Genomic DNA, 55,812 nt, shown 5'->3' with positions numbered 1-55,812 from the left:
GTCCGGTCCGACCGCCCTAGGCGGTCCGACCGGTTGAAGACCCCCCGGTTTCGCTCCGCCAACAACCGGTCGGACCGCCTAGGGCGGTCGGACCGGAGCAACGACCGCCGTTTTGGGTAAGGACGAGGTACTGCACAGTGTCGGGGCTTTGTTACAATATTGAATTAAGGTAGTCGCATCTGGAGGAAGGATTGCCACGGCCTGCGGCCTCGCAATGACAGACGGCCTTACTACTGCGCCGAAAACCGAAAAGCCGCCGGGGTCATCCCCGTTTTGCTTTTGAAGAGGCGCGTAAAATATTGTGGATACTCAAACCCCAGCTGAAACGCGGTTTCGTTGATGGTGAGCGAGGTGGTGAGGAGCAGGCGCTTGGCCTTTTCGATAAGGGCCTGGTGGAGGTGCTGCTGGGTGGTTTGGCCGGTGACGGTGCGCAGCATGTCGCTGAGGTAAGCGGGCGACACGTTGAGCGCATCGGCGAAGTGCTGCACGGTGGGAAGGGGCTGTTCCTGCTCGGCGGCGAAAAAGGCCGTTAGCTGCGCTTCGAAGCGGCTGAGCAGGTCGTGTTCAGCCGTGCGGCGGGTGATGAACTGGCGGTGGTAGAAGCGGTTGGCGTAGTTGAGCAGCACGTCGAGCTGCGACACCAGCACATCCTGGCTGAAGGCATCGATGGGCCGCTCATATTCGGCGCGGATATTGGCCAGCAACGCATCCAGGGCCGTTTCTTCCTGGGCTGAGAGGTGTAGTGCTTCGTGCACGGCGTAGGAAAAAAAGCCGTAGCTCCCGATTTTCTGGCCCAGTGGATACTTCCACAGCAGGTCGGGGTGGAAAACCACCATCCAGCCGCTGATGCTGGAAATGTCTAGCGTGGCATCAATGGCAAACACCTGCCCGGGAGCCTGAAACCCCATCACACCCTCGCCAAAATCGTAGGATTGGTGGCCGTAGTGCACCTTGCCCTTCAGGTTCTTTTTGACCCAGACGGTATAGAAATGCTGGAGCACCGGCGTCAGCTTTTCGGGCAGCACGTTACTCCGGGTTTGCTCCAAATCGATGACGGTGAGCAGTGGGTGGGCTGGCGCGGGCAGGCCACATAGGCGGGTATAGTCCGTCACGGTGTTCAGCACGCGGATTTCGGTGACCGGCTGTTTCATGGACATAAGTTGTTTTTGGCTCCTGTCATCCTGAGCTTGCGAAGGACCTTATCACGTCTACGCTGTCAGATTTACTACAATCGTTCTGCGGTGATAAGGTCCTTCGCAAGCTCAGGATGACAGATTGCCTGTTACTACATCGCAGCAGGATGCTCCAACTGCTGTAACAGATAATCCCGGATTTCAACTTGCAACTCGGCCTGAAATTGCACCCGGTTGAACCCCGGTGGGTCCTGTGACGGGGGGAACGCCGGGCTCACCCGCTCCGTTGGGAATTGGCTTAGGAAAGAATAGTGGCCCGCATTTTCGATAACGCGGAGCTGCACCTGCCGACGGTCGGCCACGCCGTTGAGCACAATTTGGGCGTGGAAATCGGGCGTCCATTCATCCTTCTCGCCCATCATTAGCAGGATGGGCACCCGCACGTTGCGCAACGCCTCCGCCGCCCGGTACCAAACCGTAGCCGGCGCCAGCAGCACCAGCGCCCGCACCCGGGCATCGGTGGTAGTGGGGATGGGTTGTGGGGTGCCGTCGGAGTGCTCGTGCGGGAGCGAGCCCGGTAGCCCGCCGGCCAGCGCCAGGGCCGTGTAGCCGCCCAGCGAGTGTCCAATCAGCGCCACCCAATCGGGCCGCAAATCCGCGCCAAATTCCGCAAACAGCCCATCAATAGCCAGGCTGAGGTGGCGCGGTCGGGCCACGAGGTTACTTGGCGTGTTGTGCCAGGAATTGTCGTCGCGGTGATTCGCGTGGTGGCGCGGCAGGCCCACCACGAAGCCCTGCCGGGCCAGGGAGTGCGCCAGCAGGCGGTGCGTGAGCGGCGAGCCGCCGGTGCCGTGCGAAATCAGCACCAGCGGCAATGGGCCGGGCTTGCTGGGCGCATCGAGCGCAACATCGAGGGTGTAGAGGCCAATGGTTTCGGGCTGGCTGGGTGTGCTGGTGGGGTACAGAACGAGCAGCGGGAAAGTCAGCCCCAAGGCTTCATCGGTGATTTCCAGGGTGCGGCAGCCTACGAAGTCGGGCATGTTTTTGCGGATTGGCGAGAAAGCCGTTGATATCGGGCAAACTTAGCGGCTATTCACGGCTGAAGCGACCTAAACAACTCGCATTGTCACGCAGAGCTTGTCGGAGCATATCTGCCGCGGCAGCAAAAAATCACTCTTCGCGGTAGAGATGCTTCGACAAGCTCCGCATGACGTTCTGATTCGACCGTGCTTCAAGTCAGCAAATCCTAGAATCCCGCGGGGTACGCCGCGCCCGCCGAGCTGCCCACAGGCATAATGGCTTCGAGCTCGGCCAGCTCGGCCGGGCTGAGCACGATGCTGGCAGCGGCCACGTTCTGCTCCAGATACTTGCGGCGCTTGGTGCCGGGAATGGCCACTACGCCCTGCGCCAGCACCCAGGCCAAGGCAAGTTGCGCGGCGGTCACGCCTTTGGCCTGCGCCAGGGCCTGCAATTTCTCGACCAGCGCCAGGTTTTTGTAGAAGTTGTCGCCTTGGTAACGCGGGAACCAGCGGCGCGAGTCGTTGGGCTCGAAGTCATCCGGGGTTTTAATGTCGCCCGACAAAAAGCCCCGGCCCAGCGGCGAGTAGCCCACGAAGCCAATGCCCAACTCGCGGGCGGCTTGTAGCGCGCCCGTTTCCTCCACGCCCCTGTCGAAGAGCGAATACTCGGTTTGCAGGGCCGTGATGGGATGCACGGCGTGCGCCCGGCGCAGGATGTCGCCCGATACTTCGCTCAGGCCCAGGAAGCGCACTTTGCCTTCCTCCACGAAGCGGCTCATCATGCCCACGCTGTCTTCGATGGGCGTTTCCGGGTCGAGGCGGTGCAGGTAGTAGAGGTCGATGTAATCGGTGCCGAGGTTGCGCAGCGAGCGTTCGATGGACTTGCGGGCGTACTCGGGGCGGCCGTTGAGCTTGCCCGTGAACTTCTCGTCGTCGCTTACTTCGAAGCCGAACTTAGTGGCCAGAATAATATTGGCCCGGCGGCCGGGCAGCACCTTGGCCACCAGCCGCTCGTTCAGCATGGGGCCGTAAAGGTCGGCCGTATCGAGCAGGTTGATGCCCAATTCCAGGGCACGGTGCAGGGTGGCCAGGCTTTCGGTTTCGTCGGCCTCGCCGTATACGCTCATGCCGTCGATGCCGGCCGTCATGCCCATGCAGCCCAGGCCTTCCACGGGCACTTCCAGGCCCTGGCTGCCGAGGGCTACGCGTTTGATTTCAGTTGTCATGTTGCAGTTGATTTTGATGGAGTCTTGATAACTCAAAGGTCCGGCCCGACTATCGCGCCCGGGCTACACAAAACCCTGCTTCTGCAACACAAAACGCCGCTACTGCCATCCCTGTACGCTGCCGCCACCAAATACGGCGCGCTTCAGCATGGGCCATATCCGGTCCTGGAAAGGGTCGAGGATACTCGCGTCGTCCAGGGTTTTCAGCTGCGCGGGGCTGAGCTGAATTTCGAGCGAAGCCAGGCTGTCGTGCAGCTGCGCCACTTTGCTGGCACCCACAATCAGCGAGCTGATGCCGGGCTGGGCCGCGGCCCAGGCCAGCGCCACCTGGGCCAGCGGCCGGCCCAGCGCCGCCGCCACCGGCCGCAAGGCATCGAGCACCCGCCAGTTGTGGTCCGTGAATTTCATGTCGCCAAAGGGATTGGGACCGGTGAGGCGGCCTTCGCCACTGGCTCTGGTCCCTTCGCGCTCATACTTGCCAGCCAGGAATCCGGCCGCCAGCGGACTCCAGGGCGTGATGCCCAACCCCATTTCGAGGGCGGCGGGCACGTGCTCGTTTTCGATGCGACGAGCCACCAGCGAGTATTCCATTTGCAGAGCTATGGGGCCAGCCACGCCGTGGGCAGCGGCCAGCGTGGCGGCTTTGGTAGCGTACCAGGCCGGCACGTTCGAGAAGCCGAAATAGCGAATGCGGCCCGCTCGCACAAGGTCGCCTAGGGTTTGCAGCACCTCTTCCACGGGCGTCACGCCGTCGTAGGCGTGCAGCCAGTACAGGTCGGCGTAATCGGTTTTGAGGCGGCGCAACGAGCCTTCCAGCGCGCGATGAATGTTTTTGCGGCCGTTGCCGCCCACGTTGGGGTTGCCGGCCTGCCCGCCGAAGCTGAACTTGGTGGCCAGCACCACCTGGTCGCGCAGGCCCCGGCTGGCGATGTAGCTGCCCAACATTTCCTCGCTTTTGCCGCCCGAATACACGTCGGCGCTATCCACGAAATTGCCGCCGGCATCGACGTAAGCATTGAAAACGGCTTCGGACACGTCATCGTCCGAGCCCCAGCGCGGGGTGCCAAACGTCATAGTGCCCAGCGCCAGCGGGCTTACCACTAGGCCGGAGCGGCCCAGGGTGCGGAAATCGGTGAGCTTCATCGGGGAACGGGGCTTATGGCCGAGGCATCAGTGCTTCGGCTACTGAACATGCAGTATCCCGCAAAGGTCTGATTAGCCCGCATGGACCGAGCTACACAAACCGCCGTTTCTGCAATACAAAACGAAGTAGGGTGCGGGGCTAGCCCCCGCCCGTCGTTGAACGGCGTCTATATAGACCGTTTAACGACGGGCGGGGGCTAGCCCCGCACCCTACCACAAGGTCTCCTCGCTACTCCAGAATGCTCAGCAGCACGGCTACCTCGGCCGCTTTCACGGGCTCCTGCAGGCGCTCGAAGCTCATCTGCAGGTTGCGCATGGCGCGGCGCACAATGTCGAGGTGCGAGCAGGGCTCGAAGAAAATGGGATTCGACGTGATGTTGAGTTGGGCCACGTAATGCTCGATATCGGTGCGTGAGAGTATCAGGCCGCGGTTGTAGCAGTTGACGTAGAAAGGCTCGGCGCCCGGCAGCTGGGGACGGAAGGTGAGCACAAACAAGTTGGGCAGGTTCACCCCAAAAACCGGCAACTCCAGCCGCTGGGCTACCAGCAGGTAAATTACGCACAACGTCAGGGGGTTGCCGCGCTTGGTTTCAATCACGCGCTGCAGCATGGAGTTGGCCGGCGAGTGGAAGTGCTGGGTGTTGGCCGCGAACTTGTGCTGCTTGAACATCACGTAGTTCAGGGTTTGCACCTGGTCGGCGGGGTGCATTTCGGGGCGCAGGGCCGTCCAGGCCTCGAAGCGAAGTTGCTCGATGGCCCGGTTCAGGGCCTGGTAGTCGGCGTCGGGGTATTGGTAGGTGTTCAGCAGCCACATGCCTTCGAGCAGGTCGATGGCCCCGGCTTCGCGCCACACTTTGAGGCGCTGCTGCAGGCCCTCAAACTGCAGGTGATGAATCAAGTCCTCGAGCCGGTGCTGCTGCTGCCCGTCGAGGGTTTCCTCCCACGACTCCTCCAGAAAGGGAATAATGCTCTCGCCCAGGTTCTGAATTTTATCCTGGATTTGCGGCGCGATTTCCGGGTCGTCGAGCAGCGAGATTAGGGCTTTGATTTCTTTGTTGGTCATGGATGCGAAACGGCCGCCGCTTGGGTTACGGGGCCGAATTTAACACGCGGAAGGACCTTTTGGGTTTCGTGGGGAGCGTGCGCAGGTCAAATAGACTTTCAGACGGAGCACAAGAAGCATTCTGACCGCGCTCAGCAGCAGTACCACTCCATCCACTTTTGCTAGCCAACCACGACGTGTAACTGCCCGAAATCCGCCCATCCATAGCCCCAAGACTAGGAGCAGCCAGCCGGTTCAAAAGTACCAAGTCGGATAAGGGCCGCCAAACGTTACTTCGGTAGGTATCATCTTCGACTACTTGTCCAGTCCCAGTCGGTCGAGGATATGTAGGTCGTGGTCGTAGGCGTTGCCGTTCACGAGTTGGGCCATCACGGGCGCAATTTTGGCTGGCACATCTTCGCCCCAGGCATCGCTGGTAATAGTTGCCAACGCCCGGCCTTTGGCATCGACCTTCACAAAGGTGGGAATCGCCGTCACGCCGTAGTGGGCAGCTAATTCCTGGCAGCTATCGATGTTCACCTTGATTAATAGGGCCTGCTGTAGGGCCTCGTCCACCTCGGGGCTGGGCAGGGCTTCCCGGAAGCGGCGGCACGGCCCGCACCAGTCGGCGTAGAAATACACTACCGGCACACGGTGTGCGGGCGTAGCGCCCTGCAGAAACTGCACGAAAGCCTGCGGACTCCCCGCTTGGCTGTATTCCAGAACGACCGTTTTACGAGGATGTGTAGCAGTACCTTCGCAGCCCGTGAGCAGCATCGCTAGAAACAAACTGTAGAGCAAGTGCCTCATGTTCGCGAAGGTAGACAGGCAAGGTAGCGTCGGGGCATTCAGGCGTTTCAAAAACTGCGTCAGGGTGAGTTGTTACCCGCTCCAGTTACCCGGCATTCTTCAACCGGACCCGGCCCGCAACGTAGTGTTGCCCCCACGCCACCAACAGCCCCACCGCTCCTACCAGCACGCAGACGCCCAGCCAGAGCAGCATATTATACCGGTCGTTGAGGGCCCGGTAGCCGGCGGTGAAGACGAACAGCACCGCTCCCACCACCTCCCATAGCCGGCTTTCATACAGCGGCGACGTGGTTTCGGGCACTACCGGCAGGTTGGCAACCACCCGCAGGCGGTTCCAGTCCCAAACCAGCAGCAGCAGGCCCGCCAGCAGCATGAGCCCGGTGATGACGGACGTGCCCGCGAAGTCGTAGGAAATGGTAATGACGAAGATGTTGGTGATGATGCTGATGTAGGCCAGCGCCCCCAGCAACGCGTAGCGCTGCGTGAGCAGCAACAGCCCTGCTACCAGCTGCGCCCACCCAATAAACTGCCAGTACAGCCCCGACTGGTACATCATCTCAAAGAAATAGCCGACGTTGTGCCCGGCCACCGAGCCATCCATCTGCGTGAAGCGGTGGCCCTTGATTTTAATCAGACTGGCAAACACAAAGGCGCCGCCCACTAGGTACCGGGTATATATAATGAACAGCTGCATCAGCAGCGAGCGTTTTAGTGATTGGCGAAGCATGGCTGCACCCCTATTTAGCGGTAGCCAAGCTGCGAACGGCGGCTCCGGATAGCTCCACGGTGGCACTGTCCGAGAATTGGTAGTGCAGGCGCGGAATAGCCGTGGCCAGGTCGAGGTGGCCCCGGTGGCCAATGGTTAAGTTAGCCGCCTGAATCTGGTTATTCGCCCCGATTTCCAGGCTTGGCTCGCTACCGGGGCGGGCGCCCGCCGTGGCGCGCAGCCAGCCCAGCGTGTTGCCCACCAGCCGGATATGGTTGCTCTGGTCTTGCCGCAGCATGAGGCTATCCTGCCGGAAGCCGTGTATTTCGACTTCGCCGCCGGCCTCAATACGGACCAACTGCGGCTTGCCGGCCACGGTGTAGGTGCCTTCGGTCGTTAGCGCCGCGAGGCGGGGGCAGGTAATCACCACCGCCTCCTGGCGGCCCAGCGACTTGGACTTTTCGGGGTAGGCCACCGTCACGAGCAACTGCTGCCCCTGCTGCGTCACGCGCACATAGTCGGCCGCGTCCTTGCTCACTCGCACGGCGAATGGCCCGGCCTCCACGCGCACCTTGAGGCCACTGGCCGAGGGTACGCTCACGGCGTCGAAATTGCGCAGGCCCAAGGTCTGGTAGTTGCGCAGGGGGTCTTTGTAGTTTCCGGTGCGGTATTCGGCGCGCAGAGCGGCATCGTAGGTGGCCAGCGAGCCGAGCACCAATGCCACGGCGGCCACAAATAGCTTATTACTGGTTTTCATCGGGTAGTGGCGGGAATGGGTTGGGTGTTTTTGAATTCCTCATAGCGGTGCTGCACCTCGGGCAGCCCGATGCCCAGCAGCAGCATGGTGCCGAAAACCTCCGGCAGCTCCTGGCTCAAAAACCGCTCGCGGCGGGCGCCCTGCACCTGCTGCACCGCGGCTGGCGCCACGAAAAAGCCGATGCCGCGCTTATTGTACAACACCTCCTGGCTTTGCAGCAGCTCGTAGGTGCGCATCACCGTGTTGGGGTTCACCTGCAAGTCGCCAGCCAGCTCGCGCACCGACGGAATCTTGCTATCGGGCGGCCACTTGCCGCGCAGAATCAGCTCGCTCACGTACCCGGCAATTTGCAGGTATATGGCCTCATTGTCTTTGAATTCCATGATAGACTTGCCTTAAATCTGCTTTTCCGTTACGCGCCGGTAGGCTGCCGCCCACGCCAGCAGCATCATGGCCAACGGCACCAGCCCAAACCAGCCGCTTTGGGCCTCCGGCAGGTTGATGGCGTACCATTCCTTGCCCTCGTGCAGCGACATGCCCGCAAAGGGCATCACCATGTTCAGCTCTTGCCCTACCAAGGCCTGCATTACCTGAAAGTTGAGCGCAATCACGGCCACTACCGCCAGCAGTACGCCAAAGGCAGTGCGCACAAAATGCTGCTTCACGAAGAAAATGCTGCCCCATAAAAACACTGCATTTACCACCGCGTACGCCACCAGCGAGGTGTAGAGCTTTTCTTCCCCCGTAAACAGCTGCACCAGGTGCGTTCGGGGCCCCTCGTAGCTGTCGAACTGCAACACCAGGCTGTCGACCAGATAAAAGCACCCAATGTACACGGCCAGAAAAATCGGCAGCGAGTAGAGCCAGCCAACCAGGTATTTTTCCGAATGCGAGGCTGGCAGCATCAGGGCCGCTGTGGCCTGCTTCTTATCGCCGAACAACGCAAACACGGTGCTGGTGAAAAAAGAACCGGCCCCAAACAAGCCCAATATAAAAAAGGCCGCTTGCTGAGAAGGTGCCAGCGGCATCGACGACAGGTAGGCCGACGCCCCCAGTACCAGCCCGAGGCCGCCCAGGAGCACGCCCGTAGCCAGCAGGTAACCGCCTCCGTGCTCAGTAGTGTGTTTGCTAAACAGGCGCCCGAAACGCGCAATATTAAAGAACTGGCTCATGAACAGGCTGGTTTTGAGATAAGTAAGAAGCCAAAGCGGACGCGTTGCCTACCAAAGCATTGAACAGCAATTCTAAATCGACACGGCCCGGTATGCCGCTGGCATTGACCCGAATCACCTGCGCGCCCCGCACCGATTCTTCGGCGTAGAGGTCGTTGCCGGTGGCCTCCGGCACGGTGGCGAACGTCAGCCGCTCGGCCAGTTCGCCGAGGTCCGCATTCAGCACGATGCGCTGGCCGTGCAGTACCACCACGGTATCAATCAGGCTTTCCAAGTCGCGCACCTGGTGGGTTGAGATGATAAGGCAGCGCTCCTCCGTCAGGGCCGACGCAATCAGCTTGCGGAATTGCGCCTTGCTCGGAATATCGAGGCCGTTGGTAGGTTCGTCCATCACCAGCAGGCTGGTGTTAGCAGCCAGCGCAAAGGCAATCATGAACTTCTTCTGCTGCCCGTAGCTCAGGGCCGTGAGGACGGCCTGGGCCGGCACCTCAAACTCGCTGAGGTAATGCGCCAGGGCGCCGTGGTCGAATTTTGGGTAGAAGCCCGCCGTTTGCTCCACGAATTTTGCAGCCGTCACGGCCGGCACGTAAATTTCTTCGGGCAGGAAGAATAGGTCGGCCAGTACGGACGGCAGCCGCTTAGCGGCCGGCTGGCCCAGCACCTCGCAGGTGCCACCATCGGGAAAAGCCAGCCCCACAATGTTTTTGAGCAGCGTGGACTTGCCTGCGCCATTCTTGCCGAGCAGGCCGTAAATGTGGCCTCTTTCCAGCGTCAGGTCAAGGTTTTGAAAGAGCGGGTGCTTGCGGGAGTACCCAAAATGGAGGTTGCGGATGCGGACCATGTGCGTGTTGTTCTAGTGTATTATTGTTCTAGTACACTGCAAACGTAGTCAAGCAAATCCATATTGCAAGTCTGCTATGAAATATTTTTTTGCCTGGCGGATTAAGGCTGTTCTAAAACTGGTTCTCGTGCTTAACTGCACAAAGCCATTCCAGACTTGAATAGACCAAGTGGCCTGCTCAACTGCAAACACAAACGGCTGCCCCGGGAAGGGGGCAGCCGTTTAGTGTAGTGTGGCACCAATAAGATGCAGGGTGGTTCTAATGGCCCACCTGAAGCCTGCAGCTTACAGCGTGCCGCGCCGCTTGTGGCCAAAGTTCGAGAGGAACCCGCCTTTGGTCGAGCGCCGCTTCGAGAACTTCCGGAACCGGTCTTTGTGGCGGCCCGGCCCCCGGTAGTACCGGTACACCGGCCGGAAATCGCCAGCCCGCGGCCGGTGGCGGTGAATGGGCCGGCTGGCAGCCTGAGCCTCTTGAACATCAAATGAGCATGCGCCCAACAGCACGAGAAACAACACAACAATTCGCAGCATACACAGGGGGTTAGGAAGTGAGTAAATCAACTCCCAACAACCCGCCGGAGCGGGCCGCTGGTATTGTTTCAACTCCTAAACGGCTCAGTTTATTATTGCTACTTCACGCTTTATCACCCGAACGCCCACGTTTTTTAGCAACACTATGCTGCTTAGATACTGAAAATCATAGTCTTATATTTTTAAAATTATTTTTTCGATTAACTGCAATTAATAGCTATAATTCTGTCAATTAGTAAATGAATCCATTTTGGTTTTGTGAAATTATTCAATAATTAATTTCATCTTAAAGCAGTATATCTTTATTTTCAAAGCCGTAAGCAGTTGCCCTTTGCCGAGTTTATGAAGCGTTTTCCCACCCCAGCCGCCAAGCGGAGAGGTCTCGCCGGTTTTCACAAAATTGGTGGCTTGGTGCTGCATGTCCTGAGCGCCATGCCTAAGTCCGGCGAACGATTTACCTGGCAGGGCCACCAGTTGGAAATCGACGACATCGACAAAAGCCGCATCGGCAATATGGTTCGAAACTGAACTAGTTGTGCTGAAAGGAAGGGAGTTTGGTTAAAAGGGCAAATGGTTCGGCTTTGGGGCCATTGGCTGTGCTTTGAAAAGAACTGATTTACGTAGTCGACTGGCGCACCTTTAAAATGGGCTGCGTACTGGTTTGGTGCTTCCAACGCGGATAGGCAAGGGTTCTGGCTTACCTTCATAGTGCTATGAATACAATCCTGACCGTTCCCTTACTCACTACTGCGCTACTCATTTCCAGAATATTGGTATCGAATATTTCTGCCCAAATAAACCAAACTACTGCGCCCTCCAAACCGACGGTTCAGCATAATGCGAAAGTCGCTAATTCCAACTCGGGTAATTCTGTGTGGATAGATAAGCACAATGGCCGCCGCTACCCCTTACCGAGTTCAATCGGGGGCAAGCCTGTTTCGTTTTATCTCAAAAATCCAAAAGTTTCGCTGTTGGCTAAGGCTCTTTATACTGCTCATTTCAGGCCGACAGACAATGACTCAACTACGCAATTGCTCGCACTAGTCACTACCAACAGTCAGGAAATACGTCCTTTCTACCGTTGGTGCCTTGACTTCACAATAGCCATTAGCGACGGTGCTTTGGGCGAATACCCCGGCAAGCCAGCGTTAGCTTACGCAACCAAATTCCCTCAGGAGTTCTTCGCTTACATGGATAAGGATAATACTGGTGGAAGGTATAAAAGCTGGGTAGAAATCATTGCATACAGTGGGCTTGGCAGCTACAACGAAACAATGGCTGCAACCAGGCAAACACTTGTCGATAAAATGGCCGAGAACTGTACGCCTTGCAGTGATAAAACAAGCCGAAGAATAAGAGGCTTTGCTAATGATGTTACGCGGTTCCGAACAAAACGCTAGTAACAACCCCGCCCCCTCGTCTAACCGGCTCCACCTACTGCCCTGCTTAGATGAGTCTTTGGCAAATTATTCAACGCCTGCTGCCCTTTGTGCGACCCTACCGGCCGCTGGTCATTGCCACGCTGCTACTCACACTGGTAGGCTCGCTGGCCGCACAGGTCAACCCCTTCGTGCTGCGCTACATCGTGGACAACGTGCAGGGCCTGCTCGACGCCCACGAGGCCCTGGCTGCCGGCTGGCCCATGCTGGCCTGGGTGAGCGGCATCCTGTTGGCAAGGAACTCGTCAACACCTTCATCACCTTCGGGCAGAAGTATTACGGCGAGAAAATCCGCATCAACGTGTCGAGCACCTTGTCGCAGCAGGCCGTGGGCAAGATTCTAAGCTACGAGTTGGGTTTTTTCTCCGACGAGGGCAACCAGACCGGCAAGCTCCAAACCCGCATCGACCGCGGCGTGGAGAGCCTGATGAAGCTGGTGCAAAACTTCTTCATCGACATCCTGCCGCTGTTTGCCAACGCCATTTGTGGCCCTGGTGGTGATGTTCGTGGCCAACAAATGGGTGGGCATGGTGGCGCTGGCCATCCTGCCGGTGTACTTCTGGCTCAGCTTCCGGCAGGCCGACCGGCTACAGGGGCGTGCGGCGCGGCCTGCAAAAGCTGCGCGAGGAGAAAAACCACGGCATCATCAGCATCATTGACAGCATTGTGGTCATCAAAAGCTTCGTGCGCGAGCAGTTTGAGGGCCAGAAGCAGGCCGACACCCAGGCCAAGCTGGTGAATGCCCAGCTGGTGACGCGCAAAACCAACTTCCGCTACGACGGCCTCAAAACCTTCGTCGAGCAGATTGGCGTGGTCGTCCTCACGGCCTACCTCGTGCTCGACCGCCAGATTTCCATCGGCGCCATCATGTTCCACATTTTGCTGTTCAACAACGTGTCGGCGCCCATCCGGCAGCGCCACCGCATCTACGATGAGATGAACGAGGCCCTCACCTACTCCGAAGGCTTCTTCGCCATCCTCGACGCCGACGCGGCCATCGAAGCAACCGGCCCACTTGAGCCCGGCGATGTGCGCGGCACTTTCGACATCTGCAACGTCGATTTCACCTACCCCAACGGTTCCCAGGCCCTGCACGACGTCTGCCTCACCATCGAGGAAGGCAAAACCACCGCCCTCGTGGGCCTCAGCGGCGCGGGCAAAAGCACCATCATCAACCTGCTCTGCAAGTTCTACGCCCCCGACTCCGGCCAAATGCTGCTCGACGGTAAGCCGCTGGCCGACTACGACACCCACGCCCTGCGCCAGCGTATCGGCCTGGTGCTCCAGAAAAACCACATTTTCAAGGGCACCATCGAGGAAAACATCCGCTACGGCGACTTCACATCTACCCAAGAAGAAATCGAAGCCGCCGCCCGCCAGGCCTACCTGCACGACCAGATTCTGGACCTGCCCCGCCAGTACCAGTCCGATGCCCAGCAGCTCAGCGGCGGCCAGCAGCAGCGCATCGCCATCGCCCGGCTCTTCCTCAAAAACCCGCCCATCATCTTCCTCGACGAGCCTACGGCCAGCCTCGACGCCATCGCCACCGAGCAAATCAAAAACTCGCTCGACGCCATCAAGCAGGGCCGCACGGTGGTTATCATCTCCCACAGCCTCGCCCAAATCGTGGATTCGGACTGCATCTACGTCATGAAAAAAGGCCGCATGGTGGAAAGCGGAACCCACGACGAGCTATATGATATGAAAGGCACTTACCGCGAGATTTTCGACGCCTCGGCCCGGAGCTTAAACATCGAAAAGCTAGCCAGAACGATGGCCGATGACGGGAATGAGGTGCTGGATACGGCTTCGTAATTACAGTGGTTTAAACTGGTTTGAAGGCAAATAAATATTTACCGGCACGTGTAATTTTTCAGCTATCTCATGTACAAAATCACTCGCTTGATTTATATCATTCATCGAAAAATATGCGACTATAATTCCATCTCGGGTATTGGCAACGGAAAGCATGACAATCAGAGTTTGGTGCTGTTTTGGTACGTCGCTCCAATCGTATTTTGATGAAGCACTGCTCTTACTGGAGAAGTACTTTAGCGTCACTCCCATAACTGTTGGTAATGTTTGCCAAGGTCCAAATCGACGGCCCAGAATTTTATGGTAATGTCGATAGGTGAGATAATCCAGACTGAATTCAATCCCCGATTCGCCCAGACTTACTATTAAGCAACCTGATAATCCGATTCCTGCACTCACTACTGGATTAACTTCCACTATTATGAGCAGTATGAATAACCCGAGCGGAATAGCTAGAAGCCTAAGTCTGGTTGCAGTAGAATCTTGCGGAGCAGTCAATTTGTAAGTGTTTGAGACAGATAAAAGTAGTCTGATTTAGCCAGCCATATAGCACATGTTACTTGTATCGCCTAGTAGTCCCATATGCCAACAGGCAATACTTAATAATTTCCGCAATGACCATCGAAGAGCTCCAAGCCATTTGCCAGCAACTTCCCGGCACCACCGAAGACATCAAATAGGACGCGTATCTGTGCTTCAGCGTGGGCGGCAAAATGTACCTTGGCACCTCGCCCTATGCTGTGCCGCCCACGACCTCCTTCATCGCCCTCCCAAGGAGTTTGACACGCTGGAAAACGGCCCTGGCTTCAGCCGCAACAAGTTTCTGGGTCGCTACGGCTAGGTAAACATTGACAATATCCACCTGCTGTCGCGGGCGCAATGGGAGCAATACATTCAGTATTCCTACCACGCCGTGCGGGCCAAGCTGCCGTTGAAGGTGCAGAAAGCAGTTGGCGGGGGGCTATGGTAGCTCGCACTGCATTGCGTGAGCAACCGGTGCCAAGGTTGGATTTCGCTATGCCAAGCTCATCCGATACGGGTGCACCGGCAGCAAGACTATACTAGCAGCGCCGCACTCCCGCTGTCTATCTTCGCCTTCGACTCCCTAATAATATTCTACCCATGCCACCCATTCGACTTCTTGCCTTTGGAGCCATCCTCTTGGGGCTCCTCCCCGCCTGCAAAGACAATTCCATTGAGGAGCCGAAGTTTGATACCACTGGTACTTACACCATCTCCACTACGCCAGCGCCCGGGCCGATGCGTATGTTTACCCAAACTGGTGAAGTAAAAAACGATGTCTTAATCCGCCGGTATTTCGAGCGTCAATACGCCGGCTTGCCCATAAAATCAGGCGTGATTCCGCCGTTTCTGGCAGCGGAACTGGTTTTCACCAGCCCTTCGGAAGCCGTTCTCAACACGACTACTTCGACGAGCGGAAGCCCCCAAAGTTCCAGCGTGCCCCTGACCTTTTCTGGCCTCACCAATGAGAGAGCGGTACTGACATCGAAGGACCCGAAGCCGTTCACTACTTCATCAGGCAGCTCCAGTAAGTGCGACAACATCGTGCGCGACATCCAGGGCGTTTCGCCAGCCTATACCTGCACCACACCGCCTCCATCCACTGGCTTTGGGACGCAATGTGAATTCAAGCCGGTGTATGTGCTCAACCTACGTGGCGAAAAGGCGAGCCTTGCCATCATGTTTTTCCATTTTTCGGCGACTGTAAGCGGTGGAAGTTGCGGGATGGGAGGCAGTCTGTTCAACGTGCTGAACGCTGCCCTGCCCGGCCGTATCGCCGCCGGCGACACGCTGGTGGTGCAGGAAGCTGAGCTACCCCTGGTGAAGAAGTAGAACCCGCCGGCCAGCCAAAAACCTGCTAGCCATTTCCTGCTTTTCACCTTAGCTAATTGGCAATCCTGCCCCGCAGCTTCCGGGCATGCCCCACTTGGCCTTACATATTCTTTTCACCTTAGTTTGATGGAGCTACTCAGGGTTTCCGACATCAGCCTGCATGAGCCCGGAAACACGGTCCTCCAGCCCATTTCTTTCAGTCAGCGACAGGGGCAAAAGCTGGCGCTGGCGGGCGAAAGCGGCGCAGGCAAAAGCACCTTGCTGCAAATCATTGCGGGCCTGATTCAACCTACTACCGGCTCGGTGCACGCCAACGGCAGCCGCGTGCGTGGGCCGCAAGACGTGCTGGTGCCCGGCCATCCCGGCGTGGCCTACCTCTCGCAAAAATCCGATTTGCCGCAATTCCTGCGCGTAGAGCAGGTGCTGCGCTACGCCAACATGCGCCCCGAAGCCGAGGCGCAGGCCGTGTACGAACTGTGCCGGATTGACCACCTGATGCCGCGCCGCACCGACCAGCTCTCGGGTGGCGAGCAGCAGCGCGTGGCCCTGGCGCGGCTGCTGCTGGGGGTGCCCCAATTGCTGCTGCTCGATGAGCCGTTCTCCAACCTCGACCGCACCCACAAGCGCATTTTGCAAGGCATTATCGAGGAGTTGGGCACGCGGCTGGGCATTACCTGCCTGCTGGTATCGCACGATGCGGCCGACGTGCTGGGCTGGGCCGATAAAATTCTGGTGCTGCACCGGGGCCGGCTGGTGCAACAGGGCACCCCTCAGCAGCTCTACTACCAGCCGGTGGACGAGGCTACCGCGGCGCTGTTTGGCGATTACAATCTGGTACGCGGAGCCGACCGACGGGCGCTGCTGCCGGGCCGGCGTTTCCCCAAAAACACGGCGCTGCTGGTGCGGCCCGAGCAGCTACGATTGGGCCCTGCTGGTGAGGACGGCGCTGCTGGCACGGTGCGGGATGTGCGGTTTTTGGGCAGCTATTGGGAGGTGGAAGTGGCGCTGCCGCAAAACACGTTGCGGGCCCACACCGGGACGACAGACTTGCAGCCGGGCGATGCAATAGGTGTTGCGCTGGTAGCTGATGGCGGCTGGAGCATCAGCGTGTAGCGTGGACTCTGCGAGTCCGCGCCTAACCGAAACGACACGCGGACTCGCAGAGTCCACGCTACAGCTCTAAGCACGACAATAACCCCGTTTGGATGGCCCTCGTTAGGATTTATAATAAACTAACGAACCTTTCCCATGGCTAACCAAACCCAAACTGCCCTCATTACCGGGGCCACCAGCGGCATCGGCCGCGAGCTGGCCAACTGCTTTGCGCAAGACAAATACAACCTCGTTATCGTGGCCCGCGACCAGCAGGAGCTCGACCTAACGGCTTCGGAGCTGCGGCAGCAGTACAGCATCGAGGTCACCACCATCAGCAAAGACCTGTTCAAGCGCGACGCGCCCTTTGAGGTTTACAACGAAATCAAGAGCAAAGGCACGCAGATTGATGTGCTGGTAAACGATGCCGGCCAGGGCCAGTACGGCACCTTCGATACCACTGATGTGAACCGCGAGCTGGATATTATTCAGCTGAATATTGGCGCTTATGTCGTGTTCACGAAGCTATACCTACAGGAGTTCAAGGCTCGCAACGAGGGTAAAATCCTGCTAGTGGGCAGCATTGCGGGCGAATTGCCCGGGCCGCTGCAGGCCGTGTACCACGGCACCAAAGCCTTCGTGAACTCCTTCGCCGAGTCGATTCAGGAGGAGAACAAGGACACGAACATCACCATTACGAACCTGCTGCCCGGCATCACCAAAACCGACTTCTTCAACAAAGCCCACATGACGCAGGCCAAAAACGTGGCCCAAGGCCAGGGCATGGAAGCCGCCGACGTAGCCAAAGACGGCTACAAAGCCCTAATGAATGGCGAAAGCCGCGTCATTTCCGGCGTCATGAATAACGTGCAGGTGGGTATGGGCAAGGTGATGCCCGACCCGCTGGTAGCGGCTCAGGTGCACAAGCAAAGCGCCCCGGTCGACGGCAACGAAAGCGCCCGTTGAAAGCGGTAGAGCCCCACTTCAAACAGCAAAGCCCGGCCGCATTGGCCGGGCTTTTTGCGTTAGCCCAACGGTTGCAGATGTTGTTATAACGGATAATTCTGACTGGCATAAATGGCGCGGTTCCAGCCGTCCAACGCCAAGAATCAGGACATTGCGTCGCTACAGTGTGCTCAGCTGCGGGCCCGGGCTTTGGTTTTTGTCGGAGCGGACTTGGCTTTGCCGGGTAGAAGCTGGTCGGCAAACGCCTTGGGGCGGGCGGCGCGTATTTGCTCGTAGGCTATGCGCTGCAGGGCCACGGCCTCGGCGGGCGTAATACCGAGGGCGGCGGCTGCCTGTTCGGTGCCGCTGAGGGCACGCGGGTCGTGGCCGGTGATTTCGCCGAACAGCACGCAGGCCGTGAGGTAGGCGCCCCAGTTGCTGGGGTGGTAGTGGTCTTCGGCCCAAAGGTCGAATTTGCCGGGCTCGGGGGTGTAGGGGTTGCGCAGGGCCACTCCGGTTTGCACGGCGCGCAGCCAGGCATCGCCGGCCGGAGCAATGCCTTTGAAACCCGGGTTTTGCGCCTGCAGGCTATAGTAAGAAGCGTGGAGCTCCTGGGCCATCGAGTCGAGGGGCAGGCCGCTAAAGGGCTTGCCGGCCGGATACGTGAGGTCGGCGCGGGGCCAGGTTTGGAAAAGAAACACATTGGCAGCGGGGTTGGCGGCGTGCACAGCCTGCTCGAGGCGGGTGGCGTAGTCGCGAAACAGTTCGGGGTGGCCGCCGTGCCGGGGAGGCAGGGCCCACTGGCTGTGCTCCTGCAACACCACGGTGTTCCAGCGCGCCTGCTGAATCACGCTTAGGGCGTGCTGGTAGTGGTATTGCAGCGGCCGGGCGTTAATTTCCTCAAAGTGTACTTCGTACTTCAGGCCGGCTTCTTCGGTGAATTGCTGGAATATGCCGGGGATGCCGCCCCATATTACGGGCTCGCCGGTGGTGGTTTCGCAGCGCGGGTCGGTGGCGGGCAGGCCGTAGTTTTCGTCGGTTACGTGGGCCGCGTTGTAGGCCAGCACCGGCTGGTACTTGCCGTGGAAAAAGCTATTCCCGACAAATAGAACGACTTTGACGGGGGCTGCTGCCGGCCTACGGGCCGCCTGTTGCCCAACGGCAGGGATACAATGGCTGGCCAACAGGCCCGCTACGGCCAGCACCAGCAACTTGCGAAAAGGTCGCATCACAGAGCAGAAATAGAATAGTTAACCACTGGCTCGCCTTATGCAGCAAGCACCCAGCCTCCCGCTAATGTGCGGGAAAATGGGCATGCAAGAAACGGCTTTTTCGGCAAATCACTGCAATTCCGTTCGTCATAACCTGGCTTACAGCAGCTTCTGTACCCAGCGAAGCGGCAGCCATTTCATGGCGCGGGCCATCAGGCCCCAGGGCCAGCCAGGTACGAAGGCCTTCACCGGCTCGCGCTCAATGGCTTTCACGAGGGCGCGGCAGCCGGTTTCGGTGTCGACCATGTAGGGCGTGCTTTTCACCTTGGCGTTGATTTCGGAGCGGATGTAGCCCGGGTACATGATGCTGACTTTGATGGGCGAGTTCAGCAAATCGGCCCGGATGCCTTCGGTGAGGGCCGAAAGGCCCGCCTTGGTGGCGGCATAGGTGGTTTGGGCCCGCGGCATGCCGCGCATGGCCGCCACCGACGAAATAGTAACCAGATGCCCGGCGTTTTGCGCCCGAAAAATCTCCAGTGCTGCTTCGCACTGGGCCAGCGCGGCCACGAAATTGGTTTGGGCCGTCTGTAGGTTGGCGTGGAAATAGCCGGTACCCAACGACGCCCCCTTTCCCATGCCCGCATTCACAATCACGCGGTCGATGGTGCCCAGGTCGGCCTGGAAGGCACGAAAAACCTCAAAAACCTGGTCGTGGTTGTTCACATCGAGTGCCCGGACGAAGATTTTGATGTTGGGGTGGGCGGCTTCGAGTTCGGCTTTCAGGGCGTCGAGGCGGTCGGTGCGCCGGGCGCAGAGGGCGAGGCTGCGGCCCATGCGGGCGTATTCGCGGGCCATGCCTTCGCCCAGGCCCGAGCTGGCCCCGGTGATGAGGATGTTTTGGCGGGTGGTGGTCATTTAGGAGTGGGAATTGTTCTTTAAAAATAGGGATTGAACGTCATGCTGAGCGTGGTCGAAGCATCTCGCGTGAAGCCACTAATCAAGGACATTGTAACCGAAGGTCGGCGTAGCCTGCGATTGAGTTACTACTACCACACGCGAGATGCTCCGGCTACGCTCAGCATGACGCGCTGCTATTCGTCAGGAGTTCCCGCGCATTGCGCGCCGGCAGCGCCAGTGCAGGTAATGCACGAAAATCCAGAAATTCTTAAATGCCGGGTTGCGCGTTTGCTTATGATGGTAGCGGTAGTAAATCTGCTGGGCGATGGCGGAGAGGCGAAACAAGCCATAGACTTCGTAGAAGGCCCAGTTCTCGGGCCGGAAGCCGGTTTTTTTGCAGTAATAGGCCACCACTTCCTTACGGGTGAGCATGCCCGGCAGATGGGTGGGCTGGCGGCGCGTGGCCTGGGCCAGGAAGTCGTCGTCGGCCTGCACCCAGTAGGACAGCAGGTTGCCCAAGTCCATGAGCGGGTCGCCGAGGGTGGCCAATTCCCAATCCAGAATGCCAAGGATGCGCGTGGGGTCGTCGGCATCGAGCACCACGTTATCGAACCGAAAATCGTTGTGCGTGATGCAGATGCGCTCCTGCGTGGGCTGGTGCGTTTCCAGCCACTGCATGATGCGCCGGCCGCTGGGCACGTTCCAGGTGCGGGCCTGGGTGTAGCGCTTGCTCCAGCCGCTAATCTGGCGTTGCGTGTAACCCACGCCGCTGCTCAGCCCCGCCAGCCCGGCCGCCTGGTAGTCCACCTGGTGCAGCTCAACCAGCGCATCGAGCACGTTCAGGCACAACTGTCGCACAGTGGCCGGTGGCAAGTCCAGCCCACGCGGCAGGTTCTTGCGCGGGATTATGCCAGCCACGCGCTCCATCACGTAAAAATCGACGCCAATAATGCTGGTATCCTCGCAGTAGGCCACCATCTCAGGCACGTAGGCAAACACCGGCTTTAGGGCCTTTTGCACGCGGTATTCGCGGCCCATGTTGTGGGCCGACCTGGCCTTGGTGCCGGCCGGTGGGCGTCGCAAAATGAGGTCGGCGTTGTCGTATTCGAGGCGGTACGTCCAATTGGAAGCACCGCCGGCGTACTGCGTCACGCGCGGTAGCCCGCGCAACTCAGGGCGCTGCTGCTTCAGCCAGACATCAACGGCAGCGGCATCCAGCTCTTCGCCGGGGCGTAGCGGGCCAGCAGTGTCGAGAAGGCGGGGGGCAGTATTGGATGACATGGGGTTAGTAATGGTAAGCGAACGGTCATGCTGAGCTTGTCGAAGCATCTCTACCGCATAACTAGCTCATTTTATTGAAATACTGCTGCGGTAGAAATGCTTCGACAAGCTCAGCATGACCGTTCTTATTTAACCCGGTTTCATCCCTTCGCCTTATACTTCGCCAACTCCACCCGAGCCACCATGGCTCGGTGCACCTCATCGGGCCCATCGGCCAGGCGAAGGGCGCGGGCCACGGTGAAGAGGGCCGTAAGCGGCACGTCGTGCGACACGCCCGCGCCGCCGTGCATTTGAATGGCCTCGTCCACCACACGTTGGAGCACGTTGGGGGCTACTACTTTGATAGCCGAAATCTCATTCATAGACGCTTTCACGCCCTGGTGGTCGATTTTCCAGGCAGCATACAGGGTGAGCAACCGGGCCTGGTCGATGGCCATGCGCAGGTCGGCCACCCGATCCAGGTTGCCGCCCAGGTGCAGCAGGGGTTTGCCGAAAGCGACGCGGGAAAGGCCACGGGTAATCAGCAGCTCCAATGCTCGCTCGGCCGCGCCAATGCAGCGCATGCAGTGGTGGATGCGGCCCGGCCCGAGGCGGCCCTGGGCAATGGCAAAGCCGTCGCCCAGGCCGCGCAGCAGGTTGGTGCGGGGCACGCGCACGTTCTCAAACCATACTTCGCCGTGGCCATAAGGCGGGTCGTAGTCGCTGAAGGCGGGCAGCATGCGCTGGATGTTCACGCCCGGCGTATCGAGCGGTACCAGCACCATGCTGTGCCGGGCGTGGGGCGCGGCTTCCGAGTTCGAGAGGCCCATAAAAATGGCCAGACGCGCATCGGGATGGCCCAGGCCGGTGGCCCACCACTTGCGGCCATTCAGCACGAGCTCGTCGCCTTCGGCTACAATGGTGGCCTGCATGTTGGTGGCGTCGGAGGAGGCCACCTCGGGCTCGGTCATGCAAAACACGGAGCGGATTTCGCCGGCCAGCAGCGGCCCGAGCCACTCCTGTTGCTGCGCGTCGGTGCCGAAATAGTGCAGCACCTCCATGTTGCCGGTGTCGGGCGCGTTGCAATTGAAGACGGTGGGCGCCAGGAAGCTGCGGCCGGTTTCCTCGGCAATGGGCGCGTACTCGAGGGTACTGAGGCCCGCCCCGCGGGTGGCATCGGGCAGGAATAAATTCCAGAGGCCCGCAGCTTTGGCTTTCGCCTTCAATTCCTCTATAACGGGCAACACCTGCCAGGCCCGCCAGTCGGCGCCGGAGTTGGCAGCGAGGTTTTGGCGGAGGTAGTCGTCTTCGATGGGCGCAATGTGCGCGGCCATAAAGGCCTGCACGCGGGCGAGGTAGTCCTGGGTTTTGGGGCTGGGGGCGAAATCCATGCAATGGCGCGTTTGAGAAGTGGCGCGCAGCCGCTGCTGCGATGCGATAAGTAGGACGCAGCCTTTGCTGCGTTTTGTTGAACGATGTTGCACGCCATGGCGCGGGTGCCCGACGCAGCAAAGGCTGCGTCCTACATCACGAAATCACGCCGCTGTCAATTACCAGCTGGGTGCCGTTGGTGTAGCTGGAGTCGTCCGAAGCCAGGTAAATAAACGCTTTGGCCACTTCTTCGGCGCGGCCCAGGCGCTTCATTGGGCTGGCCGACACCATTTGGCCACGCACATCTTCCGGCGCGTCTTTGATGAGCGGCGTGTCGATGTAATACGGGCAGAGGGCGTTGACGCGCACGTTGCGGCGGGCAAACTCCAGGGCCGCTACGCGGGTGAGGCCAAGCACGCCGTGCTTGGCGGCCGAGTAGGCGCTCAGACCCGGCGCGCCCTTTAGGCCGGCCAGCGACGACATGTTCACAATTACGCCGCCGCCCTGCTGCACGAACTGGACCAGCTGGTACTTCATGCAAACGAACACGCCCGTCAGGTTCACATCGATGATGCGCTGAAACGACTCTTCACTGGTTTCGAGAAAGCTGAAGTAGCCCTCGCCAATGCCGGCGTTGTTCAGGGCCACATCGAGCCGGCCAAATTTCTCTACCGTAGCCGCAATGGCTTGCTGAATGTTGGCCGAACTGGTGACGTCGAGCGGCACAAACAGGGCTTCGGCCCCGGCGGCCTGCACTTCGCCCAGCGCAGCGGCATGGTCCGAATTGGGCAGGTCGGCGATGACGACCTTCGCGCCTTCGTGGGCGGCGGCCACCGCCGCCGCGCGGCCCAGGCCCGAGGCCCCGCCGGTGATGAAAACGACTTTGTTTTCGAGTTTTCTCATGGATTGTGCGGGTGGGAAAGGAAGGCTACAGCACCGTCAAGCAGCGCATTCTGCATAAAGCTGCCGGAGCATGTGTGCTAAAACCACGCCTCCTGCATGTCTACCGTCACGGCGTTTGGCGACTGCAGGCGCTTGGCCAGGCTGGGGGCGCGTACCAACTCGTATTCGTAGAAATACCGGGCGGCCATGAGCTTGCCGTGGTAGAAATTCTGGTCGTCGGGGTGGGCAGCTGGCAGCGCGTTTTGCGCCACCGTGGCCTGACGCAGCCACTGCCAGGCCACGGCTACCAGGCCGGCCAACTCCAGATACAGCGTGGCATCAGCCAGGAATAATTCGTGGTTTTGCTCGGCTACACCCAGCAGGTGCATCGTGGTTTGCTGCAGAATGCCCACTGTTTTGGTGAGCTGCGCGGCCAGTTCTCTCAGTTCTGGCACTCCTTCGGCAGCTGCCACGGCGGCTTGAATCTCTTCGAGCAGCAGGCCCACCGCCCGGCCGCCGTGCTGCGTAATTTTCCGCCCCAGCAAGTCGAGGCCCTGAATGCCGGTGGTGCCTTCGTGGATGGGATGAATGCGCGACTCGCGCCAAAACTGCTCCACCGGAAAATCGGTGGTGTAGCCGGCCCCGCCGTGCACCTGAATGGCGGCGCCGGTGCTCAACACGCCCATCTCGGCGGGGTAGCTTTTGGCGATGGGCATCAGCAAATCGAGCAGCAGTTCGGCGCGCTCTTTTTCGGCGCCCGTCCCCACCCGGGCCACGTCCATGTAGTAGCTGCACTGCATGAGCAGGCCCAGCGCGCCTTCCATGGTGGCTTTCTGAAAAAGCAGCATGCGCTTCACATCGGCGTGCTGAATGATGGGCACCTGGGGTTTGGTGACGTCGCGGGCCGCAATGTGGCGGCCCTGGGGCCGGGCGCGGGCGTATTCGAGGGCCGCGTAGTAGGCCGCCGTGCCAATGGCTGCCGCGCTCACGCCCACGGCCAGCCGCGCCTCGTTCATCATCTGAAACATGTAGCGCAGGCCCTGGTTGGGCTCGCCCACCAGGTAACCCTGGCAGTCGTCGCTTCCCCCAATCATGAGATGGGCAATGGGGGCGCCCTTGCAGCCCAGCTTGTGGTAGATGCCGGCCGTAACGACGTCGTTGCTGACCAAATCCTGCGGCTGCGTGTTTTCAGCAGGCAGGCCCCCAGCTACGCGCTGGCGCGGGACCACAAACAGCGAAATGCCCTTGGCTCCGGACGGAGCCCCCTTAATGCGGGCCAGCATGAGGTGCACCACGTTGTCGCAGGCGTCGTGGTCGCCCGAGGAAATGTAGATTTTCTGGCCGCGCATCCGGTAGTAGCCTTCTTCCGTTGGTTCGGCCGAGGTGGTGATGTCGGAAAGGGAGCTGCCGGCGTCGGGTTCGGTGAGGGCCATGGTGCCCTGCCAGCGGCCGGCGTACATGTGCGGCGTGAAGGCCGCCATGAGCTCGGGCTTGGCGAAGCTGCGCAGCAAATTGGCCGCGCCCAGCGTGAGGAACGGCGGCACGCTGCCCGAGTAATTGGTGGCCTGCATGGCAAACACGGCCGCGTTGTACACCGTAGCGGGCAGCTGCTGGCCGCCTTCCTCATAGGAGAACAGGGCGTTTATCCAGCCATCTTCGCCAAAGCGGCGCACAATGTTCTTCACGCCGGGGTGCAGCCGGATGGTGCCATCCACCAGCTGCGGTTCCTGGCGGTCGAGCTCGGTGAGCAGGGGTTTCAGCAGTTGGTCGGCAAACTGGCCGGCGGTGTCGAGCACCAGGTCGATGGAGCCCCGGTCGTGGTCCTGAAAGTAGGGGAAGCGGCTTAGGTCTTCAACGTGGAGTACTTCGTGGAGCTGAAACGAGAGGTCGCGGCGGGAATAGGCTTGCTTGGCCATGCTTACGGGGAATTGGGTGGGAGGGCAATGCGGGTAAAAGTACCGGCTTGCCTTGCGGCACCCAATGACCTAGGTTAAGAAATGCAGCGGGTAATGAGTCTTGGCAAAAAGCACGTCATGCTGAGCTTGTCGAAGCATCTCTACTGCGCAACTAAGTAGTCTACTCTTCGCGGTAGAGATGCTTCGACAAGCTCAGCATGACGTGCTAATTTGGGCGCTCCTACCCACATTGCCACCTTACAGCTGCGCTCGCATGCGGCTCAGGCTTTCGGGCTTCACGCCTAGGTACGTGGCGAGGTGCCGCTGCGGCACCTGCTGAATCAGCTCGGGGTTTTGGCGCATCAGGTCGAGGTAGCGGGTGCGCAGGTCGTCCATCTGGAAGGCGCGCAGGCGTTCGGTGAGGCCGCAAACCACTTTTTCGTTGATGCGGCGTCCCAGGCGCTCAATGGGCGGCACCCGGCGGAACAGGCGGTTGAGGTCGGGAATCAGAATTTCGTGCGCCTGCACATCCGTCAGGCACTCAAAATACAGCTCGGAGGGCACCTGGGCCACAATGCTCAGGGTGTCGAAGCAAAAGGAGTCGGCTCCGTAGAAAGCGCTGGTGATGTCCTCGCCGCGCACGAGGCGGTAGGCGCGAGCCAGGCCGTTTTCGATGAAATACAGGCGGTCAGGCGGCGGGCCCGGATGGAATAGCTCGGTGCCTTTGCGAAATTCGCAGGGCCGCATAACCGACAATGTTATTTGCAATTCGGCGTCAGTGAGGTTGGCGTGCTGCTGCAGGTAGGCGCGCATTGAACAGGAAAAGCGGGGAAAGATGCGCAAAAAGGCCATATCTGGCCATTTGAGCTATTTTTTCACGAAAAGTACGTCGCTGAGGCAGCAACTTTGCCCATTGCCCCGTTTTAGGAACTCACGCTCGCCTATTGCCCGCGGCCTGCCAGCTGCTTTTCCATGCATCTTTTCGTTTATTCGCCCCTTAGCACCTCGGCCCGCGCTTACTTGCAGCAGCAGCTTCCGGCCGAGGTTTACGTCACGTTCAGCCAGGATTTGGCTCCCGAAAACCAGTTTCCGGCTTTTCAGGAAGCCGATGTGCTGCTCGGCAACCCGCCACCCACCTGGCTGGCGGCCGGCCCCTCGCCCCTACTGCGCTTTTGGCAAATTGATTCGGCGGGCTTCGAGCGCTACCGCCTCCTGAGCCTGCCCGTGCCGGTGGCCAACATGGGCGACTTCTTCGCCTGGCCCTGCGCCGAAACCATGGTGGGCGGCCTGCTGGCCCTCTACCGCCACCTGGGCGAGCTGGCCGTGCTGCAAGCCGAACGCAAATGGGTGGGCGGGGCCTACGTGCGTAACCGTGCGGGCCTGCTGCGCGGCAAGCGCGTGGTGGTGCTGGGCGCCGGGGCCATTGCGCTGGCCCTGCGCCAGCAGCTCAGCGGCTTCGAGTGCCCGGTGCAGCTGCTGGCCCGTACAAATCCCGAGGCCCAGCTGCATTCCAAAGAAGACCTGAAGGCCGTGCTGCCCAAAACCGACATTGTCATCAACACCCTTCCCGGCAGCGCCGAAGGATTTTTCTCGGCTGAACTGTTGGAAGCCATGCGCCCGGGCAGCATCTACGCCAACGTGGGCCGCGGCAACACCACCGACGAGCCTGCCCTCATCCGCCTGCTGCAAGCCGGCCACCTTGGCGGGGCTGTGCTCGACGTAACCGCCATTGAGCCCCTACCCACCGACAACCCGCTCTGGACCCTGCCCAACGTGCTGCTCACCCAGCACACCGGCGGCGGCCAGGCTTTAGAGGATGAGAGCAAAGTCGACATGCTGCTGCGCAACCTGGAGAACCTGCGCAATGGCCAGCCCCTAGAGAACCTGGTGGATTTGAGCCGGGGATATTAACTGGTAGTGCGCGTGGAGTGCGGCAACCGAACGCCTACCGCCCCGGCACCCACGGCACTTCGGCCACAAAAATCACCTTCAGCGTATACCCTTTCGCCTCCTTGGCCGTGAGCTGACGTGCCCAGACCACGCGCCCCTTCGGATTACCTCCTGGGCCAGTGGAGCGGTATTCGGCGAAATAAGCCGTTTTTTCGTTGGCGGGGTTTTTCCAGTTATCCCAGCCGGCGGGGGTGATGTGGCTGCCCATTTCGGTGTTCAGAAACACCACCCGGGCGTTGGGCCGCCAGGGCCGACCGAGGTGCACCTTCTTGGCCAGGGCCGTGTCAGCCGTCAGCTTGCAGCTCAGAAACACAAAGCCGAAGGGTTGCTGCGCGGGCGTGGAGGCGGCCGTGATGAAGGAGTTTTTCTTGCTTTTGATAACGCAATGGTCGAACACGGCCGTGCTGGCGCCGAAGATGAAATCGGTTGTGCCTTCGAAGTAGCAGTTCTGGAAATACTGGCGGGTGTGGCCGGCGGCCAGAAACAGAATATCCTGGTTGCCCACCACCCGGCAGTGGCGGAAAGTGGCGCGGTCGCCCTCCACGTGCAGGGCCACGGCCTGGCCGGCGGTGTAGCCGGCAGTATTGGCGAAGGTGAGGTTTTCGGCAGTGAAGTCGTTGGCCTGCACCAGCACCGAGTGCGACGAATACGTGTCGTGCCCGGCCGCGTCGCCGGTGTGGTCGTCGAAGGTGAGGATGGTGGTTTCAGCCTGCTCGCCCATTAGCTTGATATGGGTTTTGAGCGTGTTCACCACCAGTTTTTCGCGGTACGTGCCCGGCTTGATGCGAATGGTTACCGTGGCCTGCGACTGATTGGGCACGGCGTCCACGGCGGCCTGCACGGTGCGGTAGGTGCCGCTGCCATCCTGCGCCACGGTAATGGGGCCGGCCGGCGGGGCCGTTTGGGCGAAGGCCGGAGCGGCCAGCAGCATTAGGAGCAGGAATTTCATGGGTATGGTTGTATCATGGACTCTGCGAGTCCGCGTTTGGCGAGGTTCGTTGTTCGTTCAGGCGCGGACTCGCAGAGTCCACGCTACGGCTGCCAGCCGTGCAGCACGCTGTCGCGGGTGTACATCCGGGCTTCGGCCTCCGTTAACTGGTGCGACCACGGTGTGCGCTGTTTAGGGGCAGCACCTGGGCCATGGCTCTGGTATTCGGCGTAGTAGGCGGTTTTCTTGTTCGACTCCTTGTCCCACGGGTCCCACCCCTCAGGCCGAATCATGGCGCCCAGCTCGCAATGCAGGTATACGGTTTTGGCGTAGGGCCGCCAGGGCCGGCCAAGGCCGAAGCTACCCGCCGGCGCATCGCCCGTAATGCGGCAGTGGCTGAACACGTAGCCGAACCGCGCCGTGTCGGGCGTGCTGGCCGCCGTGACGTAGCCGCCGCGCTTGCAGAAAATGGTGCAGTCCTCAAACCAGGCCGTGCTCGAGCCGAAGATAAAATCAACGGTTCCTTCGATGTAGCAGTTCTTGTAAAACTGCCGACTGCCGCGCCCAAACGTGTACAACGTGTCCTGAAACCCCAGAAACCGGCAGTTCACGAAGGCTGCCTTGTCGCCATCGACCCACACTGCCACCGCCTGCCCCACCGGCCCCGACGAGTTCTGAAATGTCAGGTTCTCGGCCGAAAAATCCGAGCCGTAGATGTAGCAGCTCGCCGAGCCCGATGTGCCCTTGTCTTCCCCAAAAATGTTCTTCTTCTGGTTGTAGTCGTCGTACGTCAGAATGGTCAAATCCCGGTCCTCGCCAAGGAGCTTCACCAGCTGTTTTGAGCCAGCCAGTATCAGCTTTTCCTTGTAAGTGCCCTTTTTGATGAAGATGGTGGTGACCTTCTTCCGGAAATCGGGCACTGCATTAAACGCCTCCTGCACCGTGCGGAACCGGCCACTGCCGTCCTGTGCCACCACAAAATCGTAGCCCCAGGCCCGGCCCAGCCCACCGAAACTCAGGAGCACTAGCAGCAATAGATTCTTCATGGCTCGGAGGGTGGTTGCGGCCGCAACTTACCAGCTGCATCGGCCAATGTGGCTGCTTCAAACCGGCTATTTTCGCGCAATCGTTGCCGGGAACGATGCCATTCCTTCAGGCGAACTAACCTTCTCGCTTGCCACTTATGCAATCCTAGCACTGGCCGCATCAAACAGTTACTCTTTGGCTCTAAAGCCTCTATTATGCGGTTTTTGTTACTCCTTTTTTGCTGCGGCTGGCTCCTGCCTCGGGCTACTTTGGCCCAGACTACTGTTCTCGGCCGTGTACTCGATGCCAAAACTGGCTACGACCTGCCCGGCGCGACCGTCCTGCAAACTGGCACCACCAATGGCGTATCTACTGATGTCGAGGGAAATTTCACCTTGTCTATCACCGCCGTTGCTGACAGCCTTTCCATTACCGCTTCATTCATCGGTTATGTCGAGCAACGGCAACGGGTGCCCGCTGGCAACTACATTATCATTCGGTTGGTACCGCAAGCGCCATCTGTCGACTGTCCGGTGATAGGACGAGACCCACTTGTTGAGCTTGGCCTGGTTAGCGGCATGCGCTACGCGCCGGTCGGGGGCACCGTAAAATTCTACGGAACTAGACTATACCATCGGCTGCACCTCACTGCCACCATCGGTTACCAAACCAATTTCAGCCGAAACCATGCCTTTACCGCTAGCCTTGGGTTGCCTGCGTTGTGGCAGCAACGCTTCACGGTTGCCGAAGTGCTTAGCTACGAACAGTTGCAAGCAATGCCCGCCAATATGCGTTTTAGCAGCTACAAGATGATGGTAAGTATTGGCAGCTTCCGCTCCATCGCCCCCTTATCACGCCTTATGTTCCTGCTGGGCGGCGGGTATGCGCAACACCAGCCGCTGGCACCGTCCGATGTGTTATCTGCATCTACGGCCGGTTTGGGCTACAGCTTCGGTCTGCAAACGAATTACTACTTCCAGCCTTTCCGGCTGGCAGGCGTAGTTCAAGCTACCCACTGGCCAAGCTACTGGCAATGGCAAGCCCGCCTCACGCATCCTTTTGGCGATTCTTTCCAAGCCGGCGTAGCTGTCAATCAGCTTCGGCACTACTCAGAATTGACGCTATTTCTCAGTCGCGCTTTTTATTAAGTCTTGTCACTAAACACAAAAAAGCCCGGCCAATTGGCCGGGCTTTCTGCTTAATTACTTGCCACGCTTATTCCTGCGAAGCGCCCGATACTTTGGTCAGCACGTCCACAATCTCAGCCGAGATGCCAGTGGTGCTGAAGCCGCCGTCGTGCATCAGGTTCTGCATGGTCACGTAGCGCGTGAGGTCCGAGAACAGCGAGATGCAGTAGTCGGCACAGGCTTCGGCCGGGGCGTTGCCCAGCGGCGACATCATGTCGGCGAAGTTGTAGAAAGCATCGAAGCCGGTGATGCCGGTACCGGCCGTGGTTTTGGTGGGCGACTGCGAAATAGTGTTCACGCGCACCTTTTTCAGCTTGCCGAAGCGCTGGCCGTAGCTGCGGGCAATGCTTTCGAGCATGGCCTTGGCCTGCGTCATGTCGGTGTAGTCGAGGAAGGCACGCTGGGCGGCGATGTAGCTCAGGGCCACGATGCTGCCCCACTCGTTCATGGCGTCCTGCTTCTCGGCCACGGCCATCATCTTGTGGAACGACATGGCCGACACGTCAATCGTCTGCTGGAAGAATTTGTAGTCCAGCTCGCCGTAGTGCTTCTTTTTGCGGATGTTGGCGCTCATGCCAATGCTGTGCAGCACGAAGTCAATCTTGCCGCCCAGCTTCTCCTGCGCGCCCGAAAACAGCGCCTCCAGCTCCTCGGTCGAGGTAGCATCGGCCGGGATAATTGGGGCATTGCACTCCTCGCTCAGCTTGTTGATTTCGCCCATGCGCATAGCCAGCGGCGCGTTGGTGAGCACGAAACGGGCACCTTCGGCGTGCGCCCGCTGGGCCACCTTCCAGGCAATGGAATGTTCGTTGAGCGCGCCGGAAATGATGCCGACTTTGCCGGCGAGTATGTTATTAGCCATGAGAATGGGCGGTAAGCTTTAGCTGGCACCGCAGGGCCGTGGAAGTAAACGGGTGGACAAAAGTAGGAATTCGACGGCAAGCTAAAGCCTACTGCACTACGCGGCCACTTCACCCCGTAGCGCCAGCAGCTCGCGGGCACTCTGGAAGGCATTTTCGCTGGGCTTGGCGCCCGCAATCATGTGCGCGATTTCCTTAATTCGGTCCTCCTTGCTCAGCTCACGGATGCGACTCACGGTGCGGTCGGCGCGGTCTTCCTTGTACACGAAGTAGTGCACGTCGCCGGCCGCCGCCATCTGCGGCAGGTGCGAAATGGCCACCAGCTGGTGCTTCTGCGCCATCTGCTGCATCATGCGGCCCACCTTCACCGCAATTTCGCCCGAAATACCGGTGTCAATTTCGTCGAACACGATAGTTGGCAAGGCCGTTTTATCGGCCAGCATGTACTTGATGCACAGCATCAGGCGAGAGAATTCGCCACCCGACGCAGCCTTGCTCAGCGTCTGAGGCTGGGCACCTTTGTTGGCCGTGAAGAGGATGCTCACCACATCGATACCGCTGGTGGCCGGCGCGCCGGTGCTGTGCTGCACCACAATGCGCGCGTGCGGCATGCCCAAATCAGCCAGCAGCAACCCCAATTGCTTTTCGAAATGCGGAAACGACTTGCGCCGACTCTCCGACAGCTTGGTGCCCTGCTTGGTCACGGCGGCTAGGGCCGCATCCGAATCCTTGCGCAGGCGGGCAATTTCCTTGTCCAGGTTCAGCACCGAACTCACCTTCTGGCGCAGCACCTCACGCACCTCAATAAGGGCCGGCAGGTCGCGGGCCTGGTGCTTGCGCTGCAGCGTGTACAGCACATTCAGGCGGTCCTGCAGCTCTTCGGCGCGGGCGGGGTCGCCCTCGGTGCGCCGCTCGGCGGTTTCCACTTCGTCAGCAATGTCGTGCAACTCAATCAGGCAGGAATTCAGCCGCTCGCGCAACTCCTTGAAGGTGTCGGCGTAGCTGGACACCTGGCCCAGCAGGCCCACGGCTTCCTTGAGGTTGCCGGTGGCGCAGGTCTCGCTGTCGCGCAGGCCGTGCAACGCCTGGCTCAGCTTGTACTTGATTTCCTCGGCGTGCTCTAGTTGCTTCACTTCCTGCTCCAGCGCGTCCTGGTCCTCGGTATCAAGCTTCGCCTCTTCCAGCTCATTGAGCAGAAAGCTATTGTAGTCGAGCTCCTTGCTGGCTTGGGCAGCCTGGCCTTCCAGGGCCTGCAAATCGGTTTCCAGCTTGCGGTACTGCCGGAAAGCGTGGCTGTACATGGTGCGCTGCGGCACCAGCCCGGCATACAAGTCCAACAGGTTCAACTGAAAAACACCGTCGCCCAGCAGCAGCGTGTCGTGCTGCGAGTGGATGTCCATCAGGTTGGCCCCAATTTTCCGTAGGGCTTCCAGCGTTACGGGCGTGTCGTTCACAAAGGCGCGCGACTTGCCATTGGGACTGATTTCGCGCCGCAGAATGCAGTGCGTGTCGTAATCCAAATCCTCGGCCTCGAAAATATCCTGCAACTGGTAGTTGGCGATATTGAATTGGCCCTCAATCACGCACTTGCGCTCGGTGTCGAACAGCATGCGCGAATCGGCGCGGTTGCCCAACAACAGGCCAATGGCGCCCAGCATAATGGATTTACCAGCCCCGGTTTCGCCCGTTATAATGTTCAGCAGTGGCGACGGACGCAGCTCCAGTTGCTCAATCAGCGCGTAGTTATTAATTCGTAAATCGACTAGCATTATAATTAATTATGAATTCTGAATTATGAGTTATGAATTAGCGAGCCACCAGAATGGCAACTCATAATTCAAAATTTATAATTCATAATTTAGCGAAGCAGCGTTTGGTATTTGGCCGAGTTGGTGGGGTCCACATCGGTCAGCATGGCCACTAGTTGCTGCTTAAGCTGCGCATCGGTGCTGGTGCGGAAGATGTTGGTAATTTCATCGGACTTGGCATCAAAAAATGCCCGCACGAACAGCGTGCCGGGGCGCGTGAGGGCGGCCTTCTGCACGGCCGTTAGCGCCACCATTACCGAGGCACGGGCCTCTTCAGGCTTCTCAATAAAGATGTCCATGCCCTGCCGGTAATAGCCGTAGAGGCTCGTGCGGAAGGCTTCGAGTTGCGGGTCGAGCAGGTTGTCGAGCACAAAGTGCCGCTCGCGCGAGCCTCCACCACGCCACCCTTCGTCGGGCTCGTTGGTTTGGGTTTGGTTGGCGGTATAGTTCACAATAGTGCGGGCCTGCTCGTAGTAGGTAGTGCCACCGAGCCGGGCAAACGAGTCGCGGTCGAGCCCAATCACCAGGTTGGCATAGAAGCCGACCAGCGAGGCCAGGTTCGAAGTAAAGCTGTTGGCTGAGTACGAGAGCGGGCTCTGCGGCGAATAGTTGAAATTGAAACTCTTATCGACCAAGTTCACCACATTGGTTTCGTACCCGGTGCCGTACACCGGGCGCGACGAAACCAGGCGCATCGTGGCGTTGTAGGTACCATTCTGCGGAATGGACGTGATGCCGATGAACATCTTGAGGCGGATGCGCTCGGTGGGCTGGTAGGTGAGGTTAGTCCAGGCCTGGGTGTTCAGCAGGTTGCGGATGTCGTTCTGCATCTGCTGCACGATACTCGGGTCTGAAATCGTCACGTTTTCGGTCGACACGCGCACTTCGGCCAGCAGTTCCTGGGCGCGAGCGGGGCCGGCCACTAGCAGCACCAATAACAGCAGCAATGCAGGCAACGGCCGGGCCGCAAAAAAGGGTCGCATCATACGTTCGGAGAAGAAGGCCGGCGGGCCAGAATCAGGCTAACCAGTCCACGGGCCACGTCGGCTTTGGACTGCAACTCAAAATTAACGATTTGGCCGGCGGCATCCAGCACGGTCACTTTATTGGTGTCGTGCCCGAAGCCTGCCCCCGCGTCACGCAGCGAATTCAATACCACGAGGTCGAAGTTCTTGCGGTGCAACTTGCCCTGGGCGTGAGCCAACTCGTTCGTTGTCTCCAACGCAAAACCGACGGCAAATTGTTCAGCCCGCTTGCGCAGGCCCAGGGTGGCCGCAATGTCCACGTTCTTCACCAGCTCCAGGGTCAGGGTTTCGCCCGATTTTTTGATTTTCTCGGTCGCCACTTGCGCCGGGCGGTAGTCGGCCACAGCCGCTGCAAACACCCACACATCGGCTTCAGACGCTGCCTTTTCTGCTGCCGCAAACATCTCGGCGGCCGTCTCCACCCGCACTGTGCAGATGCGTGGGCTGCCCGGGTCGGGCAGCTGGCTGGGGCCGCTCACCAGCGTTACCTGCGCGCCGGTGGCGGCAAAAGCCTCGGCCAGCGCATAGCCCATCTTGCCCGTCGAGCGGTTGCCGAGGAAACGGACGGGGTCGAGGGGCTCGTAGGTGGGGCCAGCAGTGATGAGAACGTGCACAGAGGAAGGGTTAAAAATGTCTGCCAAAGAACGTCATGCCGAGCGCAGCCGAGGCATCTCGCATGCACAACGCAGTTCAATCAACAGGATTAGTGATGGCACGCGAGATGCCTCGGCTGCGCTCGGCATGACGCTTAATCAGTTACTGTTCTTCCGAAAAACTGTTCCAGTTCCGCTACGATGTCTTCCGGCTCCAGCATGCGGCCGGGCCCGCGCAGGCCGCTGGCCAGCTCGCCGCTCGGCGATTCGAAGACGTGGTTACCAAAGCTGCGCAAGCGGGCCATATTTTGCGTCACGGCCGGGTGAGCGTACATATCCAGGTCCATGGCCGGGGCTAGAAACACCGGGCAGCGCGCCGACAAATACACGGCGCACAGCAAATTGGGGCACAGCCCGTTGGCTAACTGCCCGATGGTGTTGGCGCTGGCCGGTGCAATCAGCAGCGCATCGGCCCAAAGGCCCAGTTCCACGTGGTTGTGCCACTCGCCGGCGGCGGCATCGCGCAAGAAGCCCGTGAGCACGGGCTTCTTGGAGAGCGTACCCAGGGTAAGCGGCGTCACGAAGGCCGATGCAGCTTCGGTCAGAATTACCTGCACTTCGGCCCCGACCTGCACTAGCAAACGCGTAAGCGGGGCCGCCTTGTAGGCCGCAATGCTACCGCTCACGCCCAGCAGAATGCGGCGGCCGGCAAGGGAAGCAATGCGAATTGATGAATCGGGTGCAGGCATAGTATCCGAGTTACACAAAAAGAACGTCATGCTGAACGCAGTGAAGCATCTCTACCGCAATAGTAACTGAATTACTGCTGCGGTAGAGATGCTTCACTGCGTTCAGCATGACGTTCTCTCAAACAATCAGGCGACAGACACCTAGAACAGCTCGCGCGGAATCGGAACCTCTTCCGGCTCGGGCGTGGTGTAGGCGATTTTGCCTTGCAGAAACTCCTCGATGGCCAAGCTGGTGGGCTTGGGCATGCGCTCAAATGACTTCGACACCTCGATTTGCTCGCGGTTCTCGAATACTTCTTCCAGGTTGTCGACGGTGGAGGCGAACTCGGCCAGACGGTCGTTCAATTCCTCTTTCAGCTTAATTGACAACTGGTTGGCGCGCTTGGAAATCACGGCAATAGCCTCGTACACGTTGCCATTGTCGCCGGTGATGTCGGCGATGTTGCGCGTGACGATGGAGCTCGATACGGCGTTGGGATTCGGTTTCATGGGCAATAAATTAGTTGTTCGTAATTCGTTGTCAGTTGTTAGCGCGGCGTTCTTTTCAGGGCTTTTTCCGAAATCGCAACAAGCTAGTAACAACTAAAGATTAATTGGCGGCGGCCGTGGGCACGTCCTTCAGCCGGGTAATTTCGCGCTGGCTGGTGTCGTACATGGTCAGGGCCGCCTTCAGGTTTTTGCTCTGCGGGTAACCATCTACAAACTGCTGGTAGAAGGCTACGACTTCCAGAAACCGCTCGCGCTGCTTGGTTTCAACGCTTTCCTGGGCCCAGGCGTATTGAGCGCTGATGCGCAGAAAGGCCGCCTGCTCGGCGTAGGCCGAAGCCGGATAGTTGAGTTGAAAGTTGGTAAGAGCTACCACTGCGGCCTGGTTGTAGCGCAGCTGATAGTAGAGGCGGGCACTTTCGAAGGCCTTATTCTCCAGCTTCTTCTGCAACTCCTGCGACATGCCGTCGACCTCGGCCTTGAACTTGCTTTCGCCGTAGCGGTTCAGGAAATCCTGGATGGATTCGAGGGCCGAGATGGTGTTGGTCTGGTCGAGCTCGTAGCCCGGCGAGTCCAAGAATAGCGACTTGGCGTGCAGATACGAGGCTTCCTCGGCGTATTCCGAGTTGGGGTAAGTGTCGGTGAACGTCTTGAAGTAGAAGGCGCTCAGCACGTAGTTGCGCTGCTTGTAGTTGGTGTTGGCGAAGTAGAACTGCGCCTTTTCGGCTTCGGGCCGGCCTTTCAGCAACGGAATCAGGTCTTCGAGCAGCGTACCGGCCCGGAAGAAATCTCCCTTGTCGTAGTACTGGATGGCAGCTTCGTACTTTTTATTAACGTCGGGGCTCTTCAGCAGGCGCTGGTAGCTACTGGTGCAAGAGCCCAACAGCAGCGAAGTAGCGAGCAGAAAGAGAACCGTGAGGCGTGAAATCGGCATAAGGGGTGCAAAGGTAACGATTTGAGCCCGGGGAGGCAAACCGGCCCGTGGGCCGGGCCGGTAGCAGCAAGAGTGCCGAGCCGTAGGCAAAGGTTGCAGCTAGCGCCGCGCCGCGCCCGCTGCTGGCTTAGGTGGAGCTACCAAAGCCGCTGGCTGGGCAGGCTGGGCGGTGGCTTTGGGCGTCGCAGGCGCTTTGGGAGCGGGTCTGGACGGCGTTTTCTGCGGCGCCGTTTTTTTGGTTCCGCGTTTAGAAGTGATTTTTTTCTTGACGGCCTTCTTCTTTTTGGGACGGTCGTCGAACTGTTTGCCCAACACCTGGCGGCGGGTGGGACGCTCCGACGCCCGCCAGGAGTAGCCTTTCAGACGCTCATCATCGGGCTTGAGCTCGTGCGGCGGGATGAATTTGGCTTCTGGATTACCCAAAGGGGAAATACGGTTCAGCTTGTTATCAGCGAACAGCACGCGCATGTTGGCCGAAAGCAGGCGGTTCATACCGGTGGTAGCCGTGTCGCCGTCGAGGGCATAGAAGATGCTTTCAGCGTTGCCCAGCACATCGACGCGGCGCATTTTGTCGTCGCGGAAATAAGCCCGCATGCTGCGCCCCTTGGTCTGGTTGAAGTTCAGCAGGGTGTCTTGGTTCACGGCGAAGGCGTGGCCAAAGAGGCGCAACTCGTCCACCTTGCCGCGCTTCGAGCGAATCTGCATCGAGTCGGAGGTGAGCTGGTTTTTGGTGTGCCAGAGCACGGGGTCCTGGTTCAGGTAGATGATGCTGTCCTGCCGGTCGTAGGTCAGCGAATCGCAGATGCCCTGCATAGCGCCCCGGAAAATCTGCACCTTCGGGAAGGCGTAGAGCACGGTGCGCTTGGTGGTCTGCCCGGGCTTGGCTTCCACGCTGATGAGCGTATCGGCGGCCATATACAGGGTGTCCTTCTGGCTGATGTTGCGCACCACCGGCCGGCCGCCGTAGAGCTTGGTGCGACCCAGCGCACGCCAGTAGCGGCCCATATCGCCGCGCAGCATCAGGTTATCCTTTTTCGAAATCAATGAGACGTGGCCTTTGGCAACGCCGTACTGCTTCACCTCGTCGTACACCAACTGGTCGCCGCCAAGCCGGTAGTTGGGCGTGTCGATTTTGGCGTTGCGCTTGAAGTCCGACACCCGCGTAATGGTGTTGTAGTTACCACCTTCCGCATATAGGTTGCCCGACTTGCCCTTGATGCGGGTGGGGCCGTTGAAGTAGGCGATTTTGCTGACCGTGTTGTAGCGCAGCGTGTCGTTGTTCAGCTCCGAATCGGGCGTAACGAGGTGCACGTCGCGCTTGAAGACGAAGACCTTGGTGTTGGTATCGTAGAAGCCCTGCTGGCTGTCGAGGGTGTTTTGGGGGTCGGTGAGGTGGCCGGTTTCGGTGTAAGCAGCTGTTTTGCGGTTCAGGTCGTAGTCGAGGCTGGGCGTGGTCAGCGTCATGCGCGGGTCGCGCATCACCACGTTGCCGGTCATGCGGGCCGTGCGCTTGGCGCCGTTGTAGAAGCCGTGGTCGCCGGTAATGGTGAGGGTGTCGCTTTGCACCACGCGCACGTTGCTAAAGGCTTCGACTTCGTTGCGGTCGATGTACTGGTAAGCCGAGTCACAGTACAGAAATACGTCGTCCTGCCGAAAGCTGACGTTGCCGAGCAGCTTGCGAATTTTCACGCCGTTGACTTCGACGCCGACAAGCTCACCGGTCGTGAGCAGCAGAATGGGCGAGCCCTTGAGGCCGGGCGGCGGCGTGGGGGTCGGGCGCGGGGCGCGGGGCACGGCGGGGCGCACCACGGCGGGCGCTTGGGTGGGCTTCGGCGTCTGGGCCGCGCCGAGGCGCGCCAGCAGCAGCGCGGGCAACAATAGAAGAAAGAAGCGGAACAATGACATGCGGGCCTCAAAGGTACGGCAGGCGGCCGGGGCTAACGCCGAATGCTGCGCCGTAGTGCCCGGGGCGTGCAAACCGCTCGCGGGGCTGGTACTTTTGCTCCGTCAACTCCTCCCGATTATGCTCGACTCCGTCCGCCAGTTCATCGCTGAACACCAGCTTTTCAACCTCGAAACTGATGCTATACTGGTAGCGGTAAGCGGCGGCCTCGATTCGGTGGTGCTCCTGGATGTGCTGCACCGGCTGGGCGCGCAGGTAGCGGTGGCGCACTGCCACTTCGGCCTGCGTGGCGAGGATGCCGACGCCGACGAGCAGTTTGTGCGCAAGCTGGCCAAGCAGTACGGCCTCCCCTACTTCGCCGAGTTTTTCCGAACCAAGGAGTTTGCCGCCCAGGAAGGCATTTCGACCCAGATGGCAGCCCGCCTGCTGCGTTACCGCTGGTTCGAGCAGGTGCGCGAAACCCAGGGGCTGGCCTACATCGCCACGGCCCACCACCAGCGCGACCAAACCGAAACCATGCTGCTGAACCTCACGCACGGCACCGGCCTAGCCGGTCTGCACGGCATTCAGGTGAAGAACGGGCACATCATCCGGCCGGTAATGGGTCTGGGGCGCGACGACCTGCACGAATACCTGGTGGAGCGCGGTCTGCGCTGGCGCGAAGACGACAGCAACGACAGTCCCGTGTACCAGCGCAACCTGCTGCGCCACGAGGTGCTGCCCGTGCTGCGCGAAATCAACCCCAACCTGGACGAGACGATGGCCGGCACCGCCGAGCGCGTGGGTGGAGCGGAAGAAATTGTGCGCCGCTACATAGCCGACACCGCCGCCCAAGCCCGCCGCGACGAGGCCGAAGTCACCTACCTCAACATCGCCACGCTGCAAAAAACGGCCGCCACTGCCCTGGTACTGCACGAAATCCTGCGCCCCTTCGGCTTTGCCTGGCCGGTGGTAAAGGACATTGTAGGGGCTTTCGGCGGCGAGAGTGGCCGGCGCTTCGACTCGCCCACCCACCGGTTGGTGAAGGACCGCGAAAACCTGGTTATCACGCCGCGCCGCACCGCGCAGTTCGGCACCTTCCAGCTAGCGGCCGGCCAAACCGACCTGCTGGCCGACGGCCTGCGCCTGAAAGCCGAGCTGCACGACGACGCGAAGCACTTCATCATTCCGCGCTCGAAAAGCACCGCCGCGCTCGATGCGGACAAAATCAAATTCCCGCTCACGCTGCGCCGCTGGCAGGAAGGCGACTGGTTTATGCCGCTGGGCATGAAAGGCAAAAAGCTGCTCAGCGACTTCCTCATCGACCAGAAAGTACCCCTGAACCTGAAGGACGACGTGCGGGTGCTCACCTCAGCCGATGGCAAAATCTGCTGGGTGGTGGGCTGGCGGGTCGATGACCGGTTCAAGGTGGAGGATACCACGGAGCGCGTGCTTACGGTGCAGCGGATGTAGGGCGGAAAAGCCCTGAAAATTTAGTTTGCCTGAGCAATTTGCGCGCACGATTGCACGGTTGGGCCGAAATGAACGCGCGGAGTACTCATTCTTGCGGCTCCCGGCCGTACTTTTGCGGCCATACCCCCAACCACCAACCACTCTCTCTATGAAAGTTACCGTAGTCGGAGCCGGCAACGTGGGCGCAACCTGCGCCGACGTGCTCGCCACCCGTGAAATCGCCAACGAAATTGTACTCGTTGACATCAAGGAAGGCATCGCCGAAGGCAAAGCCCTCGATATCTGGCAGAAATCCCCGATTATCGGCTACGACTCGCGCACCGTGGGCGTAACCAATGACTACGCCCGCACCGCTGGTTCGGAGGTAGTGGTGATTACCTCGGGCCTGCCCCGCAAGCCCGGCATGAGCCGCGACGACCTGATTGGCATCAACGCCGGCATCGTGAAGTCGGTAACCGAGCAGGTGGTGGCCCATTCGCCCAACGCCATCATCATCGTCGTGAGCAACCCGCTCGACGTGATGACCTACCAGGCCCACCTCACGGCCAAGCTGCCCCGCGAAAAGGTATTCGGCATGGCCGGCATCCTCGACACGGCCCGCTACCGTGCCTTCCTGGCCGAGGCCCTGAACGTGAGCCCGAAAGACATTCAGGCGGTGCTGATGGGCGGCCACGGCGACACCATGGTGCCCTTGCCGCGCTATACCACCGTAGGCGGCATCCCCGTTACCGAACTGATTGGCAAAGCTGAGCTTGACGCCATCGTGCAGCGCACCGCCCAGGGCGGCGGCGAACTGGTGAAGCTGATGGGTACCTCGGCCTGGTACGCGCCCGGCGCGGCGGCGGCCCAAATGGTGGAAGCCATCGTGCGCGACCAGCGCCGCGTGTTCCCCGTGTGCCTTGAGCTGCAAGGCGAGTACGGCATCAACGGCGTGTACCTCGGTGCCCCGGTTATCCTGGGCAAAAACGGCGTGGAGCGCGTCATCGAGTTGCAGCTCAACGACGAGGAAAAGGCTCTGCTGGAAACTTCGCGCGGCCACGTGAAAGAGGTGATGGATGCGCTCGACAAAATGAGCGCCGCTCAGCCTGCCTAAAGGTTGCTTGCTGGTTTGAAAAAAGCCCCGCCGGAATTTCCAGCGGGGCTTTTTATTTGCTGGGCGTAGGGGCGGGGCCTGTACCCGCCCACTGTTCGCGCCATCTCAACGATTCCGGCCGACGACGGGCGGGGGCAGGCCCCGCCCCTACTTCACTACGCCGAAGCGGCCGGCTTTTACATCCAGAATAATGATTTGTCGGCTGAAAGGCGCGTTACCCAACATGCCGCCCATCCCCGAGAAACGCGTCAGCGTGCTTTGCATGAAAGTCATACCTTCAATATAGGAACCGTGCTCAGCGGCACGATGACAGCGCCAAACTGCATGGCAACGGCGGTGGGTACGGTATAGGCGGTAAGGGTTTTACCCCATGAGTTTACCGGCGTTTTCTGAACAGCGGCAGCCGGAATGGCCATTTCTTTCCAGTTATTCTGCGAGGTCATCAGCGCAAAGGCGCTGCTGCCCGAGTCGAACATCAATTCCTTTGGCTGTCCCTGCAAGCCCACGCTCAGCAAGATGCGCCGCTCCTTGAAGCTCATGGGTACGAAGGCGGCGCGACGCAGTAAGCTGTTAGGAGCGGTGCTGCTGAGGGCGAGACGCTGCCGGGCATAGTCCAGGGTTAGCACGCGCCCATCCATTACGTCGGTGCCAAGCGTGCCGATGATGAAGGGGTCTTCGGGATTGGCGGGCAATTTGGTGGGCGTATCGTAATGGCGCACCCAGATGCGGTGGACCTGCATTTGCGCCCGGCCAACAGCAAACCGGAAGTTGCGCACGGAATCGCCTTGCGCCACCAGCATGATATTGGTGGCGGGAAATTCGGCGCGCAGCACGGCCAGGGAATTGGAGTTGAGCAGCGTGTAGGGCGCGCCGGTATCGAACTGCAGGTAGCAGGTGCGCGAGCAGCCAGGCACGCCGATGGGCACCAGCAGCACCGCGTGGGGCAATTCCTTATTGGCTCCCGAACTGAAGGAAGTCGTAGCCGGCAGCTGTGTTACGACCAGCTGATTGGCAGGCGCTTGGAACTTCTTCCGGAAGTAGAAATAGCCACCGATGCTGCTCAGAACAAACAGCGAGAAAATGGCCAGCAGAATTTTGAACAGGACCTTCATGGGAATAAGAGTTGTGGTTGGATAACGGGTCAAACCTACCCTCCCCCCTCCCCCATTCCGCGCGCCATTTCAGCGACATTTTGCCGCCACTTCAACTAACTAGTTAATTATGAATAGTTTCCAGTCTAGCTTTCACTACAGCCGAACGGGGTAGATATCGAGCCGGCCCTGGCGTAGTAGCCATTGGTTGTAGCCCACCGTGGTGATGTTGACCAAGTAGGTGAGCACGAAAACCCCAAGAAAAATGCCCTTGAGCACTACCCCGAAATAGAAGAACATGGCGGCTTGCAGCAGCAGCACCATCAAGTAGGAGAAGAAGCTGGCCACCTGCCACAGCACCTGGAATCCAAGTACCCGCCGGCCTACTTCGGCCGCGTGGGCGGTGTCGTGCCGGTGTTTGCGCCAGAGCAGGTACGGCACCAGCAGGTTGAGGAAAGGGAACACCACTAGGCACAGGGCGCTCAGGTTGAGCAGTTGGAGCAGCTGCGGGTCGGCGGGCAGCGGCAGGCGGGCGGGGGCCAACGGCGCGGTGGTGGCGGGGGCAAGTGGTGTGGGCGCAATGGCAGGCTCGGCCAGCGGCGCGGGCTGGGCCAGCAGCGCAGCGAGGGGCACGTCGAGGGCCGTGGCGAGGGCTTGCATGGTATGGCCGCGGGGCACGGTTTCGCCCTGCTCGACCCGCTGGATGGTGCGCAGGCTGACGCCCGATTGCTCAGCCAGTAGCTCCTGCGAAAAACCTTTGCTTTTGCGAATGGTCAGAATACGCTCGGCGGAAAACATGCACGCAGGAGAAATGGGAGTAAGCAGACGGGAACCGGTAAATATATGGCCGCGAGACACAAGCCTTTTCCCCGATTTACTCACGTGGCCTACCCATCAAAACTAGTCTTGACTTTGCGCTTTAATATCTTTACTTTGTCACGTTCGCCCCTGCCCGCCAATGCTTCCTATGAAAACAGCCCTGACCAATTCGTTCGATAAAGTGTTCCTGACCATCGAATTTGATTCGGCCAACCAGTGGATTTACAACAACTGGGTGGGCGTACTCCCAACGGAAAAAGTCATCCAGGGCTGCCAGGCAACCATCGATTTCCTGCGCGAAAACCGCTGCGCCCATATGCTGAACGACAACCGCGAAGTCATCGGCTCCTGGAATTCGGCTAACGACTGGATTGCGGCCAACTGGGTGCCCCAGGTGCTGGCGCTGGGCCTGAAACGCTTCGCCCACATTGTATCGCCGGGCATTTTCGGTCAGGCCTCGGCCGAGGAAATGGTAACGCGCGTGGGCAACCAGCTCGAAATCCGGCTTTTCAAGGACGTGGCCCTGGCTAAGGAGTGGCTGCACGCCTAGCCCGTAGCCTTTACTGTTGGCTGGCCCGGAAAAGCTTTTGCTTTTCCTCTTTGCTAAGGCTTTCGTAGCCGGAGCGCGAAATTTTGTCGAGGATGGTGTCGATTTCGTCCTGCACGGACTGCCCGGCACCAGTGGGCTTGCGGGCCGGGCTGCTGGCCGAGGCAGCCACCGGCTCGGGGCGGCGCGCGCTGCGGCTTACCTGCATGGCCGGCTGGCGGCTCGTGAGGCGTGCAAACCAGTTGCCAACGGCCTGCACCGGCCGGCCCAAATCGCGCCCGGCCTGCAACTGTTTAACGAAGATGAAGCCCAGCAATGCCCCGCCAAGGTGGGCAATTTCGCCGCCTGCATTGCCGCCATTCACGCCAGCTAAAGAGAGAATTACCACAACTGCAGCAACCCATTTAATCTTCACGGGCCCAATAAGGATGAGCATGAAGGTGTAGTCGGGGAGCAACGTGGCCGCGGCCACAATAATGGCTGTAACTGCCCCGGAAGCGCCCACAACTAAAGCACCTGGCCCTTCGGCCAGTTTGGGAATCAAATTATAACTCAGCAGAAACAGCGCAGCGCCCGCCAAGCCTCCTAAAATGTAGATGCTCACCAAGCGCCGGTCGCCGAGGTACTCACGGACCAACTGACCGAACCAATACAGGTTCAGCATATTCCATAGGATGTGCCAAAAATCGCGGTGCACGAAGGCGTAAGTCAGCACCGTCCAAGGATGGCGCAACAGGACCGACAGGTTGGAAGGGAGTTCTAACTGACGCGCAAGCAGCACCCTGCTGGCGTCGGCCCCACTCAGTCCGAGTACCGCATTGGCCACTACCAGAGCAACGTATACCAGCACATTTATCAGAATGAGCTGGACGAGGGCGTTGTCGCGGCGGTTGAAGGCAGTGCGGATGTCTTGAACAATGCTCATGAATCGCGGAGAATAAACAGAAAATGACGGCCGGCGCAACGCGCCGGCTTCCTACTAAACCAACACCTAGTAAAACCGTTCGCGGCGGCCTTCCCAATATTTGACTACGAAGAAGCCAATAACCAAGCCGCCGAGGTGGGCAAAGTGCGCCACGTTGTCGCCAGGAGTGCGGTGCACCCCATTGTAGAGCTCATACAAGGCGTAGAGGAACACAAAATACTTGGCCTTGATGGGAAACGGAAAGAACAAAAGCATCAGCTCCGTATTGGGAAACAGGTAGGCGAAGGCGAACAGCAGGCCAAACAGCGCGCCGGATGCACCCAACATGCCACCAAAGCGCGAGTTGAGGGTTTCAATGACGGCTCCATCCACGGCCTGGGTGGCCGCATCAATGAGTTCACGGTTCTGGGGATTGCGCTCCAGCGCACCAGCTAGGGTTTCGTAGCCATTGGTGTCGGGGAAGTAGGAACGGTAAAAATTGGCGAACTCACCGCCCGTAGGCGACTGATGAAACTCCTGCCGCGCGACTTCCATGCGGTGCAATTCGTAGCCACGCACCCCCTCATATAGTAGTCCTGCGCCCACCCCGCAAATCAGCCAGAAGGTAAGAAAGCGCGTGGCGCCCCAGCGTTGCTCCAGTAGCGGTCCAAAGGAAATCAGGCCGAACATATTTGAAATAAGGTGCATCCAATCGGCATGCAGAAACATGTAGGTAAAAAACTGCCACGGAAAAAAGTAAGGCGAGCCAATGGGGTACAAGCTGCCTACCTGCGTGAGAAGTTGCAATAGGCTTTTTTGAGCAATGAAGAAAATTATGTTCGCAATAAGCAGGTTGCGGACGGTGGGTGTGAGATTGAACATGCTTCGGAGAAAACGGCCTTGTATGAAGGGCGAACAATTAAAAGTGGTGGGCGCAAAGCTAGCGGCGCCCATAGTACGGAAAGTGTAGAGACGCATATTTGCGTCTCGTCATTGAACAAAGTCTCGTCGTTGAACAAAACAGCGCAACTCAAATGTCTCCGAAATCCTCGTTCACTGGCGCGGGCGATGAGACGCAAATATGCGTCTCTACACCGAGTGGGCTATTTACGGAAAAAGTCGGCCAGTTGCTGGCCATCGAGCAGGACCAGGGTTTTGCGCCCATCGGGGGTGTAGCCGGGCGTCTGGCAAGCAAAAAGGCGGTCGGCCAACGCACTCAGCTCTGATTCGGGCAGGCGGGCGGCCGCGGTGTTGGCGGCTACGCGGCGGGCCAGGGCCCGCGCCAGCCCCTCGCGCTGGTCGAGCTTGAGCGGCCCGGCGCTGGTGCGGAACTGTTCAATCAGGCTTTCAAGCAGCTCTTTTTCATCCTGCGCCGGCATACCCGCCGGAATGGCCTCCACGGCAATAGTGCTGGGTCCGAATTCGTTGAAGATGAAGCCCAGCGCGTGCAGCGGCTCGGTGAGTTCGCGCAGCACGGCAAAATCGGCCGGCGAAAACGTGACCGTGCGCGGAAAAAGCAGCGTTTGGGAGGTGCCCACGGCGCGCTCCAGCTCCTGCTGGTACTGCTCGTAAAGAATACGCTCGCGGGCCGCCTCCTGGTCAATCAGCAGCACACCCGACTTTACCGGCACCAGCACGAAGCGCTGCTGCACCTGCACGGCGCGGCTGCCGCTGCCGGTTTCGCGGGTGGCAGCGGGCCGGGCGGCAGGCTCGGGTATTGTCAGGCCCAGGGAAAAATCAGGCAGGCTGGTTTCACCAGAACCCAGGTCTGGAACCGGCGGAGTGGCAGGCGCGGCGGCTTCGAAGCTGCGGGCCGTGACGGGGTCGATGCCAGCATTCTCACGTACGGGCTGGCCCAGCTCGCGGTAGAAGGCTTCGAGCTCGCGGCGGGCCTGCTCGGTGGGGCGCGGTGGCAGCTGGCGTTCGAAGCCGTCGCGTCGGGTTTCGGAGTTGAAGTTGCTAAAGCTGGTGCTTCCGCTGCTATTGCTGCCAAGGCTGCGGCTGGGAGTTGGGTCCTCGTAGGCGGCAGCACGGGCGGCGGGCGTGGGCGCGGGCAGGTGCTCGTCGGTATCGGCGGCGCGGCCGGCGCGCAGCGGGCGAATGGGCGCAAAGTTCACATCGCCGTCGAAGTCGAGCGAGGGCGCAATGTTGTGCAGGCCCAGGCTCTGCTTCACGGCGGCGCGCACCACGGCGTACACGGTTTTCTCGTCTTCGAACTTGATTTCCGTTTTGGTGGGGTGCACGTTGATGTCGATGGCCTTGGGGTCGAGCTCCAGGAACAGCACATAGAACGGGTGCGTATCGCGGGCCAGCAGCCCCTCATAGGCCGCCAGCACGGCGTGGTTGAGGTAAGCCGAGCGAATGAAGCGGTTGTTGACGAAGAAAAACTGGTCGCCCCGGCTTTTCTTGCTCGACTCCGGCTTACCCACAAAGCCGCGCACCGAAATCGAGTGCGTTACCTCCTCGCAGGCCGCCAGCTGTTCTTTGTAGCCGTTGCCCAGCAGCGCCACAATGCGCTGGCTGAGCCGACCGGCCGGCAGGCTGAACACCTCCAAATCGTTCTGGTACAACGAGAAGGCAATCTGCGGATTCGCCAGCGCCACGTGCTGAAACTCATCAAGAATGTGCCGCATTTCCACGGCATTGCTCTTGAGAAAGTTGCGCCGGGCGGGCACGTTGAAGAACAGGTTTTTGACGGCGATGCTGGTGCCATCGGGGCAGGCCGTGGGCTGCTGGCTGGTGATTTGGGAGCCTTCCACGAGCAACAGCGTGCCGGTGTCGTGCTCGCGCTGCTTGGTGCGGATTTCAACCTGCGCTACTGCCGCAATGCTGGCCAGGGCCTCGCCCCGGAAGCCGAGCGTTCGAATCCGAAATAAGTCTTCGGTGCTGCGAATTTTGCTGGTGGCGTGGCGTTCCAGGCTCATGCGGGCGTCGGTGGGCGACATGCCGGCCCCGTTGTCGACGACCTGCACCAACTGCTTGCCGGCCTCTTTCACAATGAGTTGCACCTGAGTCGCTTGGGCATCGACGGCATTTTCCAACAGCTCCTTCACCACCGAGGCGGGGCGCTGCACTACTTCGCCGGCCGCAATCTGGTTAGCGAGGTATTCAGGAAGCAGGTGAATGATATCAGGCATAGAAAGGAGCGTGTGCTTCAGCTTACGCCGAGGAATGAAGAACGCGCCAGCCGGGCCCGCACGTCAGGAATTAAACAGGTAACCAGCACGTAAACAGGCTGGAACACGAGGAACAATAAGCAAATAACCGATGCGTTGTCAACCCGCAAGGCGGTTTTTTGCGTACCTTCGCGGCTGGAATGGCCGTCAGTATCAGGGAGTCAGTCGCGGGGGAGGTTGTTGTTTCTCCCGTTTCCCGACCACCAAATACCGCCGGCTGCCGTCCGCTTCGGAACCTCTAAACCCAGCTAGTGGGTTCCGCAGTACCTCACGACAAAAGTACGGCCCCCGCGGCCCGTTTGCCCCTTGACTCAACCCACCAACCCTACGGGGCTGATGCGCATCTCCTTCCAGCTCAGCATGGCCGCTTTGGTCCTGATGGCGGGCCTGCTGCTGTCGTTTGCCGACGTAAAAAAAATGCCCGCGGACCCGCTGCCCAACACCCCGACGGAGATGGCCTGGGTCGACAGCGTTTTCAACTCGCTCACGCCCGACCAGCGCATCGGCCAGTTCTTCATGGTGGCCGCGTACTCCAACAAAGACCGCAGCCACGTGGAGCGCCTCGAGCGGCTGGTGCGCAACTATAATGTTGGCGGGGTAATGTTTATGCAGGGCGGCCCGCGCCGGCAGGCCATTATGGCCAACCGCCTGCAGGCCGCCGCCAAAGTGCCCCTGCTCGTGGCCATGGATGCCGAATGGGGCCTCGACATGCGCCTCGACTCGTCGGCCCACTTCGCCAAGCAGATGACGCTGGGCGCGATGGACGACCCCAAATACGTGTACCAGATGGGCCGCGACATTGCCCGAAAAATGCGCAACCTGGGCGTGCACGTCGACTTCGCTCCGGTGCTCGATGTGAACTCCAACCCCGGCAACCCGGTCATCGGCAACCGCTCGTTTGGCGAAAACCAGAACCGCGTGGCGGCCTTGGGGCTGCAGTACATCAAGGGTTTGCAGGACAACCAAGTGCTGGCCGTAGCCAAGCACTTCCCCGGGCACGGCGATACAGATACCGACTCGCACGTGTCGCTGCCGGTTATCAACACTGACCTGGCCCGCCTGACCGAAGTGGATTTGGTGCCTTTCCAGCAGTCGTTCGAAGCGGGTGTGATGGGCGTGATTGTGGCCCACCTCTACATGCCGCTGTTCGATACGACAGACGCCAAAACCACCACCCTCTCGCACGCGCTGGTAACGGACCTGCTGAAGGACAAGATGGGCTTCAAGGGCCTAGTGTTCACTGATGCGCTCAACATGAAGAGCGTGAGCAAGCTGTACAAAGACGGTGAACTGGATGCGTTGGCATTGGCGGCTGGCAACGACGTGCTGCTGTTTTCCGAAGACGTGCCCTCGGCGCTGCTGCGCATTCACGAGGCCGTGGCGGCCGGTAAGCTGACGCAAGAAGACCTGGACTTTCGCGTAAAGAAAATTCTGCGGGCTAAGTACTGGGCGGGCCTCAACCACTACCAGCCCGTGAACATGCGCACCCTGCGCGACAGCCTGAACCAGCCGAAATCGAAGGTGTTGGCCCAACAGATTTTTGAGCACGCCGTGACGGTGGCCAAGAACCAGGACAACCTGCTCCCCTTCCAACGGCTCGATACGCTGCGCATTGCGGCCATTACCATTGGCACGCAGGCCGAGGGGCCGTATGCCACCATTTTCAATAAGTATCAGCCGGGCCCGGTGTATGCCGTGCCCGACCGCTACGCGCCCGATTCGACGTTTGCCCGCATTGCCAACCGCCTCGGCGATTACAACGTGGTGGTAGTGAGCCTGCACAATATGAACAACACGCCCAGCCATAACTACGGTATGGGCGACGGGGCCCTGAAATTCATCAAGCAGCTGCAGGCCAACCCGAAGCTAAAAACCGTGGTGGTGGCCATGGGCAACGCCTACTCGCTGAAGTTTCTGGAAAGCGCCCGTACGCTGGTTTGTGCTTACGAAGACCATTACGCGGCCCAGCTGGTGGTGCCGCAGGTATTATTTGGCGCGCTGCCGGCCCGGGGCAAGCTGCCCGTTACGGTGTCGCCCACCATGCGCGTGAACACTGGCATTGCCACCCTCGACTTGCGCCGCCTCCGCTACGCCACCCCCGAAAGCCAGGGTCTCGACTCGCGCGTGCTGGCCCTGATTGACAACATCGCCCTCGAAAGCCAGACCTACGCCGCCGCTCCCGGCTGCCAAGTGCTGGTGGCCAAAAACGGCACCGTGGTGTTCGACCAGGCCTACGGCTACTGCACCTATGACCAGACCCAGCCCGTGACAAGCAGCACGCTTTACGACCTGGCTTCGGTCACGAAAGTGGCCGGCACTCTGCAGGCCGTAATGGCATTGAAAGACCAGGGCAAGCTGGTGCTCGATGAGAAAGTAGCGACTTACCTGCCGGAGTTGGCCCGCACCAACAAGCGCGACATGACCATACGGGACGTGCTGCTGCACCAGGCCGGCCTCAAGCCAGGCATTCCGACCTGGGAGCGCACCATGCGCGACGGCCGCCTAAAGCCCACGTTTTACGCCAGCACCCGCTCCGACGACTTTCCCAACGAAGTAGCACCCGGCGAGTACAGCACCAAAGCCGCCGACGATTCGGTGTGGGCCTGGACGATGCGCTCGAGCCTGTTGCCCAAAATCAAAGGCAAGTACCCCACCGAATATTCCGACCTCAGCTTTATGGTGATGAAGCGGGTGTGCGAGAAGATTTTGCAGCAGCCGCTCGAAGGCTATTTGCAGGAAAACTTTTACCGTCCGCTGGGGCTGGGCAGCATGACTTATAACCCCTTGCAGCGCTTTCCCAAAAGCTGCATTGCGCCCACCGAAAACGACACGTACTACCGCCGCGAGCAGCTGCAAGGCACGGTGCACGACCAAACCGCCGCGCTTGTGGGCGGCGTAGGCGGCCACGCCGGCCTTTTCGCCACTGCCAACGACCTAGCGGTGCTGATGCAGATGAACCTGCAAAACGGCAAGTACGGCGGCTCGCAGTTCTTTGCTTCGCCCGTAGTTACGGAGTTTGCGCGCCCGCAATCGGCCGCTAGCCGCCGCGGCCTGGGCTGGGACCACGGCAGCCCCGAGCAGGGCGAAGGGCACGGCCCCACCAGCAGCCTCTCGCCCGCCAGCACCTTCGGCCACACCGGTTTCACGGGCACCTGCGTGTGGATGGACCCGGAAAACGGCATCCTTTACGTCTTCCTCTCCAACCGCGTGTACCCCGATGCCGGCAACAACAAGCTGCGCCAGTATAATATTCGCACCCGGATACATGAGGTGATTTATAAGGCGCTGGCGGCGGGGAAGGCGAAGGATTAGCTAATGCTTCCTAGGTAGCGGGGCTAGTTCGATGTGCAGGTAGGCTGACGCACCAAACGCTACCGCAGTTGTATTAATGTTTTCATAGCCGGGAGCCTGGATTACTATCAGTCGATTCGACTGTTGCCCTTGTGCGCCGTTATGTCCCACCCAGCCCAGGGTGAATAACCCGTTCTCGTCAGTGGTTGCTGTCTTGGTTTCGATGTCAGTGCGAAAAGCCGAACAAAATTGAGTTGCTATGTGCGCACCTTTAATTGATTGGTGCGTCAGTTTGTCAACTATTCGCCCGCGAACATAAGTGGCGATAGTGTCGAAAACCGCGATTCTCTTTGCATGAACGACGCTATTACCCACATGATTTACAACGGTTTTGAATTCAGGTGCTGAACATATAGCGCAAGTTTCAATGCCCATAGTTGCTGCTACAGCAGGTGTGAACCATCCTTCTTGGGCACGCACGCTACAACTCACCAATACTAAAAACACGATTAGGGTCACAGGTAGTCGGCGAATCTTCATCGGATTTACGTAGTGGATATGGCGGAGCTAAAGCTACGCGCCTTGCATCATTTGGCCGGCTCATCCGTCGTTGCAACAAACCTGCGGCTTCGCGGTTGGCATAAGCGCAAACGCATTTCCCTATGAACATCGGTATTGTCTGTTATCCCACGTTTGGTGGTTCTGGCGTAGTAGCCACGGAGTTGGGCAAGGCCCTGGCCCAGCGAGGCCACCGCGTGCACTTTATCACCTACAGCCAGCCGGTGCGGCTCGACTTCTTTAACGAGAACCTCTTTTACCACGAGGTGTATGTGCCGGCGTACCCGTTGTTCCAGTTTCCACCCTACGAGCTGGCCCTTACCAGCAAGATGGTGGACATTGTGCAGAACGAGAAGCTCGACATATTGCACGTACACTACGCCATACCGCACGCCTCGGCCGCTTACATGGCCAAGCAGATTCTGCGCTCGCGCGGCATTCAGATTCCGGTGGTTACAACGCTGCACGGCACCGATATTACGCTGGTAGGCAAGGACTCCAGCTTCGAACCCGTCGTTACGTTCAGCATCAACCAGAGCGACGGCGTCACCTCCGTTTCGGATGATTTGCGGCGCGAAACCTACCAGTATTTCGCCGTCGAGAAAGACATCACCGTCATCCCCAACTTTATCGACCTGCACCGCTTCAAGAAGCAGGAGAAAAGCCATTTCCGGGCGGCTATTGCGCCCGAGGGGGAGAAGTTGCTCATCCACACCAGCAACTTTCGCACCGTGAAGCGGGTGGAAGACGTGCTAAAGATTTTTGTGGGTGTGCGAGAGAAAATTCCAGCCAAGCTGCTGCTCGTGGGCGACGGCCCCGACCGCAACCGCATGGAGAAACTGGCCCGCGACCTCGATGTGCACCGCGACCTGCGCTTCCTGGGCAAACTCGAAGCCGTGGAGGAAGTGCTTAGCGTGGGCGACCTGTTCCTGATGCCGTCGGAAAACGAGAGCTTCGGCCTCGCCGCCCTCGAAGCCATGGCCTGCGAAGTGCCCGTAGTGAGCACCAACGCCGGCGGCATTCCCGAACTGAACGTGCACGGCGTAACCGGTATGCTCAGCGAAATCGGCGACGTGCCCGACATGGTGAAAAATGCCCTCTACGTGCTCGATGATGAGAACCTGCCGCGCTTTAAAGCCGCGGCCCGCGCCCGCGCCGAGGAATTTGCCGTGGAAAATATTGTGCCGCGGTATGAGGAGTGCTACCAGCGTGCCATTGAGGCGGTGAGCGCAGCGGTGTAGCAGGACAAGCGTCTTTTGCCATTGCAATTAACCCAGCGCAATGCGGCCCTGGAGTTTAGTGGCGGTAATCTACCCCCTCGATGCAGAAAGCCCCGACTCTACGCAGAGCCGGGGCTTTTCACATCTTGAAGCTTTCGTATTGACAAGGATAAGCCTCGCTAACCTTCGAATGCGTCGTCCGGCCTCCTCGTCGCAATAACAGGCGATTAAAACAGCCCGGCGGCTTCGTTCTTCACCACTGCCAGCGCCTGCGCGGTAGGCTCGGCTCCGTCCATCATCAGGCCTTCCAGAATGCGCTTGGCGAGTTCGGTACCGCGCACCTGCGCCGGGTTCTGGATGCCGTGGAAAGCGCGGTTCACCATGGTCAGCACGTTTTCCTTGGCTTCCTTCACCACCGTCCAGGTATCGGCCGAGATGTAGAGTTGCTGCGCGAGGTTGTGCTCGTACTCGGCCCGGATTTCCTGCTGAAGCAGACGATGGAATTCGGGGGCAGTAGAGCCGGCGCTGCTGAGGCGCACGAGGATATTGTTAGGCGAAATGCGCTCCAGAAATAACACCATGCGCTCGTAGGCCTGCAGGCGCAACGGCAGCGTGGTCTTGTTGCTTTCGAGGCGCAGTTCGATGAGGCGACGCTGCTGCTCCCTCTCCAGAAACTCCTTGAACAGGAAGTAAATGGCCCCGGCCACAATGATAGCGGGCAGAATAATCTTGAGCAGGTCGTAGAAATAAGTAGTCGAATCCATTATTTTTTTGATTTTCAGAGCGTCATGCTGAGCGCAGTCGAAGCATCTCTACCGCAGTAGTAAATTAATTATTTACGTGGTAGAGATGCTTCGACTGCGCTCAGCATGACGTTCAGGTTGCGTAGATAGCCCGCAAAACTACGCCGTGAACCGCCGGGGCCCAACCGCTGTTTCCCCTGCGTGCGGTCGCGTGCAACACGCCGGCCGCTGCTGTATCTTTGCTATCCACCTCTCTAAATCGACTTTTCATTATGGCTGCTGTTGCCACCCTCGCCCCCATTACCCTCACCGACCGCGCCGTAGTGGAGGTAAAAAACATCATCCAGGAAAAGAACGTGCCCGCCGACTACGGCCTGCGCATCGGCGTGCAGGGCGGCGGTTGCTCGGGCATGAGCTACCTGCTGGGCTTCGACAAGGCCAAGGATGCCGACGAAACCTACGACCTCGACGGCCTGAAGCTCATCATGGATAAAAAGCACGCCATGTATGTGCTGGGCATGGAAGTCGACTTCCAGGACGGCCTCAACGCCCGTGGCTTCGTTTTCAACAACCCGCAGGCCAAAAGCACCTGCGGCTGCGGCTCGTCGTTCTCGGCGTAACTGAACGTCATGCCGAGCGCAGCCGACGCAGCTCGCGCGCTTCGCCTAACGATTAAGTTGCTATTGCACGCGAGATGTCTCGGCTACGCTCGACATGACGTTCTTGTGATTAATGACAGAGCCCTGGCCCACCGGCCGGGGCTTTTCTTTTACTTTCGCGCCTACCGCCCCACCAATTCCCGGCCCCATGCGTCTGCTTCTTTCCCTGCTGTTGATTCTTACCGGCCTACTGGCCCAAGCCCAGAAATTCAGCCCCACTGAGCTGGCCCGCTGGAAACAGCAGGCCCAGCAGGTAAGCATCACGCGCGACACGTACGGCGTGCCACACATCTACGGCAAGACCGATGCCGACGCGGTTTTCGGCCTGCTGTACTCGCAGTGCGAGGACGATTTTGACCGCGTCGAAACCAATTACCTCGATGCCATTGGCCGGCTGGCCGAAGTAGACGGTGAGGCCCAGCTATACCACGACCTGCGCGCCCGGCTTTTTCTGGACAGCACCCAGGCCCTCGGCATCTACAAAAAGAGCCCGGCCGATATGAAGCTGCTGCTTGATGCGTTCGCGGCCGGCACCAACTACTACCTCGCCACTCACCCCACCGTGAAGCCCCGCCTGCTGCGCCGCTTCCAGCCTTGGATGCCGCTTATGTTCAGCGAAGGCAGCATTGGCGGCAACATCAGTGTGGTTTCGTTGGAGCGGATAAAGGCGTTTTACAGCTCAAAAAAATCGAGCTCCTGGACGAAACCGGACGCCGGGCAGAAAGACCGGGACGAAGTTGGTTCGAATGGGTTTGCCATTGCCCCGGCCAAAAGCGCCAACGGCCATGCCCTGCTGCTCATCAACCCGCACACCTCGTTTTACTTCCGCTCGGAAGTACAGATGGTGAGCCAACAGGGCCTCAATGCCTACGGGGCCGTGACCTGGGGCCAGTTTTTTGTATACCAGGGCTTCAACCAGAACTGTGGCTGGATGCACACCTCCAGCAGTGCCGACTCAATGGATGAGTACCTGGAAACCGTCGAGACCAAGGACGGCAAGTTCTACTACAAATACGACGACAAGCTGCGGCCCGTGCAGGTGGAGAAGGTGCTGCTGCCCTACAAGGACGGGAACCGGCTGCTGCGTAAAGAATTTACGATATATCGCACGCACCACGGCCCCATTGTGGGCCAGAAAGCGGACAAACAGTGGGTGGCATTGCGCATGATGAACGAGCCCTTGGCCGCGCTGCAGCAGTCGTACCTGCGCACCAAAGCCGCTGATTACGCCAGTTTTCAGCAGGTAATGAAGCTGAACGGCAACGCCACCAACAACACCGTTTTTGCTGATAGCAAGGGCAGTATTGCGTACTGGCACGGCAACTTCATGCCCAAGCGTGACCCCGCCTTTGACTGGAACCAGCCCGTGGATGGCAGCACCTCTAAAACCGAGTGGCACGGCTTGCACGCCGTGAACGAGCTGGTGCAAGTGCACAACCCCGCCAGTGGCTTTATTCAAAACTGCAACTCTACGCCTTACACGGTATCGGGTCCAGCCAGCCCGGTAGCCGCCAAATACCCTAAGTACATGGCGCCCGATGCCGAAAACTACCGCGGCCTGAACGCGGTGCGTGTGCTCAGCAATAAAGCCGTTTTCACGCTTGATACGCTTATAGCGGCGGCCAACGACCCACACCTCACGGCTTTCGACGACATGCTGCCACCGCTGCTCACGGCCTACCAGCCCACTTCTGCCGAAAAAGCTGCCGCTCCTGCCCTGGCCGAAGCCATAGAAGTGCTACGCGCCTGGAACCGCAACTACAGCAAAA

54 protein-coding genes and 1 pseudogene (1 of these 55 only partly in view) are annotated in these 55,812 nt (G+C 59.6%); 17 read left to right on the top strand and 38 right to left on the bottom strand.

Translation table 11 applies throughout. From position 1 onward, the window contains the following. Positions 1-230: 230 nt before the first annotated feature. From ABD837_RS06475 to ABD837_RS06420, 12 genes are all read right to left on the bottom strand, one after another. Positions 231-1,151, bottom strand: coding sequence for a helix-turn-helix domain-containing protein (locus ABD837_RS06475; protein ID WP_345051797.1), 921 nt, complete (start codon positions 1,149-1,151; stop codon positions 231-233). Between the two features lie 134 nt (positions 1,152-1,285). Beyond that, positions 1,286-2,173 (bottom strand): alpha/beta hydrolase family protein, encoded by an 888-nt coding sequence (locus ABD837_RS06470; protein WP_345051794.1) that lies wholly within the window; start codon positions 2,171-2,173, stop codon positions 1,286-1,288. 206 nt (positions 2,174-2,379) lie between these two features. Further along, a complete protein-coding gene (locus tag ABD837_RS06465) occupies positions 2,380-3,378 on the bottom strand; it encodes an aldo/keto reductase (RefSeq protein ID WP_345051791.1) in 999 nt (332 codons plus the stop codon). 99 nt (positions 3,379-3,477) lie between these two features. Next, entirely contained in the window at positions 3,478-4,521 is a 1,044-nt protein-coding gene (locus ABD837_RS06460; RefSeq protein WP_345051789.1) for an aldo/keto reductase, read from the bottom strand. A 229-nt stretch (positions 4,522-4,750) separates the two neighbouring features. Continuing rightward, positions 4,751-5,584, bottom strand: a complete 834-nt coding sequence (locus ABD837_RS06455) for a transglutaminase-like domain-containing protein (protein ID WP_345051786.1) — start codon at positions 5,582-5,584, stop codon at positions 4,751-4,753. A 294-nt stretch (positions 5,585-5,878) separates the two neighbouring features. Then, positions 5,879-6,373: a thioredoxin family protein gene (locus tag ABD837_RS06450; protein ID WP_345051784.1), complete on the bottom strand. Its 495-nt coding sequence runs from the start codon at positions 6,371-6,373 to the stop codon at positions 5,879-5,881. Between the two features lie 85 nt (positions 6,374-6,458). After that, positions 6,459-7,067 (bottom strand): hypothetical protein, encoded by a 609-nt coding sequence (locus tag ABD837_RS06445; protein ID WP_345051781.1) that lies wholly within the window; start codon positions 7,065-7,067, stop codon positions 6,459-6,461. Between the two features lie 43 nt (positions 7,068-7,110). Continuing rightward, on the bottom strand, positions 7,111-7,836 hold the full coding sequence (locus tag ABD837_RS06440; protein ID WP_345051778.1) for a hypothetical protein: 726 nt from the start codon (positions 7,834-7,836) through the stop codon (positions 7,111-7,113). After that, the gene (locus ABD837_RS06435; protein ID WP_345051776.1) at positions 7,833-8,219 is read right to left on the bottom strand and encodes a GntR family transcriptional regulator; all 387 of its coding nucleotides are present in this window, start codon (positions 8,217-8,219) and stop codon (positions 7,833-7,835) included. The genes ABD837_RS06440 and ABD837_RS06435 overlap by 4 nt, the downstream gene beginning before the upstream one ends. Positions 8,220-8,231: 12 nt before the next feature. Beyond that, positions 8,232-9,008, bottom strand: coding sequence for a hypothetical protein (locus ABD837_RS06430; RefSeq protein ID WP_345051773.1), 777 nt, complete (start codon positions 9,006-9,008; stop codon positions 8,232-8,234). Then, complete coding sequence (locus ABD837_RS06425; protein ID WP_345051770.1) at positions 8,992-9,849, bottom strand: ABC transporter ATP-binding protein; 858 nt, start codon at positions 9,847-9,849, stop codon at positions 8,992-8,994. Before ABD837_RS06425 ends, ABD837_RS06430 begins: the two co-directional genes overlap by 17 nt. Positions 9,850-10,134: 285 nt before the next feature. Continuing rightward, the gene (locus ABD837_RS06420; protein ID WP_345051768.1) at positions 10,135-10,380 is read right to left on the bottom strand and encodes a hypothetical protein; all 246 of its coding nucleotides are present in this window, start codon (positions 10,378-10,380) and stop codon (positions 10,135-10,137) included. Positions 10,381-10,722: 342 nt separating this feature from the next. Between ABD837_RS06420 and ABD837_RS06415 the strand changes: the two genes are divergently transcribed. The 5 genes and pseudogenes from ABD837_RS06415 (at position 10,723) to ABD837_RS06405 (ending at position 13,634) form a co-directional block, all read left to right on the top strand. Beyond that, positions 10,723-10,908: a transporter associated domain-containing protein gene (locus tag ABD837_RS06415; protein WP_345051765.1), complete on the top strand. Its 186-nt coding sequence runs from the start codon at positions 10,723-10,725 to the stop codon at positions 10,906-10,908. Between the two features lie 185 nt (positions 10,909-11,093). Continuing rightward, complete coding sequence (locus ABD837_RS06410; RefSeq protein WP_345051763.1) at positions 11,094-11,780, top strand: hypothetical protein; 687 nt, start codon at positions 11,094-11,096, stop codon at positions 11,778-11,780. Positions 11,781-11,830: 50 nt separating this feature from the next. After that, positions 11,831-12,163 (top strand): hypothetical protein, encoded by a 333-nt coding sequence (locus ABD837_RS24960; protein ID WP_425554301.1) that lies wholly within the window; start codon positions 11,831-11,833, stop codon positions 12,161-12,163. After that, positions 12,121-12,249, top strand: a pseudogene (locus tag ABD837_RS24955) (hypothetical protein); the annotation flags it as partial. The gene ABD837_RS24960 and the pseudogene ABD837_RS24955, both read left to right, overlap by 43 nt. A gap of 167 nt (positions 12,250-12,416) precedes the next feature. Continuing rightward, positions 12,417-13,634 carry an ABC transporter ATP-binding protein gene (locus ABD837_RS06405; protein ID WP_425554300.1) on the top strand — a complete coding sequence of 406 codons (1,218 nt, stop codon included), beginning with the start codon at positions 12,417-12,419 and terminating at the stop codon, positions 13,632-13,634. On the opposite strand, the gene ABD837_RS06400 is transcribed toward ABD837_RS06405, so the two are convergent. Further along, positions 13,635-14,051, bottom strand: coding sequence for a hypothetical protein (locus tag ABD837_RS06400; protein WP_345051760.1), 417 nt, complete (start codon positions 14,049-14,051; stop codon positions 13,635-13,637). It lies immediately after the preceding gene. A gap of 705 nt (positions 14,052-14,756) precedes the next feature. Between ABD837_RS06400 and ABD837_RS06395 the strand changes: the two genes are divergently transcribed. From ABD837_RS06395 to ABD837_RS06385, 3 genes are all read left to right on the top strand, one after another. Continuing rightward, complete coding sequence (locus ABD837_RS06395; protein ID WP_345051757.1) at positions 14,757-15,488, top strand: hypothetical protein; 732 nt, start codon at positions 14,757-14,759, stop codon at positions 15,486-15,488. A gap of 126 nt (positions 15,489-15,614) precedes the next feature. After that, positions 15,615-16,601, top strand: a complete 987-nt coding sequence (locus ABD837_RS06390) for an ABC transporter ATP-binding protein (RefSeq protein WP_345051754.1) — start codon at positions 15,615-15,617, stop codon at positions 16,599-16,601. 135 nt (positions 16,602-16,736) lie between these two features. Next, positions 16,737-17,546, top strand: coding sequence for an SDR family NAD(P)-dependent oxidoreductase (locus ABD837_RS06385; protein ID WP_345051752.1), 810 nt, complete (start codon positions 16,737-16,739; stop codon positions 17,544-17,546). 170 nt (positions 17,547-17,716) lie between these two features. Here the strand turns inward: ABD837_RS06385 and ABD837_RS06380 are convergent, their stop codons facing one another. From ABD837_RS06380 to ABD837_RS06350, 7 genes are all read right to left on the bottom strand, one after another. Further along, entirely contained in the window at positions 17,717-18,757 is a 1,041-nt protein-coding gene (locus tag ABD837_RS06380; RefSeq protein ID WP_345051749.1) for a hypothetical protein, read from the bottom strand. A 138-nt stretch (positions 18,758-18,895) separates the two neighbouring features. Next, positions 18,896-19,651 carry an SDR family oxidoreductase gene (locus ABD837_RS06375; RefSeq protein WP_345051746.1) on the bottom strand — a complete coding sequence of 252 codons (756 nt, stop codon included), beginning with the start codon at positions 19,649-19,651 and terminating at the stop codon, positions 18,896-18,898. A gap of 183 nt (positions 19,652-19,834) precedes the next feature. Next, the gene (locus ABD837_RS06370; protein ID WP_345051743.1) at positions 19,835-20,914 is read right to left on the bottom strand and encodes a phosphotransferase family protein; all 1,080 of its coding nucleotides are present in this window, start codon (positions 20,912-20,914) and stop codon (positions 19,835-19,837) included. 140 nt (positions 20,915-21,054) lie between these two features. Next, complete coding sequence (locus ABD837_RS06365) at positions 21,055-22,284, bottom strand: acyl-CoA dehydrogenase family protein (protein WP_345051740.1); 1,230 nt, start codon at positions 22,282-22,284, stop codon at positions 21,055-21,057. Between the two features lie 136 nt (positions 22,285-22,420). Further along, positions 22,421-23,167, bottom strand: a complete 747-nt coding sequence (locus tag ABD837_RS06360) for an SDR family NAD(P)-dependent oxidoreductase (protein ID WP_345051737.1) — start codon at positions 23,165-23,167, stop codon at positions 22,421-22,423. A gap of 77 nt (positions 23,168-23,244) precedes the next feature. Further along, complete coding sequence (locus ABD837_RS06355; protein ID WP_345051735.1) at positions 23,245-25,062, bottom strand: acyl-CoA dehydrogenase; 1,818 nt, start codon at positions 25,060-25,062, stop codon at positions 23,245-23,247. 237 nt (positions 25,063-25,299) lie between these two features. Further along, on the bottom strand, positions 25,300-25,854 hold the full coding sequence (locus ABD837_RS06350) for a Crp/Fnr family transcriptional regulator (protein WP_345051732.1): 555 nt from the start codon (positions 25,852-25,854) through the stop codon (positions 25,300-25,302). A 159-nt stretch (positions 25,855-26,013) separates the two neighbouring features. Between ABD837_RS06350 and ABD837_RS06345 the strand changes: the two genes are divergently transcribed. Beyond that, positions 26,014-26,952: a D-2-hydroxyacid dehydrogenase gene (locus ABD837_RS06345; RefSeq protein ID WP_345051729.1), complete on the top strand. Its 939-nt coding sequence runs from the start codon at positions 26,014-26,016 to the stop codon at positions 26,950-26,952. Between the two features lie 34 nt (positions 26,953-26,986). Here ABD837_RS06345 and ABD837_RS06340 read toward each other — a convergent pair whose 3' ends face one another. Beyond that, a complete protein-coding gene (locus tag ABD837_RS06340; protein ID WP_345051726.1) occupies positions 26,987-27,940 on the bottom strand; it encodes a pectinesterase family protein in 954 nt (317 codons plus the stop codon). 83 nt (positions 27,941-28,023) lie between these two features. Next, positions 28,024-28,965 carry a pectinesterase family protein gene (locus tag ABD837_RS06335; RefSeq protein ID WP_345051723.1) on the bottom strand — a complete coding sequence of 314 codons (942 nt, stop codon included), beginning with the start codon at positions 28,963-28,965 and terminating at the stop codon, positions 28,024-28,026. A 249-nt stretch (positions 28,966-29,214) separates the two neighbouring features. On the opposite strand from ABD837_RS06335, the gene ABD837_RS06330 reads away from it, so the two are divergent. After that, on the top strand, positions 29,215-30,093 hold the full coding sequence (locus ABD837_RS06330; RefSeq protein ID WP_345051720.1) for a carboxypeptidase-like regulatory domain-containing protein: 879 nt from the start codon (positions 29,215-29,217) through the stop codon (positions 30,091-30,093). Between the two features lie 67 nt (positions 30,094-30,160). Here the strand turns inward: ABD837_RS06330 and ABD837_RS06325 are convergent, their stop codons facing one another. The 8 genes from ABD837_RS06325 to ABD837_RS06290 all read right to left on the bottom strand — a co-directional run bounded on the left by ABD837_RS06325 (position 30,161) and on the right by ABD837_RS06290 (position 38,492). Continuing rightward, positions 30,161-30,994, bottom strand: coding sequence for an enoyl-ACP reductase FabI (locus ABD837_RS06325; RefSeq protein ID WP_345051718.1), 834 nt, complete (start codon positions 30,992-30,994; stop codon positions 30,161-30,163). Positions 30,995-31,090: 96 nt separating this feature from the next. Continuing rightward, positions 31,091-32,761 carry a DNA repair protein RecN gene (gene recN, locus ABD837_RS06320; RefSeq protein ID WP_345051715.1) on the bottom strand — a complete coding sequence of 557 codons (1,671 nt, stop codon included), beginning with the start codon at positions 32,759-32,761 and terminating at the stop codon, positions 31,091-31,093. 89 nt (positions 32,762-32,850) lie between these two features. After that, a complete protein-coding gene (gene porD / locus ABD837_RS06315; RefSeq protein WP_345051712.1) occupies positions 32,851-33,786 on the bottom strand; it encodes a type IX secretion system protein PorD in 936 nt (311 codons plus the stop codon). Next, on the bottom strand, positions 33,783-34,439 hold the full coding sequence (locus ABD837_RS06310; RefSeq protein WP_345051709.1) for a phosphopantothenoylcysteine decarboxylase domain-containing protein: 657 nt from the start codon (positions 34,437-34,439) through the stop codon (positions 33,783-33,785). Before ABD837_RS06310 ends, porD begins: the two co-directional genes overlap by 4 nt. A gap of 134 nt (positions 34,440-34,573) precedes the next feature. Continuing rightward, positions 34,574-35,167, bottom strand: coding sequence for a flavoprotein (locus ABD837_RS06305; RefSeq protein ID WP_425554299.1), 594 nt, complete (start codon positions 35,165-35,167; stop codon positions 34,574-34,576). A 141-nt stretch (positions 35,168-35,308) separates the two neighbouring features. Then, complete coding sequence (locus tag ABD837_RS06300) at positions 35,309-35,656, bottom strand: DNA-directed RNA polymerase subunit omega (RefSeq protein ID WP_345051706.1); 348 nt, start codon at positions 35,654-35,656, stop codon at positions 35,309-35,311. A 100-nt stretch (positions 35,657-35,756) separates the two neighbouring features. Beyond that, a complete protein-coding gene (locus ABD837_RS06295) occupies positions 35,757-36,587 on the bottom strand; it encodes an outer membrane protein assembly factor BamD (protein ID WP_345051703.1) in 831 nt (276 codons plus the stop codon). Positions 36,588-36,686: 99 nt separating this feature from the next. Then, positions 36,687-38,492: an OstA-like protein gene (locus tag ABD837_RS06290; RefSeq protein ID WP_345051701.1), complete on the bottom strand. Its 1,806-nt coding sequence runs from the start codon at positions 38,490-38,492 to the stop codon at positions 36,687-36,689. A gap of 118 nt (positions 38,493-38,610) precedes the next feature. Here ABD837_RS06290 and tilS point away from each other — a divergent pair, with 118 nt between their 5' ends. Together tilS and mdh are read left to right on the top strand one after the other, a co-directional pair. Continuing rightward, positions 38,611-39,942, top strand: coding sequence for a tRNA lysidine(34) synthetase TilS (gene tilS, locus ABD837_RS06285; RefSeq protein WP_345051698.1), 1,332 nt, complete (start codon positions 38,611-38,613; stop codon positions 39,940-39,942). Between the two features lie 148 nt (positions 39,943-40,090). Further along, positions 40,091-41,035 (top strand): malate dehydrogenase, encoded by a 945-nt coding sequence (gene mdh, locus ABD837_RS06280; RefSeq protein ID WP_345051695.1) that lies wholly within the window; start codon positions 40,091-40,093, stop codon positions 41,033-41,035. Between the two features lie 147 nt (positions 41,036-41,182). On the opposite strand, the gene ABD837_RS06275 is transcribed toward mdh, so the two are convergent. The 3 genes from ABD837_RS06275 to ABD837_RS06265 form a co-directional block, all read right to left on the bottom strand. Next, complete coding sequence (locus ABD837_RS06275; protein WP_345051693.1) at positions 41,183-41,308, bottom strand: hypothetical protein; 126 nt, start codon at positions 41,306-41,308, stop codon at positions 41,183-41,185. After that, the gene (locus ABD837_RS06270; RefSeq protein WP_345051690.1) at positions 41,305-42,147 is read right to left on the bottom strand and encodes a hypothetical protein; all 843 of its coding nucleotides are present in this window, start codon (positions 42,145-42,147) and stop codon (positions 41,305-41,307) included. Before ABD837_RS06270 ends, ABD837_RS06275 begins: the two co-directional genes overlap by 4 nt. Before the next feature lie 135 nt (positions 42,148-42,282). Continuing rightward, on the bottom strand, positions 42,283-42,924 hold the full coding sequence (locus ABD837_RS06265) for a helix-turn-helix domain-containing protein (RefSeq protein WP_345051688.1): 642 nt from the start codon (positions 42,922-42,924) through the stop codon (positions 42,283-42,285). A gap of 169 nt (positions 42,925-43,093) precedes the next feature. Here ABD837_RS06265 and ABD837_RS06260 point away from each other — a divergent pair, with 169 nt between their 5' ends. Continuing rightward, on the top strand, positions 43,094-43,495 hold the full coding sequence (locus ABD837_RS06260) for a hypothetical protein (RefSeq protein WP_345051685.1): 402 nt from the start codon (positions 43,094-43,096) through the stop codon (positions 43,493-43,495). Between the two features lie 10 nt (positions 43,496-43,505). On the opposite strand, the gene ABD837_RS06255 is transcribed toward ABD837_RS06260, so the two are convergent. The 3 genes from ABD837_RS06255 to mutL form a co-directional block, all read right to left on the bottom strand. Further along, a complete protein-coding gene (locus tag ABD837_RS06255; protein WP_345051683.1) occupies positions 43,506-44,417 on the bottom strand; it encodes a rhomboid family intramembrane serine protease in 912 nt (303 codons plus the stop codon). A gap of 66 nt (positions 44,418-44,483) precedes the next feature. Continuing rightward, positions 44,484-45,278: a rhomboid family intramembrane serine protease gene (locus ABD837_RS06250; protein ID WP_345051680.1), complete on the bottom strand. Its 795-nt coding sequence runs from the start codon at positions 45,276-45,278 to the stop codon at positions 44,484-44,486. 221 nt (positions 45,279-45,499) lie between these two features. After that, entirely contained in the window at positions 45,500-47,533 is a 2,034-nt protein-coding gene (gene mutL / locus ABD837_RS06245; protein WP_345051678.1) for a DNA mismatch repair endonuclease MutL, read from the bottom strand. Between the two features lie 345 nt (positions 47,534-47,878). On the opposite strand from mutL, the gene ABD837_RS06240 reads away from it, so the two are divergent. Further along, on the top strand, positions 47,879-50,884 hold the full coding sequence (locus ABD837_RS06240) for a serine hydrolase domain-containing protein (protein WP_345051675.1): 3,006 nt from the start codon (positions 47,879-47,881) through the stop codon (positions 50,882-50,884). On the opposite strand, the gene ABD837_RS06235 is transcribed toward ABD837_RS06240, so the two are convergent. After that, positions 50,885-51,403 (bottom strand): hypothetical protein, encoded by a 519-nt coding sequence (locus tag ABD837_RS06235; protein WP_345051673.1) that lies wholly within the window; start codon positions 51,401-51,403, stop codon positions 50,885-50,887. It lies immediately after the preceding gene. Between the two features lie 122 nt (positions 51,404-51,525). Between ABD837_RS06235 and bshA the strand changes: the two genes are divergently transcribed. Next, positions 51,526-52,662, top strand: a complete 1,137-nt coding sequence (gene bshA, locus ABD837_RS06230) for an N-acetyl-alpha-D-glucosaminyl L-malate synthase BshA (protein WP_345051671.1) — start codon at positions 51,526-51,528, stop codon at positions 52,660-52,662. A 206-nt stretch (positions 52,663-52,868) separates the two neighbouring features. Here the strand turns inward: bshA and ABD837_RS06225 are convergent, their stop codons facing one another. Further along, positions 52,869-53,405, bottom strand: coding sequence for a DUF7935 family protein (locus tag ABD837_RS06225; protein ID WP_345051668.1), 537 nt, complete (start codon positions 53,403-53,405; stop codon positions 52,869-52,871). Positions 53,406-53,656: 251 nt separating this feature from the next. Here ABD837_RS06225 and ABD837_RS06220 point away from each other — a divergent pair, with 251 nt between their 5' ends. Beyond that, positions 53,657-54,004: a HesB/IscA family protein gene (locus tag ABD837_RS06220; RefSeq protein WP_168675019.1), complete on the top strand. Its 348-nt coding sequence runs from the start codon at positions 53,657-53,659 to the stop codon at positions 54,002-54,004. Positions 54,005-54,191: 187 nt separating this feature from the next. Then, positions 54,192-55,812: the 5' portion of a penicillin acylase family protein gene (locus ABD837_RS06215; RefSeq protein WP_345051664.1), read on the top strand. 575 nt of this gene lie beyond the right edge of the window; 1,621 of the gene's 2,196 nt are visible here — the first part of the coding sequence; its start codon is at positions 54,192-54,194; its stop codon lies beyond the right edge, outside the window.

It is taken from the genome of Hymenobacter glaciei (genome assembly GCF_039539585.1).
Classification (GTDB): Bacteria; Bacteroidota; Bacteroidia; order Cytophagales; family Hymenobacteraceae; genus Hymenobacter; species Hymenobacter glaciei.
Note: the sequence above shows the minus strand (reverse complement) of the source record. Positions and strands in the feature narration are given on the sequence as shown.

What these genes read in the sequence shown, in the direction of transcription:
- ABD837_RS06475 (WP_345051797.1), bottom strand. Translation starts at nt 1,151, where the DNA reads ATGAAACAGCCGGTCACCGAAATCCGCGTGCTGAACACCGTGACGGAC.
- ABD837_RS06470 (WP_345051794.1), bottom strand. Translation starts at nt 2,173, where the DNA reads ATGCCCGACTTCGTAGGCTGCCGCACCCTGGAAATCACCGATGAAGCC.
- ABD837_RS06465 (WP_345051791.1), bottom strand. Translation starts at nt 3,378, where the DNA reads ATGACAACTGAAATCAAACGCGTAGCCCTCGGCAGCCAGGGCCTGGAA.
- ABD837_RS06460 (WP_345051789.1), bottom strand. Translation starts at nt 4,521, where the DNA reads ATGAAGCTCACCGATTTCCGCACCCTGGGCCGCTCCGGCCTAGTGGTA.
- ABD837_RS06455 (WP_345051786.1), bottom strand. Translation starts at nt 5,584, where the DNA reads ATGACCAACAAAGAAATCAAAGCCCTAATCTCGCTGCTCGACGACCCG.
- ABD837_RS06450 (WP_345051784.1), bottom strand. Translation starts at nt 6,373, where the DNA reads ATGAGGCACTTGCTCTACAGTTTGTTTCTAGCGATGCTGCTCACGGGC.
- ABD837_RS06445 (WP_345051781.1), bottom strand. Translation starts at nt 7,067, where the DNA reads ATGCAGCTGTTCATTATATATACCCGGTACCTAGTGGGCGGCGCCTTT.
- ABD837_RS06440 (WP_345051778.1), bottom strand. Translation starts at nt 7,836, where the DNA reads ATGAAAACCAGTAATAAGCTATTTGTGGCCGCCGTGGCATTGGTGCTC.
- ABD837_RS06435 (WP_345051776.1), bottom strand. Translation starts at nt 8,219, where the DNA reads ATGGAATTCAAAGACAATGAGGCCATATACCTGCAAATTGCCGGGTAC.
- ABD837_RS06430 (WP_345051773.1), bottom strand. Translation starts at nt 9,008, where the DNA reads ATGAGCCAGTTCTTTAATATTGCGCGTTTCGGGCGCCTGTTTAGCAAA.
- ABD837_RS06425 (WP_345051770.1), bottom strand. Translation starts at nt 9,849, where the DNA reads ATGGTCCGCATCCGCAACCTCCATTTTGGGTACTCCCGCAAGCACCCG.
- ABD837_RS06420 (WP_345051768.1), bottom strand. Translation starts at nt 10,380, where the DNA reads ATGCTGCGAATTGTTGTGTTGTTTCTCGTGCTGTTGGGCGCATGCTCA.
- ABD837_RS06415 (WP_345051765.1), top strand. Translation starts at nt 10,723, where the DNA reads ATGAAGCGTTTTCCCACCCCAGCCGCCAAGCGGAGAGGTCTCGCCGGT.
- ABD837_RS06410 (WP_345051763.1), top strand. Translation starts at nt 11,094, where the DNA reads ATGAATACAATCCTGACCGTTCCCTTACTCACTACTGCGCTACTCATT.
- ABD837_RS24960 (WP_425554301.1), top strand. Translation starts at nt 11,831, where the DNA reads ATGAGTCTTTGGCAAATTATTCAACGCCTGCTGCCCTTTGTGCGACCC.
- ABD837_RS06395 (WP_345051757.1), top strand. Translation starts at nt 14,757, where the DNA reads ATGCCACCCATTCGACTTCTTGCCTTTGGAGCCATCCTCTTGGGGCTC.
- ABD837_RS06390 (WP_345051754.1), top strand. Translation starts at nt 15,615, where the DNA reads ATGGAGCTACTCAGGGTTTCCGACATCAGCCTGCATGAGCCCGGAAAC.
- ABD837_RS06385 (WP_345051752.1), top strand. Translation starts at nt 16,737, where the DNA reads ATGGCTAACCAAACCCAAACTGCCCTCATTACCGGGGCCACCAGCGGC.
- ABD837_RS06375 (WP_345051746.1), bottom strand. Translation starts at nt 19,651, where the DNA reads ATGACCACCACCCGCCAAAACATCCTCATCACCGGGGCCAGCTCGGGC.
- ABD837_RS06370 (WP_345051743.1), bottom strand. Translation starts at nt 20,914, where the DNA reads ATGTCATCCAATACTGCCCCCCGCCTTCTCGACACTGCTGGCCCGCTA.
- ABD837_RS06365 (WP_345051740.1), bottom strand. Translation starts at nt 22,284, where the DNA reads ATGGATTTCGCCCCCAGCCCCAAAACCCAGGACTACCTCGCCCGCGTG.
- ABD837_RS06360 (WP_345051737.1), bottom strand. Translation starts at nt 23,167, where the DNA reads ATGAGAAAACTCGAAAACAAAGTCGTTTTCATCACCGGCGGGGCCTCG.
- ABD837_RS06355 (WP_345051735.1), bottom strand. Translation starts at nt 25,062, where the DNA reads ATGGCCAAGCAAGCCTATTCCCGCCGCGACCTCTCGTTTCAGCTCCAC.
- ABD837_RS06350 (WP_345051732.1), bottom strand. Translation starts at nt 25,854, where the DNA reads ATGCGCGCCTACCTGCAGCAGCACGCCAACCTCACTGACGCCGAATTG.
- ABD837_RS06345 (WP_345051729.1), top strand. Translation starts at nt 26,014, where the DNA reads ATGCATCTTTTCGTTTATTCGCCCCTTAGCACCTCGGCCCGCGCTTAC.
- ABD837_RS06340 (WP_345051726.1), bottom strand. Translation starts at nt 27,940, where the DNA reads ATGAAATTCCTGCTCCTAATGCTGCTGGCCGCTCCGGCCTTCGCCCAA.
- ABD837_RS06335 (WP_345051723.1), bottom strand. Translation starts at nt 28,965, where the DNA reads ATGAAGAATCTATTGCTGCTAGTGCTCCTGAGTTTCGGTGGGCTGGGC.
- ABD837_RS06325 (WP_345051718.1), bottom strand. Translation starts at nt 30,994, where the DNA reads ATGGCTAATAACATACTCGCCGGCAAAGTCGGCATCATTTCCGGCGCG.
- recN (WP_345051715.1), bottom strand. Translation starts at nt 32,761, where the DNA reads ATGCTAGTCGATTTACGAATTAATAACTACGCGCTGATTGAGCAACTG.
- porD (WP_345051712.1), bottom strand. Translation starts at nt 33,786, where the DNA reads ATGATGCGACCCTTTTTTGCGGCCCGGCCGTTGCCTGCATTGCTGCTG.
- ABD837_RS06305 (WP_425554299.1), bottom strand. Translation starts at nt 35,167, where the DNA reads ATGCCTGCACCCGATTCATCAATTCGCATTGCTTCCCTTGCCGGCCGC.
- ABD837_RS06300 (WP_345051706.1), bottom strand. Translation starts at nt 35,656, where the DNA reads ATGAAACCGAATCCCAACGCCGTATCGAGCTCCATCGTCACGCGCAAC.
- ABD837_RS06295 (WP_345051703.1), bottom strand. Translation starts at nt 36,587, where the DNA reads ATGCCGATTTCACGCCTCACGGTTCTCTTTCTGCTCGCTACTTCGCTG.
- ABD837_RS06290 (WP_345051701.1), bottom strand. Translation starts at nt 38,492, where the DNA reads ATGTCATTGTTCCGCTTCTTTCTTCTATTGTTGCCCGCGCTGCTGCTG.
- tilS (WP_345051698.1), top strand. Translation starts at nt 38,611, where the DNA reads ATGCTCGACTCCGTCCGCCAGTTCATCGCTGAACACCAGCTTTTCAAC.
- mdh (WP_345051695.1), top strand. Translation starts at nt 40,091, where the DNA reads ATGAAAGTTACCGTAGTCGGAGCCGGCAACGTGGGCGCAACCTGCGCC.
- ABD837_RS06275 (WP_345051693.1), bottom strand. Translation starts at nt 41,308, where the DNA reads ATGACTTTCATGCAAAGCACGCTGACGCGTTTCTCGGGGATGGGCGGC.
- ABD837_RS06270 (WP_345051690.1), bottom strand. Translation starts at nt 42,147, where the DNA reads ATGAAGGTCCTGTTCAAAATTCTGCTGGCCATTTTCTCGCTGTTTGTT.
- ABD837_RS06265 (WP_345051688.1), bottom strand. Translation starts at nt 42,924, where the DNA reads ATGTTTTCCGCCGAGCGTATTCTGACCATTCGCAAAAGCAAAGGTTTT.
- ABD837_RS06260 (WP_345051685.1), top strand. Translation starts at nt 43,094, where the DNA reads ATGAAAACAGCCCTGACCAATTCGTTCGATAAAGTGTTCCTGACCATC.
- ABD837_RS06255 (WP_345051683.1), bottom strand. Translation starts at nt 44,417, where the DNA reads ATGAGCATTGTTCAAGACATCCGCACTGCCTTCAACCGCCGCGACAAC.
- ABD837_RS06250 (WP_345051680.1), bottom strand. Translation starts at nt 45,278, where the DNA reads ATGTTCAATCTCACACCCACCGTCCGCAACCTGCTTATTGCGAACATA.
- mutL (WP_345051678.1), bottom strand. Translation starts at nt 47,533, where the DNA reads ATGCCTGATATCATTCACCTGCTTCCTGAATACCTCGCTAACCAGATT.
- ABD837_RS06235 (WP_345051673.1), bottom strand. Translation starts at nt 51,403, where the DNA reads ATGAAGATTCGCCGACTACCTGTGACCCTAATCGTGTTTTTAGTATTG.
- bshA (WP_345051671.1), top strand. Translation starts at nt 51,526, where the DNA reads ATGAACATCGGTATTGTCTGTTATCCCACGTTTGGTGGTTCTGGCGTA.
- ABD837_RS06225 (WP_345051668.1), bottom strand. Translation starts at nt 53,405, where the DNA reads ATGGATTCGACTACTTATTTCTACGACCTGCTCAAGATTATTCTGCCC.
- ABD837_RS06220 (WP_168675019.1), top strand. Translation starts at nt 53,657, where the DNA reads ATGGCTGCTGTTGCCACCCTCGCCCCCATTACCCTCACCGACCGCGCC.